The following is a 51,061-nucleotide window of genomic DNA, read 5'->3' as shown; positions in this document are numbered from 1 at the left end:
TCGGGCGTGTGCTTGCTCGTGCGCCAGGACCACGTCGAACTCGTCGTCCTCAAGCGCGTTTCGTAGACCGCCCGATATAGCGATCGTGCCGGCCGGGCCGGGGAGTGTGTAGGCGTAGATTTCGTCAGTGTCGATGAACTCGACGGAGCGCGCTCCGGTGCAGCGAAGTTGCTGGTGGTGTGCAAGGACGCGTGCGGCGCGGATCGTTCCGACGAGCGCTGCGGCCAGTGAGGCGATGCCGACGAGGGCGCCGAAGGGTCGATACTCAGGGAGGAGATGGCGGGACCAGTCGATGACTGGGTTGTGGAAGCCAATGTGGGCAAGGCCACTGAGCCCGATCAGCCACAGTGTTGGGACCGCAGAGATCGCCACTGCAGCGAGGAGCAAAGCGCTGCAACGCGCTGCCGCGGCCGGGCTGAGCCGGTCGAGGCGACGGCTCCCAGCGAGCGCAACGCCGAGCGTAACGACGAGGGGGAGTGCAACGAAGTTGATCACGGTGCGTCGTTTAAGATGGCGAAGAGTTGGGCGGCGTCGGCGGGGTCGAGTGCTTGCGCGAATCCGGCGAGCGCGGATTGGCGGTCCGATGCTGCATGAAGGATCGTGCGTAAGCGTTGCGCGGTGAGGTCTGCTTCGCTGCTCGCCGCCTCGTACCGGTAGGCGCGGCCGGACCGCTTTCGGGTCGCCAAGCCTTTGTCGCACAGCCGGCCGAGAATGGTGGCAATGCTGGTGTAGGCGAGGTCGGTGCTCATGTCCTCGATGACGTCACTGGGGGACGCCGGCTGGTTGATGTTCCAGAGTGCCCGGAGGACATCTGTTTCGAGGGCGCCGTCGGCTCGTCGCGTCATAGTGCTGGTGTTGTTTCTGATGTGGCGGCCTGGTCGAGACTGCTGGTGGACGGTGTCGGTTCTGACTTCGACGTTTGAATTTCTACATTGTGTCGTACGTTGGGGTTGTGCGGCAACTCGTTCATGCAACCAACTCGGTTCGGACCGAGGAGGACAGGGGCCCGTTGCGCATCGTGCCATGGTGTCGATCACAGGTCTCGAGAACGATGAGATCGACGAGATCATTGGGTACGTCCGTTCCGAGCAAGAGCGGCAGGGTTTCGAACAGTCACCATCCTCAGACCTCAACATGCTCCGCGACCGCTGCGTTGTCACACCGAGGTCAGCTTGGTTTCAGAGGGTGAGTGTGACACGTTGCCGCCGGCGCAGTACGGGTTGGGGGAGTGGTCACCACGGCTGCTGTTGTCTGGTCTCGCTCTCAATCGCATGAACCAATGCGCGTAGTTATCGTCGACCTTGTCGGGTTCGGCCACTCACTCGACGAGGACCGCACCGACTTCGCGTCATTTCTGGGCTCGGGCAGCGCGACGAGTTTTTGTCCCGTATTTCCACCATGATCTGGAAGCGAACACCCCGCCTGAGGAGGCGCATCACATGACCAACACATGCAGCCCTGCAGCCGCTGATTCCCCCGGCCAACCCGAGTTCGATGCAGATCGAATCGTCGAGACGATCCGGAACGGCTTCGACAGTGGGCTGACCCGGTCACTCGAGTGGCGCCGCAACCAGCTGAATGCAATGAAGGCAATGCTGCGTGAGAACTCTGACCAGCTTCTTGCCGCACTTGCCACCGACCTCCACAAGCCTGCAACCGAGGCTTGGGCGACCGAGATCGGTTTCACGCTGACCGATATCGGCTACCAGAAGTCGAACCTTGCGAAGTGGTCTGCACCGCGCAAGGTGAAGGTCCCGCTGGCCTACCGACCGGCGACGGCGCGCATCGTGCCAGAGCCGAAGGGCGTGGTGCTGGTCATCGCTCCGTGGAACTACCCACTGCAGCTGTTGCTGTCGCCGATGGCCGCAGCGATCGCCGCCGGGAATGCAATCGTCGCCAAGCCGTCAGAGCTGGCTCCGGCGACATCCGACGCCCTCGTCGAATTATGCGCGAAGTATCTCGATCCGGCGACTATTGCCGTCGTTGGTGGTGGGGTCGATGAGTCGAGCGCTCTGCTCGAACAACGATTCGATCACATCTTTTTCACCGGCGGCACACGTGTCGGAAAGATCGTGATGCATGCCGCTGCCGAACACCTGACACCCGTGACCCTGGAGTTGGGTGGCAAGAGCCCGGCGATCGTCGCCGCCGATGCCGACATCGAGGTCGCCGCTCGGCGCATTGCCTGGGGCAAGTTTGTGAACTCTGGCCAAACCTGCATCGCTCCTGACTATGTCCTCGTGGCCCGACCGCTGCGCGACCGTCTCGTCGAAGCCATCGAGCAGTCGGTGACTGATTTCTACGGGGCCGACCCGCACGCCAGTGCCGACTACGGCCGCATCATCAGCGACGACCATTTCGCACGCGTCGCTGCATTGATCGGGGGCGAAGGCAGTGGAACCATCGCCTTCGGCGGGACCACCGACTCGTCCGACCGCTACATCGCTCCGACGGTGCTGATTGATCCTGACCCCGACTCCGATGTCATGACCGATGAGATCTTCGGCCCGGTGCTCCCGGTGATCAGTGTTGATGACATCGACGAAGCCATCGACTTTGTCAACGGCCGTGAGAAGCCGTTGGCGCTCTACATCTTCACCGACGACGACACGACCGCACAACGGACCATCGCACGCACGTCATCAGGCGGTGTCGGTGTCAACGGAACAATTCTCCATATCGGGCCTCCCGATCTTCCCTTCGGAGGTGTCGGACCGAGCGGCATGGGTTCGTATCACGGCGAGGCAGGCTTCGAGACGTTCAGCCACCTCAAGTCGGTGTTGGACAAGCGCACGAAGCCGGATCTGAAGGTGTTATATCCGCCGTATTCGAGCATGAAAGAACGTCTCATCAAGCTCGTGCAGTGACAATGCGTCTGCGTGATGGTTTTGGCTGAAATGGGCACCAAAAACATCACGCTGACGTGCTCGCAACTCTGAGCTTCGCCCTACTCCGTTGGTGCGACGATGAAAATCACGCTGCCAGCGTTGCTCATCCACCAAAATCTTGCGGTGGAGTCCGTGCATCACACCGAAGCCGAAGAGCAGTCCAATTGCGACGCCCAGGACTGCGCTGAACGAGGCCACGAGAGGCAACGGCGAAAACTCACGTCAGCCGACTCCTCACGAAACTTGGCGTGCGTGATCGAGTGCAAGCCGTCGTGCTCGCCTACGAGAGTGGGATCGTGCAACCCGGCTCGGAATCACCGACTGGAGCGATGGCGGCTTACCCACTGACGGCTTGGCGCAGTGAGCTGCACTCCGTCGTCGCTCACGGAAGCAAAACTGGTTGGGTCGATCACGTACCCCGTGCCGGTGGTAATCAGCACGTAGCCGAGCGCCAACGCGGGCGTACGTCGGCGGCCTGACCGCGTCGTCGGCCGACATCGGTGACCGTGATCAACCGCGACCAGCGCTGGTCTGGAACCTCGCCGAACGGGACCGTTAGCGGTGGCCGGTCCAGCGGGAAGCGACACCAACACCACCGCAGACCAGGCCGGCGCCAACGAGTTGTGCGGTGCCGAGCGGAACACCCATCAATGTCCAACTCGCAGCGAGCGCCACCACGAACTCGAGGCTGCCGATCATCCCGGTTGCTCGATCGCCGGCCAGGGGTGCGCCCCAGGTGACGAGCGCAGCGGGGATGGCAAGTGTGCAGAGGGTGAGGAACACGACGGCGAGGAGTGCATCGGTCGTCATCGGGGCGATATGCAGGCCGGTTCTCGCCAGTGTGAGGGGGAGGAGTACCGACACGCCTCCGGCTGCTCCGGCGAGGATCTTCGGCGCCGTGGGCATCGCTGCAGCCGGGCCACTGAGCACCAGCAGGTATGTCGCCCATCCGATCGGAGCGGCGACGGCGGGCAGGAGTGAGATGGCGACCGAAGTCGACATCCCAGTCGGGCCGACACTCAGGACGACGCCGAACAGAATCGTGCCGGCAACAGCGATTTCTCGGGCATGCAACGGGCGCTTCCACACGATTGCGGAGAGGAGGAGTACGACGACCGGGTACGTGTAGTAGACGACGGTTGCTGCTGCGACCGGTGCCCGGTTGAGCGCGAGGAAGTATCCGGCGAAGCCAAGCATGCTGACCGCTCCGCCGGCGAACACGATCAATGACTCGCGTCGCCAACCGTGCAGCTGCGGTGCGCAAGGTGCGAGAACAACGAAGAGTACCAGGATGCGGAGGAACGATGCGGCAATCGGATCGATGCCGGCATCGAACGCGCGGGTTGCGAAGTACGGACTGAATCCAAAACCGACAGCGGCGGCAGCCACGGCAACTGTTGGCCGAGCGGTCTTTGTGCTGCCGGTTGCTCCCGCAGGGTGCCGGGTGTCGTTGATGATCGTGCTCACCTCTCCAGTATCAGAGTGGTAAACCATCCCGTCCAGCGCGTCTTAACCCTGTAAATGATGCAGAATGTGCATGTGTTGGATCGCGCTCATCTGCAACTCCTGGCGGCTCTTCGGGAGATGGGCCGTCTGGGCGACGCAGCACGACGCCTGCACCTCAGCCCGTCTGCCGCGAGCCACCGACTCGCTGAAGCAGAACGCCGGGCCGGGACGCGGCTCACCACCACCAGCGGCCGCACGATTCGCCTCACGCCGGCGGGCGAACACCTCGCAAACAGCGCAGACGACATCGAACGGCAGATCAACCGAGCGTTACTGACGGCCCGGTGGATCGGCAGCGATGAGCCAGAACGGATTCGCGTCGCAGTTGGCTTCTACGACACGGCGGGCTGGTTGATCGACACGTTTGCACCCGTCGATGGTCACGCCCGGATGGAGCTGCTTCGGTTCAGGGACGAAGACCTTCTCGACGCGGTCCGTTCTGGGGCGGCTGATCTGGCCATCGCCCCGTGGTCGACACGGCCGACAGGGCTCAACGCGTTGACGCTTGCCTCAGATGTGCTCGTCGCAGCAGTTCCGGCTGACAGCACGTTCGCCACCAGCGGGCCGATCAGCCCAGAAGACCTCTACGCGGAGACCTTCCTGACATCGGACTATCGACCGTCGCGTGGTTTCGAGTTCCACGAGTTCTTCCTCGCTGCCGATGTCGTCCCGACGACGGTCGTTCAGGTGCAGTCACTCGAGATGCTGCTCAGGCTGGTTGGCGGCGGCCATGGCGTCACGATCCAGCCGTCGATGGTCCTGACGTGGAACCGCCCGCACCGCACGGTCGTCGTCGCACCGCTGGCAGGCCGCAACATCACCGTGCAGTGGTTGGCGATCTCCCGTACCGATTCGTCTGACGCAGTGGGCGCGGCTGCGGACCGAATCGCTGAGGCATTCACCGCAGCATCTGAGCGCGGCGAAGGATCGCCGGAACACTTCAACCCGACGATGGCGCGATAACTGCTCGCTCAGTCGGTGAACAGGGCAGCGTGCTCAGTTCGCAGTGTTGCCTTCTGGACCTTCGACATGGCGTTGCGCGGGAGCTCGCTCGCGTCGATGTACTGCTTGGGATGCTTGAATCGAGCGAGAACGCCATCGAGCGCGGCTGCGAGCTGTATGTCGGTCACCTCGGCCGAACCATCGCGGACAACGATGGCGACCACAGCCTCGCCGAAGTCCGGGTGGGGCACTCCGATGACGCCGGTCTCAAGGACGCCCGGTACCTCGTCGAGGACCATCTCGATTTCCTTCGGGTACACGTTGTAGCCGCCGCTGATGATCATGTCACTCGACCGACCCTCGAGCGTGAGGCGGCCTGCCGCGTCGACCGAGCCGACATCACCGGTGATGAACCAGCCGCCGTCGCGATGCTCCGCTGCTGTCTTTTCGGGCATCTGCCAGTAGCCGGCGAACAGGCCGGGGGAACGGATCTCGACGACGCCGGTCTGGCCGGTCGGCAGCTGAGCGCCGTCGTCGTCGCTGACCCGAAGCTCGACGCCTGGAAGTGGAAACCCGACGGTCCCCGGGACGCGTTCGCCGTCGTAGGGGTTCGACGTGATCATGCCGGCCTCGGTCATGCCGTAACGTTCGAGGATCTGCAGGCCGGTGCGGGCGGTGAAGTCGGCGTGGACCGCCTCGGTCATCGGCGCCGACCCAGACGTGAACAGCCGCACCGAGGCGCATACGTCGGTGGTGAACCGATCATCGGCGATGAGGCGTGTGTACTGCGTGGGGACGCCCATCATCACCGTGGCGTTTGGCAGTTGCTCGACGACTTCGGCGGGGCCGAACTTCGGCAGGAAGATGACCTCGTTGCCGCTGAGCATCGCGCAGTGCAGCGCCACGAACAGTCCGTGGACGTGGAAGATGGGCAGCGTGTGTAGGAGCACATCGTCGGGCCCAAAACCCCAGATTTCGTGCAGCGCCAGAGCGTTTGAGGTCAGGTTTGCATGGGTCAGCATGGCCCCCTTCGATCGGCCCGTCGTCCCTGATGTGTAGAGCATCGCTGCGACGTCGCCAGGAGCGCGTTCGATCACCTGGTCGAACGGGTCGGCAGCGTCGGCATCCTTCGCGAACGAGCCGGTTCCGTCGGTGTCGAGATGGACAACGCGGGTCGGCAGGCCATCGAGTGTTCCCGGCCGGGCGATGACGACGGCTGGGGCCGCGTCGTCGACGAAGTACCCGACCTCACCAGGCGTGTACGCCGTGTTCAAAGGAAGAAAGACCGCACCGGTCCGAAGGCATGCCAGGTAGAGCGCAACGTTGTCGGTCGACTTGTCGATCTGCACGACGACGCGATCGCCGACCCCAACCCCCAGATCTTGCAGAACTGTGGCCATGCGCGCCGACCGCTGATCGACGTCGCGGTACGTGAGCGATTCGCCGCCGGGAACCCGCAAAAAGGTGGCGTCGAGGTGGGAGTGGAAGTGTTCCGCCAGCGTTGAATACAGGTTGGTCACGAGCCGACCCTACGAGGGCGGGGTGTCCGGGGGCAGAGCTCGACGCTTGTCATGTCAAGATGGCTGAGCATCGCTGGCCTTTGGCGCCAGCTCTGATCCACATCGAGGAGCATCACCATGTCGAACGACACTGCCGCACAACCCGCGTATTTCATCGCCCACATCACCGTGAACGACGTCGAGGGCTACCGCAACTACGAAAAGGGTTTCTTCCCCGTCCTGAAGCCGTCCGGCGCCCGCTTCGTGACCTATGACGACAACGTCACCGTGCTCGAAGGCGAACGCGAGTCCGGCCGAACGATCATGATCGAGTTCCCGTCCGAAGAGGCATTGATGACCTGGTGGGATTCACCCGAGTACCGCGAGCTTGCCAAGGTGCGCCAGGCCGCCGTGACTACCCACTCGGTGAGTGTCGTCCACTCTTTGCCGCCCCGCTGACGCGTCAGGCGAATCGCTGCGGGTCAGCTTCGAGCAGCTTTGCGAGCTTCTTGACTGCCCGCTTGTTCTGGAGCCCGAAGACTGCGCCGAACACCTTGGCGAAAACAGCGCCGAGGGGCCCGCTGCCTTCGAATGCGTAGCTCCATTCGAGTTCGCACGCGCCGTCGCCGCGTGGTGTGCATTCGTAGTGCTCGGCGAAGGACTGCATCGGCAGCGTCGTCCGGTCGAAACGGAAGGCCATGCGTTCACCCTCGTCCCAGGTGAGGAAAAACTCTTCGATGGTCACGCCGGTCGTCGTCACCGTTCGCGTCGTGCCGACGCCGTAGGGCTCCGGAGATGTCCACTCGACGTCGATGCCGAGCCATTCCTTCCAGGCTGGGCCGTTGGCGAGACAATTGAAGAGTGTGCTTGCCGGAACAGCGATCGGCTGGCGAAGCGTCGATTGGTTCGGGCCGATCGTGGCGTAGTCGGCGTCGACGGAAGTGAGCTCGCGCATCTTGGGCATTGGATGATCCTGCCAGCTGAACACCGGATTACTCCACGGTCCTGCGACTCGGCCGGAGGTGATGGTGGCACGCGAAGATGGAGGCAATGACCGACGAACTGCTCTACGACATCGCCGGATCGGTGGCAACGATCACCTTCAACCGACCTGACCGGATGAACACGATCACACCGACCATGCTGAGCGATCTTTCGCGCCGGCTGTTGGAGGCTGATGCCGATGTCAATGTGCGAGTGATCGTGCTCACCGGCAACGGGCGCGCCTGGTGCGCTGGGCTCGACGTCGGTGCGGCGGCTTCTGGGACCGGTATCGGTGGCGACGGTGGTGCCGGAGCAACCGGTGAGTTCGATCTCCGCAACGCTCCGCCGGTGGTGCTGAACAAGATCGACACGCCAACGATCGCCGCGCTCAACGGAGGCGCTGCGGGGTACGGGATGGACCTCGCACTGGGCTGCGACATCCGACTGGCTGCCAGCAACGCCAAGCTGTCGGCGGCATACACAGCGCGAGGGCTGGTTCCTGAGAGTGGCGGTACGTGGCTGCTTCCACGGATTGTTGGCTGGTCGAAGGCGGCGGAGTTGCTGTTCACCGCTCGAACATTGACAGCACCTCAGGCACTCGAACTCGGGTTGGTCAGCCAGGTTGTCGATGCCGACCAACTCGCCGCAACAACGGCTGCTCTGGCTGCTAAAATTGCAACCAATGCACCCCTCGCTGTGCGAGCTGCAAAGCGTTTGATGCGTCATGCCATGACCGAAGGTTTGGAAGATCACGTGCAGCGGCAGTATCTCGCTCTCCTCCCGCTCTTCGGGACCAAAGACTTCCAGGAAGGTCTCGCCAGCTTTCTCGAAAAGCGTCCGCCGTCATTTAATGGGGAATGAGTTGACGGGCACCGACAATCGGCCGCGAGCAGCACGATGACCATCACCGAGGCTGATATCCGTCGAGAGGTACTCGAGTGGTTCCACTCGGAGTGGGATCCGAACCTGGCGCTCCTTGAATGGCGTGACCGCTTCGTCACATCCGGCTGGGCCGTGCCGTCATGGAGCACCAACTGGTTCGGCCGCGGATTGCCAGCGTGGACCGATCGCGTTGCGCATCAGACGATTCGACAGGCCGGGGGAGTGGCGGTACCGCTCGGCGGAGGCTTTGGGCTTGCGGCACCCACGATGTACGACCACGCATCGGACGCGCTGAAGGCGAAGTACCTCCGCAAGACACTGACGGGTGAGCTCACCTGGTGTCAACTGTTCAGCGAGCCGGGCGCGGGTTCAGATCTCGCTGGCTTGCAGGCGACGGCGAGGCGCGACGGTGACGAATGGGTCGTCAACGGACAGAAGGTCTGGAACACGTCGGCCGACCACGCCGACATGGCGATTCTCGTTGCACGTACCGACTGGGACGTCGCCAAGCATGCTGGGATCACCTACTTCTTGCTCGACATGCGCCAAGCGGGTGTTGAGGCCCGACCGATCCATCAAATGAATTATCGGACGTCATTCAACGAAGTCTTTTTGAGCGACGCCCGAGTGCCCCATGAGAACGTGGTGGGCAACGTCGGCGATGGCTGGCGTGTCGCCCGAGGCACACTTGCGCATGAGCGGTCATTCTCCACGCAACGCAATCTTGCCTTCGATCGATTGGCTACAGGTCGCTGCATCGACGAAGCGAAAGCCGAAGCAGCCGAGTACCTCAAGACCTACGAGTGGTACCCGCAACGGATGGGTCGCGCGGACCTTGTTGGCGAACGAGCTCGGGTCGCCGGTTTGGCAGGTCACCAGGTGCTGCGCAACGAGATTGCCGGGCTGGTCGGCTTTCAACGTGTCTCTGAATGGACCGCCGGTCGGGCCAAGGCCGCGCAGTCGCTTGGTCGAGCGCCAGGCTCTGAGGGTTCGATCGGCAAGCTCGCACTTTCGGAGGTCGCACGCAGGTCCAACCATGTGCACTCGATGATCACCGGAGCCAATGGGATGCTGCGCGAGACCGACGATCCGATCCACGAAACAGTCGCCGAGGTGTTGGTGTCAACTCCCGCACAGTCGATTGCAGGTGGCACCGACGAGATCCAGCGCAACATCATCGGTGAGAACGTCCTCGGTCTGCCGAAAGAACCGCAGCCCGACAAGGGCCAACCGTTCCGCACCGTCGGACAATGAGTAATGAGCCAGAGGTACCTGTGAGCAACACCGTGTTCGAAAATTCTGCCGTGCGAGCAACTGTCGATATCGACGGCGACCATGTCGCTGTTGTCGAACTCGTGACTCCGCCCAACAACTTCTTCTCGCTCGAACTGATCGGCGGGGTGGCCGATGCGTTCCAAGCGCTCGATGCCGACGACCGCTGTCGGTCGATTCTGCTGTGCGCTGCCGGCAAACACTTTTGCGCCGGCGCCGACTTCACGGCGGACGCAAGCGGATACACGACCGAGGAGTTGTACGCCGCCGCGGCGCGAATTGTTGACAACACGAAGCCGGTTGTCGCAGCAATCCAGGGTGCAGCGATCGGCGGCGGGCTCGGCCTCGCACTCACCGCCGACTTCCGGTTTGCCGCGCCGGAGGCTCGATTCAGCGCGAATTTTGCTCGGCTTGGCTTTCACCACGGCTTCGGCTTGAGTGTCACGCTGCCGCGCCTGGTCGGGCCACAAGCGGCTGCCGAACTGCTCTACACGGGTCGTCGGGTCACGGGGGATGAAGCTGCAGCGATGGGGCTCGCCGACCGCGTCGTACCGTTGAACGAACTCCGAACACAGGCCCGCTTGTTTGCCGGGGAGATCGCCAAATCTGCGCCGCTCGCAGTTCGCTCGATACGCGCAACGTTGCGTGGCGACCTGGCCGACCAAGTCAGAGCTGCCACGGTGCACGAGGCAGCCGAGCAAGCATGGCTGCGCACGACTGCGGACTTCGCCGAGGGAACCAGAGCGATGGCCGAGCGGCGAGAGCCAAAGTTTCGAGGCGCGTGAAGTCGGCGCACCCGGCGTCGAGTTCGGCTCGGGAGGTACCCGTCACGCGAGGATGGCACCCATGCCTGACAACCTGCTGATTGACCAGCCCGCGAGTGGCGTCACCCGCATCACGTTCAACCGTCCGGACAAGCTGAACGCCCTCACCGTTGGGATGGTCAACGATCTCCACGCAGCGCTCGACGCGGTCGATGCTGACCACGACTGTCGCGTTGTCATCCTCACCGGCGCCGGCCGAGGGTTTTGTGCCGGCCTCGACCTCGGTGGCTTTGGGGTCGTCGAGGGCACGGAGGGGCTCGGCCGTGTGCAGCGCGGCATGGCCACTCAGCAGCTGATCGCTGATGTCGTGCATCGGATGCGTGACGTACGCCAACCCATCATCTCGGCCATCAACGGTGCAGCCGCAGGCGGCGGGTTCGCCTTCGCATGTGCCAGCGACATTCGGTACGCCGGCGAAAGTGCAAAGTTCGGCACCGCGTTCGTCCGGCTTGGGCTCTCTGGTTGCGACATCGGTGTCAGTTGGATGCTGCCCCGCCTGATCGGAGCAAGCCGGGCCTGGGAGCTCCTGCTGACCGGTCGAGTGTTCGATGCTCAGGAGGCTGACCGCATTGGCCTGATCAGCCGGGTTGTCCCCGACGATGCGCTGATCGACACGGTGCTCGGCGTCGCTGCCGAAATTGCTGCGAACAGCCCGTTCGGCGTGTGGATGACGAAGGAGGCGATGTGGTCGAACCTTGAGATCCCGAGCCTGCGTGCCGGCATCGATCTCGAGAACCGCAACCAGATCATGGCCAGCCAGACCGCCGACGCAGCGCTGGGGATGAGTGGCATGCCTGGCCAGCAGCGCGACTGGACGAACACGTGATCACCGTTCCTGAGTCGCATGTCGCTCTGGTGAGCGAGCCGTATGGCTGCGTCATTACCACGCTCACACCGACCGGGCTGCCGCAGTCGACGGGCATGTGGTTTCTCTACGACGAGGGCCAGATGAGATTCTCGTTGCTGGAACACCGTAAAAAGTACCGGAACCTGCGCGAGAACTCTGCCTGCACGTTCTTCCTGATGAGTCCGACGTCGATGATCGACACGATCGAGGTACGCGGCCGGGCCGCGTTCGAACCGGATCCCGACAAGCTGTTCGTCGCAAAGGTTCGTACGCAGTACGGCGCTGACGGCCCGCCGTCCGACGGCCCCGACGACCATCGATGGATCGTTACGATCGTTCCCGAGCGAATCAACACAACGGGACGTCGCTGATCATTCTGTCTGGGCTGTCTGGGCTGTCTGGGCTGTCTGGGCTGTCTGGCAAGGCGAGGGAGTCGAGCACTTGGGCCACAATTACACCAGCCCTGCAGCCGCTGCTCATCAAGCGTTAGAGAGACATCGCCGTACTCGCGGTGGCCGAAGTGTACGTTTGGAATAGCCATGGGGTGTACACTGCCGTTTGTGGATGTAGCTGTCACAGAACTCAGAGCTCACCTCGGACAATGGATTGACGCAGCGCGTGATGGCAATGACATCGTCATCACCGATCGAGGGACGCCAGTCGCCCGAATCGTTGCGCTCAACGCCACTCCGGTGCTTGACCGTCTGACTGCCCAGGGCATCATCTGTCGCCCCGCCCGGTCGGCCCGCCCGATCGCTGGCGGTCGATCCCGACCGACGCCGAAGCGACCGGTCGCTGACACCGTGAGTGAGCAGCGTGGCTGAAGGTGGCGATCGTCTATTTCGATTCGAGCGCTCTCGTCAAACTGGTGCTCGACGAGACCGGCTCGGACACGGCAGTAGTGTTGTGGAACGCGTGCGACGCTGCATTGTCGAGCCGGCTCGCGTATCCAGAAGTCTGCGCAGCGCTCGCAGCAGCGGGTCGCAACCACGACCTCACTGAATCCGAGGCCTCCGCTGCGGCAGACGAGTGGGAGACGTTTTGGGCATCGATGCGTCCCATCGAACTCTCGGCCAATGTCGAAACGGTGGCCGGTGAACTGGCAGTCCAGCACCGACTTCGTGGAGCCGACGCAGTCCATCTTGCAAGTGCCCTCGCTCTCGGTTCAGCCGACATCACCATGGCGGCGTGGGACAAACGTCTGCACGCTGGAGCCGTCGCCGTTGGACTTGCTGTGGCTCCCGCAACGCTCGACTGAATTTCGGGGTGAAGCCAGAGGCTGAACCGATGACGACGACCAGTTCCGCGCCGACGGTGCGCCGATGCGCGTTCTGAGCGGCCGCCCGCTCGCGGAAATCCCGTACCCGAGTACTGGAACGAGCCGAAGTGCGGCGGTGATATGCGTTGGTGGGCGGCGCCTGAGCTGTGTCGAGACGAAGATTTTCTTTGGGGTGTGAAACGATCCGAGGACGGATCTCGGATCGGGCGAAGCGATGACATCGCTGACCGAGCCTCAGCGTGTTTCAGTGCTGCTTGTCCACGGCCATCGCTACACCTACGACGAAGTCGCCCAAATCCTCGGCGTATCGGCGGCAATCGTTCGCAACCACGTCCATCGCGGCCTTCGCGGCCTTCGCACACAACTCCGAGAATGACATGACCATCGACAACGAAGAACGCATCCGCCGCTACGCCGACATCATCGACGACGCGATCGACACCGATCAGGCAACCCGCCCGCACCACGCTGTTGCAACGAGCGACCGGGGCCGCAATCTCACTGGACCACTTCTCGTCGCTGCTGCCGCGACCGTCACGATCGTCGGACTCGGCCTGATCGTCACCAACTGCGACACCACGCCGCCGGCTGCGAGCGAGCCGATCGAAACCCCGAGCACGCTTCCGACCGTTGCTTCTCCCATCGATCCGACCGGTCAAGGGGTCGTCATCGACATGATTTTCCAGATCAACAACGACAACTACGAACCTGCCTGGGACTCCATCCGGGTGGTACCTGGCTCAGTCGGATGGTTCGACGCGACATCGGGCCTCCCCGATGACCTTGCGACCCAGCGAGGCCTGACGACCGACATGAGTCCGACTGCGTTGGCAGCGTTCTTCACGTGCGCCGAGTGGACGGTCGACGACGACGGGCCGCTCTGCAATAAGCTGATCGGCGGCAATGGCATCGAGCACATTGACTACGGCGACAGGGCCGGCCCGTACGTCGGGGTCGGGGTCCAAATCGGCGACACCGACGTCCGCTCGCCACTTTGGAACTAGGCGTACGGCGCACTGTGGGGCTACGAAACGATCGACACTGTCCCGGAACCGACCGAGATCTCGTTCGGTGACGTCACCGGGCTCAGCTATCGAGTCGACGATCCGGCCGACCTCGCATGGGAGTACGAACCCGGCATCGTCGTGTGGCTGCACACCCAGGGACTCAGCAATGAGCAACTCGCAGAGATCGCCGCCGGTGTCGAACCGGTCGAACTACCCGACCGTCTCCCACTTTTACTGGACGCGAGACCCGTCGATGTAGAGCCGGTTCCCCCATTGCCCGGCGACCGCGTCGAGGACCTGTTGTTGCTCGTGAGTGCGAATGGACCGCCGGTCCTCAAGTACGGGACGGTCGGCGGTCGACCGTGCCTGGCGTTCGAGTTCTTCCAGCAATGCCGATCGACCGAGGCAGCAGCGATGATCCCATCCATCGAGTGGGGCGACCGCATCCCAGAATGATCAGACCGGCCACCTCCCAAAGCGCACATAGCCAGCATTATGCGGGTAATCGGACGCTCCGTGGTCACGACGATGGATTGTCGGGGCACGCGTGTCCACAACGCACCAAACACCCCCGTCGACTACGTCATGGACACCCCAACAAGGACTCCAGATACGTGCCGGTCAGGGGCACATATATCGAGAGTGGCCGCAGGGCTTTCAACCCACCCAGATATGGCGAATATCTCGCGCCCCGATGCACTCGCAACACCAGAACCCAAGGAGCCATCCGCAAGACGAGGCTCAGGTCAGTTCGCCGGCGAATTGAGCGCCGTGCAGCCGTGCATACGCCCCACCTGATTTGAGAAGCTCGCTGTGGCTGCCCTGCTCGACGATGTTGCCGTCTTCCATCACGAGGATCACGTCGGCACCACGGATCGTCGAGAGGCGGTGGGCGATCACGAAACTCGTTCGCTGCGCGCGTAGCGCATTCATCGCCTCCTGGATGAGCACTTCGGTACGGGTGTCAACCGAGCTGGTTGCTTCGTCGAGGATGAGGATCGACGGGTTTGCCAGGAACGCTCGGGCGATCGTGATCAGCTGCTTTTCGCCGACGCTGATGTTGTCACCCTCGTCGTTGATCACCGTGTCGTAGCCATCTGGCAGCGCTCGGACGAACCTGTCGACGTAGGTGATCCGTGCCGCTTCAAGGATCTGTTCCTCGGTCGCGTTGGGATTGCCGTAGGCAAGGTTCTCGCGGATCGTGCCGCCGAACAACCACGTGTCTTGCAGCACCATGCCGACCTTCGAGCGCAGCTCTCGGCGGGGGTACGACGCGATGTCGCGGCCGTCGAGGCTGATTGTGCCGGCATCGAGTTCATAGAACCGCATGATCAGGTTGACCAGTGTGGTCTTTCCGGCGCCTGTGGGCCCGACGACCGCAATGGTCTGGCCGGGTTCGACGGTGAGGTTGAGATCATGGATCAATGACGTGCCCGGCACATAGGAGAAGTCGACCGAGTCGAACACCATGCGCCCAACGATTGCTGGCTCGTCGACGGTTGCTGCCTGTTCGGCAGTCTGTTCGTCGGCGTCGAGGAGTTCGAGGACTCGTTCGAGCGAGGCGATGCCCGACTGGAACGTGGTGGCCATCGATGCCATGCGCGTGAGTGGTTCGGAGAACTGGCGGGCGTACTGAATCATTGCCTGCATGTCACCGATGCTGATTGCTCCCGCCGAGATGCGCAGGCCGCCAACCACCGCAATGATCACGTACTGGATGTTGCCCATGAACGTCATCGCCGGCTGGATGAGGCTCGACATGAACTGCGCTGCGTAGCTGGCTTCGTACAGCCTGTCGTTGTCTTCGCGGAAGTGTTCGTCTGCTTCGCGATGTCGCCCGAAGCTTTTCACGATGGCATGCCCGGTGAAGACCTCTTCGGCCTGAGCGTTGACGGCACCGGTGTGCCTCCACTGCTCGATGAAGCGTGGCCCGGCCCGGCCGCCGATCTGCTTGATCAACACCAGCGAGAGCGGCACGGTGATGAGTGCAATGGCAGCGAGGAGTGGCGAGATGATGAACATCATCACCGTGACGCCGATGAGCGTGAGCAGCGAGGTGATGATTGAGCTGACCGTTTGCTGGAGGCTCTGGGCCAGGTTGTCGATGTCGTTGGTGACTCGGCTCAGTAGGTCGCCGCGGGCCTGGCGGTCGATGTAGCTGAGGGGGAGCTTGTTGATCTTTGTTTCGACTGATTCGCGCAGCCGATACATCGATCGCTGGACGACGCCGGCGAGCATGAATGACTGCCCGTAGGACAACATCCAGGAGATTGTGTAGAGCCCGGCGATGAACCAGAGCTTGGAGTGGAGTGCCCCGAAGTCGATGCCGTCACCGGTCTCGGCAAGTCGTTCGCGGACGCCTTCGACAATGATGTCAGTCGCCTGACCGAGCAGGCGCGGACCGACGACGATCAGCCCAACACTGCCGATCGTCAGGAACAGAATCAGCCAGAGCCGAGGCCGTTCGGTGCCCAGGATCTCGCCGAGCCGCTTGAGGGTCGGGCCGAAATTTGAGCTCTTCTCGGCCGGCATCCCCGGTGCGCCTCCGGGCCCGAAGCTGTTGCGGCGTGCCTCCGTACCGGTCGTCGTGATCGCCTCCCGGTCTTCGTCCGACAGAGCACCGTTCGGCGTGTCCTTCGAGGGAGTCGTGTCGTCACTCATGCGATCTCCTCGCGGTCGAACTGTGAATCGACGATCTCCGCGTACGTCGGACATGTCTCAAGTAACTGCACATGTCTGCCGCGGCCCACGACCCTGCCAGCTTCGAGGACGATGATTTGATCAGCATCAGCGATCGTTGAGACTCGCTGGGCGACGATCAGCAGCCCCGCGTGCGCGACGAGTGGTTTCAACGCAAGTCGGAGACGAGCATCGGTGGCGAGGTCGAGCGCAGAGAATGAGTCATCGAACACGTAGACGTCAGGCCGGGCAACGAGCGCTCGGGCGATAGAGAGGCGCTGCCGCTGTCCGCCCGACACGTTGGTGCCGCCCTGGGTGATCCTGCTGTCGAGCCCGTCGGGCATCGATTGCACGAAGCCCGAGGCCTGAGCAACTTCGAGAGCCGCCCACAGTTCATCATCGGTCGCTTCGGGGCGACCGAACCGCAGGTTCGATGCAACCGTGCCGCTGAACAAAAAGGCCTTCTGCGGGATGTAGCCGATCGATCCAGCGAGCAGGTCGGGGTCGAGCAAACGGACGTCGACGCCGTTGATCGCCACCGTGCCAGACGTGACGTCGGACAGCCGCGGAACCAGTTCGACGAGCGTGGACTTGCCAGAACCGGTACTTCCAATGATGGCGGTGGTGCGTCCCGGAGTGATCTTGAACGAGAGATCGCACAGAACGGGTGACTCGGCACCCGGATAAGTGAATGAGACGTCGGTGAACTCAACGGTGCCGCGTTCGGGCATCTCGGTGACCGGTGTTGCTGGAGGGACCACCGACGAATTGGTGTCGAGAACCTCGACGATGCGTTCGGCTGCGACGGCAGCACGAGGAAGCATCGACACCATGAACGTGAGCATCACCACTGCGACGAGGACCTGAACGAGGTAGCTGAGATACGCAACGACCGAGCCGAGCTCCATGTCGCCGGCATTGATGCGATCAGCGCCCAACCACAGCACGGCCACGCTCGACGCACTGATGAAGAACGTGACAGTTGGGAACATCAGCGACATCAAGCGGCCGGCGCGCAAGGACGTGGCGGTCAGCTCGTCGTTGGCCTGAGCGAAGCGCTGTACTTCTTGGGGCTCACGAACGAAGGCGCGTACGACGCGGATGCCGGTGATCTGCTCGCGGAGCACAGCGTTGATCCGATCGATCCGTAGTTGCATCTGCTGGAACGTCGGCACCATCTGCGAAATGATCACTGCCAGGACGCCGATGAGGATCGGGATGGCCACGAGCATGATGACCGAGAGGCCAACGTCTTCGCGGATGGCGAATACGATGCCGAAGACCATCGTGATCGGCGCAGCAATCATCATGGTGCACGTCAGAACGACGAGCATCTGGACCTGCTGTACATCGTTCGTAACGCGAGTGATCAGCGACGGCGCACCGAACTTGCCGACCTCGCGTGCCGAGTAGCTGGTGACCTGATGGAAGATGTCGCGGCGGAGGTCGCGGCCGAAGCTCATGGCTGCCAGCGCGCCGAAGCGCACCGCGCCGACCGCGAAGACGATCTGGATGAAGCTGAACACGAGCATGATGCCGCCGGTGCGCCAGATGTAGCCGTCGTCTCCCCGCAGGACACCCTTGTCAATGATGTCGGCATTGAGCGACGGCAGCGTCAAGGCGGCCGTCGTCTGGATCGCCTGGAGGACGACGACGATGGTGAGCAGTCGTCGGTACGGCCCGAGGTGGGTGCGCAGAAGTCGTCGCAGACTCACAGCTGAGCGCTCTGATTGACCTCGGGGACCGCGACGGTCAGAGACATATTCATGGGTCCAGGTAAGCACCTCGGGTCAGAAGTTCCCGAGGCGTTCTGTCAGAAATGTTGAATTCCTCGCGCCGTTTGCGAGCTGGCTATGATCCTGCAGTCGGCCGAGTTGGGCCGAGCGATAAAAATAACTTGGGGGTTACAGCTATGTCCGAAGATCGCAAACTCTGGGTGCCGCCGTCCGTCGGGCGTCGACGTTTACTCCTCGGCGCGGGTGCCGCCGCGGTGCTCGCGGCATGCGGCTCGAGTGGCGGTGAGACCGGCGCCCCGGCTACGAACGGCACGACGCCTCCGACGGATCCGCCGAGCGATACAACCGGCTCGACCGCAGCGGCCGGAACGGCTGCGCCCGATACCGCTGCGCCGGCAACCGATCCGCCGGCTGGTGGGCCCAAGAAGGGCGGCACGCTGCGTGTCGGCGTCGTCGGCAGCACGAATGACATCATGGATGGCCAGTACATCGTGTCGCGTGCCGACCAGGTTCGCCTCATCAGCTCGTGGGAAGGCATTGCCAACTACGACGACGACTTCAACCTCAGCTTCGAACACAGCCTTGGCGAAGAGATCGAGGTCGTCGCGCCTGACAAGTACGTCGTGCGTCTCAAGGAAGGTATCGAGTTCCACAACGGCAAGACCGTTGGTGCCGATGACCTCATTTACTCCTTCCAGCGTCTCATCGACCCGGAACTCGGTCTCGCTCCAAGCCTGCTGGAATTCATCAACAACGACAGCATGAAAAAGCTCGACGAACGGACGGTCGAGTTCAACCTGCTCGTTCCGAGCGTGGCGTTCCAGATCGGTCTCGCCGGCTATGCCGCAACAATTGTGCCCGAGGGTTACGAGCGCTTCAACGGCGACCCGTCGACGCAGATTGGAACCGGCGCCTTCAAGCTGAAGAGCTTCACGCCTGGCTCCGAGAGCGTCCATGTGCGCAACGAGAACTACTGGGGCGAGTCGTATCTCGACGAAGTACAGGTCATCGACTTCGCCGACCAGTCGGCTTTGGTCAATGCACTCTCATCGGGAGACATCGACGTCGCACTCGACATCCCGTTCGCCCAGGCCAGCACCATCGAAGCGAGCTCGGATCTGCAGCTCCTCGAGTCAACTGCCGGCAACTGGCAGACCATCACGATGCGCATCGATGTGCCGCCGTTCGACGACGTCCGTGTTCGTCAGGCCATGCGTCTGATCGTGGATCGGGAAGAAATGGTGCAGCGTGTGCTGTCCGGCCACGGCAGTATCGGCAACGACATGTACGGCTTGCTCGACGGTTCGTACCCGAAGGACTTCCCGCAGCGTGTGCAGGACATCGACAAGGCCAAGGCACTGCTTGCCGAGGCTGGCCAGAGCGACCTGAGCATTGAGTTGTTCGCTCCCGACGACACCGCAGGCCTACCCGAGTACGTCACGGCGTTCGCGTCGCAGGCCAAAGAAGCCGGGATCAACGTCACGGCTACTGTCCTCGACGGCGGCACCTACTGGGGTGCCGAATACACGGAACGTGTCTTCGCTACCAGCTACTGGAGTACGCGTCCGTACCTCAACCAGGTCGGAGCCGGCTCGCTTCCGACGGCCACGTACCAAGAGACCAAGTGGCCGCCCGCCGGCTCCAACTTTCAAGAGCTGTACAATAAAGCGCTTGCTGAGACCGATGAGGAGAAGCGCAACGCGATCATCCGGGAGATGCAAACGCTCGAGTACGAAGAAGGCGGCAACATCATCGCCTACTTCCAGAACCTGCTCGACGGGTACGCCAACTCCGTCAAGGGTGCGGTCGCACGACCGAACCTGTTGAACTTCGACCACTTCGGTCGCGGTTGGAAGAACATCTGGCTCGATCAGTGATCTGACGGGGCGGACGGTGCATCGTCCGCCCCGCTCGCACTGTTCCTCTGTTTCTCATGGGAATTTTTAAGCTCATTGTTCGACGACTGCTGCTTGGCGTCGTCACATTGTTGATCGTCTCGCTTGCCGTTTTCTTGTTGACGAACGTGCTCGGTGATCCGATCAAACGTCAGCTCGGGCGCGGCGCACTGCCCGACGTGGTGCGTGCACGCCGTGCCGAGCTGGGCCTCGATCGGCCCCTGGTCACTCGATACCTCGAATGGGTGAAAGGCCTGGTCACCGGCGACCCAGGCGTGTCCTTTGCGAACGGGACGCCGGTGTGGGATTTGGTAAAGGATCGCATCAACAACTCGCTGTTCCTGATGGCGATCAGTGCAGCAATATCGATCCCACTGTCGCTCTTTCTGGGTGCGTTCGCTGCGCTGCGACGTGATAGCTGGTTCGACCGCATCATGTCCAACCAGCTGCTCGTGCTTGCAGCGATGCCAGAGTTCGTGGTGGGCGCGCTGTTGACCGTGCTGCTGGCAACCAACGTCTGGCACGTCTTGCCCGCGGTGAGCCGTATCCGTCCGGGTGAGCCACCGTGGGCCGATGTCGACGGGCTCGTGCTGCCGGTGCTGACCCTTGCGCTTGCCGTGACGCCGCACGTCGGGCGGACGATGCGCGCCGCGATGATCGAAGTGCTCGAAAGCGACTATGTCGAGATGGCGCGCCTCAAGGGGCTGTCGGAGCGAACCGTGTTGTGGCGCCACGCCTTCCCGAACGCATTGGGCCCGACCATGCAGGTCATCGCGTTGAACATCGCGTATCTCGCCGGCGGTGTCGTCATCGTCGAGATCCTCTTCAATTTCCGCGGGCTCGGTATTGTGCTTCTCGATGCGATTCCTGACGCGAACGCGCCGGTGGTGCAGTTCGTTGCCATGTTCATCGCGACGATTTATGTCGTCACCAACCTGTTTGCCGACGTCGTCACGATCATCGTCACGCCCCGCCTGAGGACACGGCTGTGAGCGCGACCAATACCCCTGTCGTGGTGACACAGATTAATGAACCCGTTGAGATTGCTCAGCACGGTGTCGTCCGAGCGGCTTTGGGCTTGTGGCGGACGCGCATCGGCATTGCGTTGGTCGTGTTGCTCGTCGTCGTAGCGATTGTCGGCCCGTGGGTGGCGCCGTACGGCGCGGATGAGTTCGTCGGGACCGCCAACCTGCGAGACGTCCAAGGCGCCTGGCTCGGAACCGATTATTTCGGTCAAGACGTCTGGTCGCGATTCCTCCACGGTGGCCGATCGATTCTCTTCCTCGCATCGGTTGCCACGCTCATCGGTTTTCTGCTCGGATCGACAATTGGCTTGGTGGCTGCGTACGACCGAGGTCGACTCGACGATGTGTTGATGCGGGCAATGGATGTAATGCTCGCATTCCCTCAGTTGCTGTTGGCGCTGGTTGCGATCACCACGGTCGGCCCGCAGGCGTGGTTGATCATCGCCATCGTCGGGTTCACGACCGCTCCTCGGATCGCACGGATTACCCGTGGAGCCGCCGTCCCTGTGGTCGAGCGTGACTTCATTGGTGCCGCTGAGGCACTGGGCGAATCCAAGTTCCGGGTCATCACACGCGAGTTGCTGCCGAACATCATTGGTCCACTGCTCGTCGAGGCAAACCTCCGCCTCACCTACTCGATCGGCATCATTGCCGGGCTGGGCTTCCTGGGCTTCGCCACGGAACGCAACGCTGCCGACTGGGGCCTGATGGTGCAGGAAAACCGAGTTGCCCTGTCGGTGAACCCCTGGGGCACAGCACTTCCGGCGATCGCCATCGCCCTCCTCACCGTTGGCACCGGTTTGATGAGCGATGGCCTCTCGCGCACCGTGGCACGCATCGACCGAGGACGGCCAGACGCATGAGCACCAAATCAACTGGGCAGGCCGTCGCACTTTCCATCCGGGATCTTCGCCTTGATGTCGCCGAGTCCGGCAACGACATCGTCGACGAGATCACGCTGACCATCGGGAGGGGCGAAGTGCTCGGCCTGGTTGGTGAGTCGGGGTCCGGTAAGACCACCGTCGGCCTCGCCGTGCTGGGCCACGCACGTCGCGGCGTAGCGATTTCGGCCGGAGAGATCACCATCGAGGGTGCGAGCATCCTCGATCTTTCCGATCGTCAGCTCCGCAGTGCCCGTGGCAGCCTCGTCAGCTACGTGCCACAAGACCCTGGCACTGCGCTGAACCCCGCACTCCGTATCGGCCCACAGGTATTCGAAGTACTCGAGACTCACGGGTACGGGGCGAACCGTGCCGAGCGCGACGCTCGGGTCGCCGAAGCATTTGAGGAGGTCAAGCTGCCCTCCGACCGCGAATTCCTGCGTCGTTATCCGCATCAACTCTCCGGCGGCCAGCAGCAGCGTGTCGGGTTGGCAATGGCGTTCGCCGCTCGACCCGCAGTGATTGTGCTCGACGAACCGACCACGGGGCTCGATGTCACGACGCAGGCCCACGTGCTCGAAACGATCCGGTCACTCGCGTCGCTGTACGGAGTGGCTGCGCTGTATGTCACCCACGATCTGGCGGTCGTTGCGACGTTGGCCGACCGAGTTGCGGTCATGTACGCAGGGCGGATTGTCGAGCAGGCATCGACTGCTGAGATCTTTGCCGACCCAGCCCACCCCTATACCCGCTACCTCGTCGCTGCGGCTCCTGAGATGGGGAGCGATCGGCAATTGGTCGGCCTCGGTGGACGCGCTCCCTCACCTGGACAGCGACCTGTTGGCTGCGCATTTGCGCTGCGGTGCGAAGTGGCGACCGACCAGTGCCGCGAAGCATTCCCAGCCGTCGCGCTTGTCGGCGACGGCGCCATCACGCATGAAGTGCGCTGCTTCCACGCCTACGACGTGCCCGAGCGTACGGCGCGGCGCCAGGCTGCAACGGCGGCGCGAGCGATCGGTAACGAAGCCGCGTTGAGTATCCGAGGGTTCTCGGCTGGATACGCCGGGACCCAGGTGGTCCATGACGTCACGTTCGACATCGCCCGCGGGGAGAGCGTTGCCCTCGTCGGCGAATCGGGGTCCGGCAAGAGCACCCTGTCGCGTTCGATTGGCGGGCTGCATCACGAGTGGACCGGTGAGATCGAACTCGGGGGAGTGCCGCTCGCGCGCTCGTCCCGCGACCGCCCCGTCGGTCAACGGTTGTCGATCCAGTACGTCTTCCAGAACCCGTACAGCTCGCTTCACCCTCGCCGCTCGATTGCCGACACTGTGGCCCGGCCGTTGGCCATCGCGGGCGTCGACAAGGCGGAGGCGCGCCGAGAAGTCGACCGCATGTTGGAGCGAGTGTCGCTCAGCGCGGCCTATGGGGCGCGGTACCCCGACCAGCTCTCAGGTGGAGAGCGCCAGCGTGTAGCCATCGCCCGCGCACTCATCAGTCGACCCGACGTGTTGATCTGCGACGAGGTCACCAGCGCACTCGACGTCCTCGTGCAGGCAGCCACCATCGAACTGCTCGTCGACCTCCAAAATGAACTTGGCCTCGCGATGCTTTTTGTTACCCACAACCTGCCGCTGGTTCGGTCGATTGCACAGCGCGTCGCGGTGATGTCGGAAGGTCGCATCGTCGAACTCGGCACGGCGACCGACACGCTGACAAATCCACAGCAGGAGTACACGCAGCGCCTGCTTGCCGACACTCCGAGCATCCCCGACTTCGGTGAAGCTCCCGACCGTTCGTTCGCCGGCCCGCAGTGAGTACGTCGATCCGCCTCGTCAGCTACAACATTCAGTACTCGCGTGGCAAGGACGGCGAGTACGACCTTGAGCGCATTGCCGACACGGTGCGCGGTGCCGACATCATCGGGCTGCAGGAGGTCACGCGGTATCTCCGACCGAACACCGAGCAAGACCAGCCAGCCGAACTCGCAGCGTTGCTCGACGACTACTACTGGGTGTACGGACCGCCCGCTGACGTCGATGCGTCGATCCGTAACGACGACGGAACCATCATCAATCGTCGGGCTCAGTTCGGCAACATGCTGCTCAGCCGTTGGCCGATCACGTCGATGCGTCTCGAACTGTTCCCGCGACTGCGCACCTTCGACACCGTTGCGCTGCAGCGCGGAGCGCTTGAGGCTGTGATCGAACACTCGGACGGGCCGATCCGCGTGTACGTCGTGCATCTCGATCACCTGCTCGAACGCCACCGCGTCGCCGAGATCGAACACCTGCTGGCGTTCGCTGCGGATGCGTCTCGGCACGGCACTGCGGCAACCGGTCCGTCACGTTTGCTTGGAATGCCGAGCGAGGTACCCGACGACTACGTGGTGATGGGTGACTGCAACATGCTGCCCGAGTCGCCGGCCTATGTCGCGATGACCGGCGAGCCGGACTACTACTACGGGCCCATCATGACGTCCGATCGGTTGGTCGACACCTGGCGACTGACCGGACGCGACATCACCGACGGGGTCACATGGTGGGACGAACAAACGAAGTTCACCGAAGGGACACGGCTCGACTACGTGTTCGTCACCCCTGGCCTGGCAGAGCGGGTCGTCGCGGCCGGCATTGACGAAGAAGCCACCGGCTCAGATCATCAACCGGTGTGGATCGATCTTGCTGGTGCTGGTGCTGGCGATAACGATGGTGCTGATGCTGGAGATGGCGCCAGGCCAGCTCAGCGGCACCCTCTAGATGATCCGAACCGGCCGGGCTGATCCCATGAATGTCTCAACCGGAGGCGACCCGATCGCCCTGGTGATGGCAGGAGCGGCTGGCGTCGTGTTCGACAAAGACGGCACCCTGTTTGATCTTGACGCACGTTGGTACCCATTCTTCAGCGGCATCATCGATGATGTTGCAGAACGGCTGGGCGACGAATCGCTGCCAGTGGTGTTGACCAAGCTCCTCGGGGTCACTGAGGGCGGATTGGTCATCGACGGGCTCGCCGCGGTTGGTTCAGTCAGCGAGATCGGCACGCGAATCATCGAGGAGTTGGTGTCCTTGGGGCACGATTCCGATCTGGCTCGTGCCACCGTTGGTGAGGCGGCGGCTGACGCACGGTTCGGACCAGTCGCTCCGATCGGAGACATCGCGGGCACGCTCCGTGCACTGGCTGACAGAGGCTTCCGGCTCGGCATTGCCACATCCGACGGCGTCGTCAACACACGCGACGAACTCGTGGCTCACGACCTCGTTGATGTGTTCGATCCGGTGCGATGTGCCGACGACGGCGGCCCGGTCAAACCTGACCCGGCAGTGCTGCTCCAAATCGCAGCAGAGTGGAACGTTGCGCCGGCCGACATCGTCTTCGTCGGCGACAGTCGCCAAGACCTGGCAACAGCGCAGAGCGCAGGCACACGATTCGTCGCCCGATGTGACCCGACGGCCACACCGACATGGGCGGCCGCTGCAGCCGATGCAGTTGTCGGCGACATTGCCGAACTCGTCCGGAACTCACCGAGCCCGATGTCTGGTCCGTGGGCGATGAATGGTGGTGCCCGGCTGTGGTGGCAACGGACTCCCGGCCCGATTGGTGGGACCAGGCTGCTCTTGATCAACGGGCTCGGGTCGCCCTCAGTGGCCTACCAGCAGGGTTTCGTTGACCGGTTCGTCGAAGTCGGGTTCGACGTCGTGCGCTTCGACAACCGTGACGTCGGCCGTTCGTCGCGGTCAGTCGACGAGTACGACGCGAGCGACATGGCCGCCGATGCCATCGCAGTCCTCGACTCGGTCGGGTGGGACGATGCAGTCGTGTTCGGGCAGTCGATGGGCGGAATGATTGCGCAGCAGTTGGCGATCGAGTACCCCGAACGCGTGACCCATCTCGTTTCGCTGATGTCGTCCACCGGCAACGGCAGGGTCGGAGGCAGCGATCCTGCCATTCGCGAGGCGCTGCTCGCTGTCGCTCCCGATGATCGGGCCGGATGGCTTGATCATCGTGTCGAGACGGAACGGTTCTGGGCATCGCCTGATTTGTGGGACCCGGCTTGGGTCCGCGCCAAAGGTGCCGAGATGTTCGACCACGGCGTCGACCCGGCAGGGACACAACGCCAGTACGCGGCAGTGCTCCGCAGCCCAGTCCGCGACGACATGCTGCAAACGGTGCAGGTGCCGGCGCTCGTCATGCACGGCGCTGCTGACACGTTGATCGACCCCAGCGCAGGCCGGCACACTGCCGACTGCCTGGCGAATGCGCGTTACGTCGAAATCGACGGCCTCGGCCATGATCTCCCTCCAGGCATGTGGGCCCGTCTTGTTGACGAGGTCGCCGCGTTCGTTACGACGCCTTCGCCGTAGCGCCCGCAGCGGCCGGTCACACTGTGCCAGGCGCAGTGTGACCTGTCACACCGATCATGGACACAAAGGGGGCTCGCGCCGATTCCTGTGTGAGCGGAGTGGGTAGATTCATTGGCTCAATCGCGAGTTCATTCGCTCGTTCAATCGCCCTCGGAGGGTTCCACCTCCCTCACTCAGAATCGGTTTCGTCATGATCGAAACACTGGCCTCTGTGGCCGAACTCGTCGTCCTGCTGCCCGCAGCGATGGCTCTCTCGTGGGTCGCGCGTCGCTCGATCCGAACGATGACTCGCCGTTCGGTGCGTCGGGCTCAGTCTGATGCCGGGAGCTGGCGGGTGCGCCTTCCCCGCAACGTCGACATCGACGGACAGGAGCAAACTCGTCGCCGGACGCGCGCCGATGCTGCAGCGCGCAAGCTCGGACATCTTGTGACGGGTTGCATCTTCCTCGGGGCGATGCTGACCGCTCTGAACATCGTGGGCGTCGACGCCGTCTTGGTGATCTCGAGTGCTGGCTTCCTCGGGCTTGCGCTCGCCCTCTCTGGCCAGGAAGTCATCAGGAACCTGATCACCGGGACCGTGGCGCTCTTCGAAGATCGCTACGCGGTTGGCGACGAGGTCGTCCTGCGTGTCTCGGGCCAAGATGTCCGGGGAACCATCGACCTGGTGGGTGCAGCTGCCGTGAGGTTGCGGACTGCCGAGGGTGCGACCTGGCACGCCGGCCACAGCAGTATCGAGTGCGTCACCAACTTGTCGCAGCTGCCAGCCATCCACGACATCATTGTTCCAACGGCTGAGTGGGCGAATGCCGAGGTCGACGCACTCGATCGGCTAGCGGCCGCGTCAAATGACGCCGGACTCACCGGAGTGATCTTTCTGCGTGACCTCGATACTCATGAGCATCCGTCGGGGACGACCACCGTCAAGGTGAAATCCAATCGTTCGCTGTCGGAGCCGCAGATCAATCGTGTCAAGGCAACGCTGCTCGGCGACGTGCGGCCCTGAGGGCTGGCTGGTTTTCGACCGAAATATATTGATCGAGAACTTCACTTGCAATAAATGTTAGGCATGCCTAACATTCACGTATGACATCACTTGAACGTCTCCGCCTGGCAACAGCTCTCTGTCATGCAGTCGATGGCGCCGAGCTGAGATTGACGACAGATGGCGGTGAACGGATCATCGTCAGTCACCATCCTGCTGCAGACATTGACCCGTGCAAGCTGCGCAGCGTTGTCGTGGCGAGTGCGTGCCCGCAGCATCCAGATTTATCCCATCGGATCACCGACATCGCGATCGGAGGAGCGCTTGTCGATTGCGGTGGCGGCGTGTACTCGAGGGTGGTGCGTGGCGTCGAACAGCGGTGGATTGCCAGCTTCCTGCACGTTGATCACGTGGCGGCAATGCTGGAAGAAGTCGCTCCCGGTAACGCTCTGAATGCGAGTCTGAAGCCCGACGGGGACCTGGGTGTGACACTGCTTGCGATCACAGCGATTGGCGAACACTCTGACTCTCACTCTGGACTTGACGCTGCGGCGGCGGGTGCTGCAGCAGCATGCTTCGTCGAAGAGCTCTGCGTCTCGATGGCGGGGGTCGGCCCTGCCGGGGGCTGACGTGTCTGGTGACCCCGAGCACGACGCAGCGCTTGCGCTGCGTTCCCGCCACGATCATCTGATGGAAAATGCGACCCCAGGTCGTCCGCATGTCGTGATCGTCGGGTGTGGGTTCGGTGGCCTTGCTGCGACCAGAGCACTGGCCGACACGGACGTCGATATCACGCTGGTCGACCGCGAGAATCACCACACGTTCCAGCCGCTGCTCTACCAAGTGGCAAGTGCCGGCTTGAACCCGTCGGACATCGCGCAGCCAATCCGCCACATCGTCCGCAAACAGAACAATGTTCGAGTGCTGCTCGCCGAAGTCACCGGCGTTGACCTCGCAGCCCGCACAGTCGAAACCGCTGACGGTGCCATTGTCTACGACCATTTGGTTCTCGCGACTGGGGCGACCCACTCGTATTTCGGCAACGACAGTTGGGCCGAGTTCGCTCCCGGGCTCAAGTCGATCGATGATGCGCTCGACATTCGCCGACGGATCTTGCTCGCATTCGAACGAGCTGAAAGCACGAGCGACATTGCAGAGCGACAACGGCTGATGACGTTCGTCGTCGTCGGGGCCGGGCCGACCGGGGTCGAGCTCGCCGGTGCCGTGAAAGAGATCGCCACCAAGGCACTGAGTGCCGACTTCCGTTCGATCGACACGACCACCAGCAGAGTCGTGCTCGTCGAGGCGGGGCCCCGTGTGCTCGGGGCGTTCACCGAGAAGCTGTCGGCGTCGGCCAAGCAACAACTCGTCAAGCTCGGTGTCGACGTGCAGTTGTCGACACCGGTCACAGCAATCGACGAACAAGGAGTGACCACCGAAGCCGGCAAGATCCCTGCAGCCACCGTTTTGTGGGGCGCCGGAGTGGCTGCATCGTCGCTCGGCCGAGCGGTCACAGACGACACCGATCGAGCGGGCCGTGTACCAGTGGGCGCCGACTTGAGTATCGACGGACACCCCGAGGTGTTCGTCATCGGCGACCTCGCCGCGGCCCAGTCGGACGGTAAAGCGGTGCCCGGAGTGGCTCCTGCTGCAACACAGGGCGGCCAGCACGTCGCCCGATGTATCGCTGCTGACCTGGCGGGTAACAGTCGGCCGACGTTCCAGTACAAGGACAAGGGATCGATGGCCACGATCGGTCGATCAAAGGCGGTTGCCTACCTCGGCCCCAAGCTCCAGTTCGGTGGCTACTTTGCCTGGCTCGTGTGGTGGGTTGTGCACATCATGACGCTCATCGATTTCCGCTCGAAGGCCAGCGCGATGGCCAACTGGGGTTGGCAATACCTGACGGGCCAACGAGTTGCGCGGCTGATCACCGGGAGATCTTCAGGCCACACCAAGGTGTGACCGCGGCTACCAGTCGGTGGGGGCGTAGTCCTTCAGAAACTGGCCCCACACGTGGGTGCCAGTATTGAGGCCGTCGATGATTGGGTCGACGATTCGAGCCGCACCATCGACGATGTCGAGTGGCGGGTGGAACCGGTGCTCAGCGGTTTTTGCTTCGGCGATCGCCACGGGGTCTTCGTCGCTGACCCAACCGGTATCGACGCTGTTCATGTTGATACCCGACGCGTGATAGTCGGTTGCTGACGTGCGGGTCATCATGTTCAGCGCAGCCTTTGCCATGTTCGTGTGCGGATGCTTGGTGGTCTTGCGCGGCCGGTAGAACTGGCCCTCGACCGCTGACACGTTGACGACGTGCTTGTGGCTGCCCGGTGTCGCTTCCATGAGTGGCTTCAGCCGGGCATTCAACACGAACGGCGCAACGGCGTTGACGAGTTGAGTCTCCAACAGCTCGACCGAAGAGACCTCGTGCAACTGCAGACGCCACGAATTGCGACCACGCAGGTCGACCTGCTGCAGGTCCTGATCGAGCTGGCCTGCAGGAAAGAGTGTGTCGGTCGACGGTTGATCTTCCGGGAGCAGCACTGTCTGTGATAGCTCGGCAGACCGGGTCAGGCCTGGAGCCTCAGCCGAGTTTTGCGGCGTGAGTGCAGTGGTGCCGGTTGGGTCGGTTGCCATGCCAATCGACGCGGGTCCACGGAGCTGCTCATACGAACCAACGAGCTGCAGGACCTCGGCCGGCAACGTGTCGAGCGCAGCGGTCTCGACATCCATCATGTGCTCGTAGAACCCTGCTGGGCGGCGCACGGTCTGGCAGGCGTTGTTGATGATGGCGTCGAGCCGAGTACGCGTCGCTGACACATGGGCGCAGAACGCCTCGACACTCGGTGTATGGCGCAGGTCAAGGCCGAAGACCTCGAGACGATCACCCCACACGGCGAAGTCGGGTTCGGCGGCGTAGCGCGCTGCGGCATCGCGCGGGAAGCGTGTGGCGACGATCAGCGCAGCGCCACACCGGAGCAGCTTGATGCCAGCCTGGTAGCCGATCTTGACGCGTCCGCCGGTCAGGAGGACGACCATGCCGCCCATGTCGGCGAGCTCGCCGCGTTTGACGAAGTTCAGGGCGGCACAGGCCGGGCAGAGCTGGTCGTAAAAGTGATGGATCTCGCGGTAGCGGACCTTGCAGATGTAGCAGTGCTGCTCGTCGAGTGTCTCCCGGAACGGGGGCTCGTCAGGCCGGTCCTCGACATCGCGTTGCTCGAAGTCAACAGGAGCGAAGACGTCAGGCGTGGTGAACACCGGCCGACTGCGCAGCGTCCGGATGCCGGTTTCATCGAGTGTTTGCTCGTCAACGCGGACTCGCTCCTGTCGGCGCTGCTGCTGGAGTAGTTTCGTGCGCCGGCGGCGAATCTCGGGGTCGGGGTAGAACACGTCGCCAGCCGCATTGAAGAAGGCGGCTTTCTCCTGCGCGTCGAGCTGTTCGAGAAGCTCAGGTGCTGCGATCACCGAGCGGAGCACGTCCATCGCCGTGAGCAACTGTGCGCGCACGCTCTCGTCTGGTTGCGCTTGGTCCACCGTCGAAACCTACCGGCGCGTGTCGCGGGCCAGCGCGGCAAACGTAATGGCGGCGGCCTGGCCGACGTTCAGCGTGCCCACGCTCGGACCGATCGGAATCGTGATCCAACGTGTTGCCGCAGCAAGCGTCTGCGGGCCAACACCGGAGTTCTCCGCGCCGAACACGACCGCCAATCGCTCAGGGGTGGCCATATCCCACACGCTGTCGGCTTGACCGGCGGGGGCCATGGCCCACGATTGGAAACCGTGCCGGTGTAGTGCTTTGAGCACATCCAGCCACTCTGTCGGATTCGGTTGGGCGACCCGCATTTGCAGAATCTCACCCATGCTGACTCGGACAGTCCGCCGGTGGTACGGGTCGGTGCAGGTCGGGCTGAGCACCATGCCGTCGATGCCGAACGCTCGCGCCACACGCGCAATCGCACCGACGCTTTCATCGTCGTCCAAGCCGTCAAGCACAACCAGACGGTTGCTTGTTGCGGCCAGTTCGTCGACGGTGGCCAGTGGTCGACGGTCGGCCGAGATGAGGACGCCACGAGGAAGGTCGAAGCCAACGATGTCGTGCATCACATCGCGTTCTGCCACGTAGACCGGGATGTCTTGAAGTTCCGGACGTCCGAGGAACGGTTGGAAGCGCTTCACCCTCGATGGTGAGAGAAGTGCCGAGCGGAAGCGGTGCCCGGAATCGCAGAGACGCTCGATCGACATCCAGCCCTCCGAAATGAAGAACTCGTCACCTTCGATCTGCCGACGTGCCGCCCGATTGCCCAGCTGCCGGTAATCCGACACCAGCGGATCGTCGGCACTTGTGACCGCGATCGCGCCGTTCATCGCCATGACGGTAGGCGATGTCACGACCGAGACGTACTCTCGAGGCTGACCACGAGAACTGACGGCATCAGGATGACGCCGAACCGCCTGCTTGTGGTCAGCGGTGTTCGATCATCACTGCGTCGTCGACGAACGGGAGCCACGGGGCTGGTCCCCAGCCGTGCAGTGCATCGGCTGACCAGGGGATCGGGGCCCGGCAGCCGTCACGGCCTCCGGGATCGACAACGGCGTCTGGTGGAATCGTCGCATCGCCGAGGCCGAGTTCTTCGCCGGCGTACAGGTACGGAGTGCTTCGCTGGCCGAGCGACAGGAAGGCTGCGGCTCAAGCACGTTCGTCGTTGCCGTAGCGGGTGCGATGTCGAGGCTGGTCGTGGTTGGAGAGCACCCACGTCGGCTGCGTACCGCTCGCCGCATCGTTCTGGATCGCATCGATCGTGGAGCGCATCTTCTCGGGTTCCCACGTGGCGCTCATGGCCCGGGACTCGACGAACCATGCGTGCTCGTTCGACGTGTGGTTCGGGACCCAGTCGAGCGTGATGCGAAGACCGTATTCGTGGCAGCGAGCAATCAACTCATCGGCGTCGGCCAGCGTCCCAAAGACCGGGTCGATGTCGCAGTAGTCAGCAACGTCGTAACCGAAGTCGTGCATCGGCGAGGTGAAGATCGGCGAGATCCAGAGTGCATCGACACCGAGTGCCGCGATGTATGGCACCCGCTCGGTGATGCCGGCGAGATCGCCGATGCCATCACCATTCGAGTCGGCGAACGACCGGGGATAGATCTGGTAAAAGACGGCCGACTTCCACCAATCAGGATCGGTTCGATCGAACTCGACGGGGCCCCGTTCACTACTCATTGCCAATTCTCCATTCATTGTGGCCAGTCTGACGGGCGCCGTCTCGGCTCGAGCGGTTCTGGGCGACGATGATGCACCCATGACCTACACGCTGTACGGCGCACCCGTCTCCCTGTACACCGGCAAGGCGCGGTCCTATTTACGGACGCAGGGCGTCGACTTCGTCGAGATGTCCCCCGGTAGCGACCGCTACCTGAACCACATCATCCCGACCGTCGGCCGATGGATCATCCCGTGCCTCGAGACGCCCGACGGGGCGATCATTCAGGATGGCGCCGACATCATCGACCACTTCGATCTTGGCGACGGGCGGGAACACCGCCGGTTCTCGGTGCGACCCGAGTCGCCGACACTGCTCGCGATTTCCCACCTGTTCGAAATCTTCGGTGGCGAGGGTCTGCTGCGGCCAGCGATGCACTACCGCTGGAACTTCGATGACCTCAACCTCGACTTCATCATGGCCGAGTTTGCTCTGAACATGCCACAGTCGATGAGCGGTGAGCAGGCCGACGAGATGTTCATCAAAAGCAGCGGTCGGATGCGCAAGGCCGCCACGGTGTTCGGTGTCTCACCGGAGTCGCAGCCGTTGATTGAGTCGGCATTCGAGGAATGGCTCGACCTGTTCTCTGCTCACCTTGCCGATCATCCGTATCTGCTGGGCGGCCGACCGACGCTCGGCGATTACGGCCTGATCGCTGCCATGTGGGCCCACCTGTACCGCGACCCGGCTCCCTCGCTGCTGATCAAGCGGCGAGCACCGCGAGTCGGCCGCTGGGTCGAGCGGATGACCACGGGTGAGCCATATGTACACGAGTACGGCGGCGTCGAGGACTCGACGCTGTTCGACGACACCGACCTCCCCGAGACGCTGCTTGCAATGATGCGCTTCGTTGCCGCGGAATACCTGCCCGAGATCACGGCGCACGTCGACGTCGCCAACGTCTGGCTTGGCGAGCACCCCGAGATCGCGGCCGGCACGAACGGCCTCGACGACCCGGCGAACCGCAGCCTCACCGGCGGCCGCGGCCCCGAGGGCTCAGCCACGTTCGACTGGCGCGGTATCCGGATCACCACGGGCGTGATGCCGTATCGCTTCTGGCTGTTGCAACGACTCCACGACGACCTCGCTGCGTCGGGTGCCGACGATCAGCGGCGAGCTCGCGCCGTCTTCAGCGCCGGGGGCATCGAACCGATCCTCGACCTGCGGACGCTGCGCCGGGTCGAGCGCGCAGGCCATCTTGAGGTGTGGGGCCCGCTGATCTGATCATCCCGCAGTTGGGCCGAGGAGATGAATCGAGGGCGACTCTGGAATGATGCGTCGATGAGCACACCGCTGCCCCTCGATGACATCCGAGTGATCGAGATTGACAGTTGGATGGCTGCGCCGAGTGCGGCCGCAATCCTGTCCGACCTCGGTGCCGATGTGATCAAGATCGAGCCGCTGTCTGGCGACCCGATGCGCAACACCACACGGCCCGCCAAGATCGACGGTGCCTTTAAGGGGTATGACTTCCAATTCGATGTCGACAACCGTGGAAAGCGTTCGATCGCCGTCGACCTCGCATCGGATGAGGGCCGCAACATTGTGCACCGGCTCTGCGAAGGCGCCGACGTGTTCCTCTGCAACCTGCTCCAACATCGCCAGGAGAAGTTCGGCCTCTCGCCAGCGCAGCTGTGGGAGACAAACTCGAAGCTCGTCCATGCAACACTCACCGGCTACGGCACCGACGGGCCCGAGGCGTGGCGCCCGGGATACGACGTCACGGCATTCTTCGGACGGTCGGGTTTGTACGACTCGATGCGTGATGGCAACGACGGCCAGGTCGCCATGGCTCGACCAGCTCAAGGTGACCACACGACTGGCCTTGCCCTGCTCAGCGGCATCCTCGCGGCACTTCGGCTCGCCGAACGGACGGGTACCGGCCAGGCCATCGAGACCTCGCTCTTCGAAACGGCAGTGTGGACGCTGGCCACCGACTACGGCATCACCGCCGTCGATCAGGCGCCGGTCCGCCGCCGCTCACGCCAGCAGCAGATTGTTGCCACGGCGAACCGCTATCCGTGCGGCGACGGCAATTGGGTCGTGTTCAACATGCCGGAAGAAGCTGCGTGGCCACGTTTCTGTGCTGCGCTCGGCCTCGAACGCCTCCTCGACGACGATCGCCTGCAAGACATGAAGGGTCGATTCGACAACATGGCCGAGGTTGTCGACTTGGTCGACGCCGCACTGGCCGCTCGGCCACGTGACGAGTGGGGTCCGACCTTCGACGAACACCGCCTGATCTGGGGCCCCGTGCTCGGCTTGCACGAAGTGGTTGCTGACCCGCAGGCCGAGGCGATCAACCTGTTCCCGACAATCGAACACGCCGAACACGGTGAGTACCGCACAGTTCGGGCGCCGATCCGTATTCAAGGAGTCGACACATCACCGCGTCGGTCGTCGCCGACGCCAGGTCAACACACTCGATCGGTGCTCACCGACGCCGGCTTCGACGACGCCGCGATCGACCAACTGATCGCCGACGGCAAGGTCGCCCAGCCCGAAAGCTGAGTCTTGTCACACTTTGGTCTGACTGCGGTGGGACATGACCCGTCGCGTCGTTTGCTCAGCCGAGGGTGTCTTTGATGCCCCGCCAGAACGTGCGGGCACTCGCTGCCGACAACGATGATGTCGACGTCGTCGGAACGGTTGCCGTTTCGCTGATATTTACAACCGATACAAGCATCCGTGGAGCCGCCACCATTCCCTGTTTCGTTTTTGTTCTCCGAGAACGATGCAGCGCACTGCGGGCGCGAGACTCTGGCGATGATTGAACACTTCGTCGACATCGAGACAACAGACGGCACGATGAACACGTTCATCGTGCACCCTGAGGAACACGGCCCGCACCCTCTCGTCATCTTCATGATGGACGCCCCCGGAATGCGCGAAGAGATTCGCGACATGTCCCGTCGGCTCGCCACAGCCGGCTACTACGTGATGGCGCCGCACCTGTATTACCGCGACGTCGAGCACTACAACGTCTTCGAAACCGGCGACCGTGAGCGCATGTTCGAGTTGATGAGCGCGCTGTCGAATGACCGCGTGACCGCCGACGCACGGGCACTGATTGCCCATGCCGATGGTGACGATGCTGCCTCGACCGCCAAGGTCGGTGCGGTCGGCTACTGCATGAGTGGGCCGTTCGCGGTCTACCTCCTCGGTCAAATGCCGGGACAGGTCGTCGCAGGAGCTTCTCTGCACGGAGTCGCGCTCGTGACCGCCGCCGCCGATTCGCCACACCTGCAGTTGGCTGCGGCCACCGGTGAGGTCTATGTCGGCGCAGCCGAAACCGACAGCTATGCCCCGCCCGAGATGATCGACGGGTTCGAGGCGGCCCGTATCGAGGCTGGATGCGCAGGCCGAACCGAGTGGTACCCCGGAACCGAGCACGGGTTCACGTTCCGCGAACGCGGACCGCTCTACGACAAGGACGCATCCGAGCGCCACTGGGAACGGCTCCACGACCTGTTCTCTCGTGCGCTCCGCTGATGCCCGATGACGCTGACGCCAGCGCAGCGCTCAACGGTGAGCTGTCGATGTCGGGTATGGCGCCAGACGCCGTAGCGCAGAGCCGATGAACTCGAAAATTACACTGGCGACCGTCACGTTGGTCGCGGTGCTGATCGGTGCGAACTTCACTGCACTCAAATTCGCACTCGACCACACAACTCCGTTGATGCTGGCCGGTCTGCGCACCGTCGTCGGAGGCACATTCCTGCTCTCATTCGCGGTGCTCCGCGGCGAGAAGATTCCGACGCGTCGCGAGGACTTGCAACGGATCTTCGTTGTCAGTTTCAGCATCACCACGGTGTCGAGTGGACTGCTCGTCGTCGGTGTCAGCCGCGTTCCCGCTGGCCTGGCCTCACTGATTTCAAGCACGATGCCGCTGTTCACAGCGGTTCTTGTCCTCCTACTCCTCGGCAGTCGGCCCACGCGGCTGGGGATCATCGGCCTCCTGATTGGCTTCGCCGGAACCGCCGTGCTCGCATCGCCGTCGCTTGGTGGCGAGTCGGCGGCGTTCGGTATTTTGGCGCTCGTCCTGTCGGCGCTCGCCTGGTCCTTCGGCACGGTGTTCATGAAGTGGAAGGACTTCTCCCATATCTCACCGGTGATGATCGTTGCGGTGCAGTTGCCGATGTCGGCAGCAGTGCTGATCCCGTTCGCGCTCGTCGTCGAAGGCACTGGCGGCACCGACTGGTCGCTCGGGCTGTTCGTGCCGCTGTTCTATGCCGCGGTCCCGGCCAACGCTGTGACGTTCGCGCTGATGGCAACGGTGGTCCGCCGGGCCACGCCAACGCAGGCCGCCTCCACGGCATACATGATCCCGCTGTCCGGCGTGTTCTTTGGCTGGCTGATCAGAGACGAGCGCCTGGGTCTCATCGAAGTGCTCGGCGGTGCTCTTGTGGTGCTCGGCGTCTACTTCGTGGTCACCGCGTCAGCGCGTGCGGCAGCGCTTCCGAGGTGAGCTGAAGACGCTCCTGAGCGCATAGCGGGTTCGGGGCCGATGTTTTGGTCGCACGAAAACGGCGACCGGGCCGTGTGGAACGAAATGTTCCACACGGCCCGGTTATCACGCCGTGAGTCGGCAGTTGCGATGTTCAGGTTCAGCTCGTTGCGGCGACGATGCCTGTGGCCAGCGCAAGGGCGGCCATCGGCATGTGCTGGCCGGCGGCCCGCAGCTGGGAGAACGCTGCGACGTCACCGGCGACCATCGAATCGATAGCCAGCGTCAGCGTGCGAACGTGCTCTTCGAGTCCGGGGATCAATGCCTCGGCTGGAATTGCTCCGCCGGTGATCTCTTCGAAGAATGCTCCGGCTGCCTGCTGGTAGCCCTCGAGGTCGGTGAGGGCCTGGGCCTTCATCTCTTCGTTGCCGGTTGCTTCGCCAAGGGTGTAGTCGACGAAGAAGCCGATGTGCTGGCGCCACAGACCGAGGAACGCTTCCCCGTTCTCCGGGCCGGCAACCGAACCAACGACGTCGGCGAGTGCCACTGTGTTGATGTCAAGCGCTGCAACAGCGCCGCCCACGATGGGGTTCTCAAGGTCGCCGCCGGCGTCGATGGCCTGCTCGAGGGCGAAGCCGGCGAGGTAGACGTGCTCCTGCAGGAGGTTCGTCAGGATCGCACGTGTCTCGGCCGGAGCAGAGTCAGTGGCGCCCGGGAACGTGTCAGGAAGGGCGGCAACGATGCCGGTTGCCAGCAGGTTGGCGGCGCCAAACATGTGCTGTCCAGCTGCACGGAGCAGTTCGAACTGCTCGGGGCTGTCGGCAACCATTGCATCGATTGCGAGCGTCAGCGTGTTGACGTGCGCTGCGAGGCCACCGATCAGGACGTCAGCTTGGATTTCGCCGCCGGTGATCTCTTCGAAGAATGCTCCGGCTGCCTGCTGGTAACCCTCGAGGTCAGAGAGGGCCTGGGTCTTCATTTCTTCGTTGCCGGTTGCTTCGCCGAGGGTGTAGTCGACGAAGAAGCCGATGTGCTGGCGCCACAGGCCGAGGAACGCTGCACCGTTCTCCGGTCCGGCGACCGAACCGACTGCGTCGGCGAGTGCAACGGTGTTCTCGTCGAGTGCCTCGACTGCTGCGACGGTCTCGGGGTCGGTCAAGTCGCCTCCGGCGTCGATCGCCGTTTCGAACGCTCCACCAGCGAGGTAAACGTGCTCCTGGAGCAGGCTCGTCAACGCTGCTCGCAGCGAGGACGCACCATCATCGGTGGCGAATGCGGCAGGCTCAGCCGGGGCATCGGTTGCGGCCGGTGCGTCTGTGGCGACCGGCGCATCGGTTTCGGCCGGTGCGTCTGTTTCAGCTGGCGCCTCGGTAGCGACGGGCGCAACTGTGGTCACGGCGTCGTTCGAGTCGCTTCCGCATGCAGCGGCGGTCATCGAGATCGTTGCAGCGAGTGCGAGGATAGTTCTGCTTGACTTGCGCATTCTGGTCTTGCTCCTTGTTCACGGGGGGAGGCCCGAATTGACCGGGCCGGACCACGGTGTTCCGTGGCGTGGTCCTGGTTCGCACGTCCACGAAAATTGGATCAAGGTGTCCAAACTTTTCTTCGAACGTGATCCACACACCGGTCGCATGCGAACTCACAGCATGCGTACACACCGTTTCCTTCTTATTGCCGCCACGTCGGCCGTGGCCTTTACCGCCTGCAGTTCGTCCGACAGCGCGGCGGACAATTCCACCGTCGACACCGCCGCTGATGTGTCTGCATCCGGCGGAGCGGTCGACATCACGAAGTCCCGATTTGGCCCGCTAGAGATCGACGTGGCAATCGGCGACACGGTCACGTTCACCAACAGCGATCCGTTTGCCCATACGGTGACATCCAAGGACGCCGCCGCCCAACAATTCGATTCCGGCAACCTCGGCGAGAACGAGACATTCCAGGTCGAGTTCGCCGCAGCAGGTACCTACGCCTACTTCTGCGAGATCCATCCGACGATGCGCGCCACCGTCGTCGTCAACTGAACCAGGTCGAAGCCATGACACTCACACGCACATTCCGAATCGCTGCCTCTGTTGCAGCGCTGATTGCCGGGTACGCCCACTTCTCGTTGTACCAAGACGGATACAAAGACATTCCCATTGCTCACATCGGTGCGCAATTTCTCCTCAACGCACTGAGCTCGGTGCTGATCGCCGCCGCTTTGCTCGCACCGATCTTTATCAAGGCGCCGCCACTGTTGAAGCTTGGAGCCCCACTCGCGGGCATGGGTTGGGCGGCTTCGTCGCTGTTCGCTTTCTGGATGTCGCGCACCGAGGGCGGTTGGTTCGGCTTCCGAGACGGACCGGGATTGAACCCATTACCAGAAGCCGCTCTGTCGGTCTACCCCGAGATCGCCGTCCTGGTTTGTTGCGCCGCGTTGGTCGTGCATTCGCTGGTGGTTCGAAGGCGTGCCGCCAGCAACTGACAGCGGCCGACCGAGTGAGGTGGAGTCAAAGTGTTGTCTGACGCCTGCTCAGCTCTGGGTCCAGCGCTTGATGACGCCGCGGAACGGATCTTCGGGGGCCTCGGTCGGTTCCTGTGAGGGGTCGTAGTACGGCACGTCACCGATGATTGTGACGCGCTCGACTCGGCGCACGTTCGGCCAGTAATCGGACACGGCATAGTGCTGACACGACCGATTGTCCCAGAACGCGATCGAGTTCGTCTCCCACTGGAACCGCACCTGGTACTCGGGGTAGCTGGCCTGGCGGTACAGGATTTCGAGGAGGTCGTTGCTCTCGTCGGGGTCCATACCAACGATCTCTTGCGTGAAGCCAGCGTTCACGTAGATCGCCTTGCGACCGGTTTCGGGGTGGGTGCGGATCACCGGGTGCTCGGGGTTCGGATAGCTCGCATCAAATTCGGCGATTTCCTCATCTGACGCCCCTCGCCGACGCAAACCTCGACGGAAGCCTGCGAAGTCGTGTCGCGCCATTCGACCATCGACCCGGTCTTTGATGCGCTGCGGGAGGCCGTCGTACGCTGCGTACATGTCAGAGAACAGCGTGTCGCCGCCGACAGCTGGCCCTTCAAGTAACCGCAGGATCGAGCCGAGCGACGGGTCGGCCCGCCACGTGACGTCGGAGTGCCAGAGGTTCTCGTAGCCAGCAGAGTCTTCGTTGTGCGTGATTGCGAGCACCTCAGGGAAGCCAGGCTTTTGCGGTGCAAACGGATGCACTTCCAGTTCCCCGAAGCGGCGGCCGAACTCGAGGTGCTGCTCGGTGGTGATGTCCTGGTCGCAGAAGAACAGCACTTTCCAGTCGAGGAGCGCTTGGCGGATGACGCCGATCGCGGCATCGCTGAGCGTCGAGCTCAGGTCGACACCGCTCACCGCCGCGCCGATCGTCGCGGACTTCTGCCGCCCGACGATCCGGTCGGCATCGCTGGTGTCGGCTTCTGAGACGGGGTGAGCGTCAAGCGCAGTCATGTTCAAAGACTATTCGGGTGTGACGTCTGACTTGTGAGTTGACGGCGCCGTGGTGCAGTCTTGGGCCATGAGAGCTGCAGTTCTGAACTCGGTCCCTGGCATCCTCGCCATCGAAGACGTCGAAATCGGCGAACCCGGCCCACGCGAAGTGCTCATCCGCACTGCTGCTGCCGGCATCTGCCATAGCGACCTCCACTTCATGGAGGGCAAGTACCCGTCAACGTGTCCGTCGATCCTCGGGCACGAATCGGCGGGGATCGTCGAAGCGGTGGGCTCGATGGTCCATTACGTCCAACCGGGCGACCACGTCATCACGTGTCTGTCGGCGTTCTGCGGTCACTGTTCGCAGTGCACCGATGGCCACCTTGCCCTCTGCGAGAACAAAGACACCGAGCTGGTCCGCGGCCCGGGCGAGCCGCCGCGGCTGTCACGCAACGGCGAAACGGTCAACCAGTTTCTGCATCTGTCGTCGTTCGCCGAGAAGATGCTGGTCCATGAGCAAGCGCTCGTGAAGATCGACAAGGACATGCCATTCGACAAGGCTGCGCTGATCGGTTGCGGCGTCACCACCGGGCTCGGTGCGGTGTTCCGCACCGCCAAGGTCGCACCCGGCGAATCAGTTGCGGTCATTGGTTGTGGCGGCATCGGCCTGTCAGCAATCCAGGGCGCACGCATCGCCGGAGCGAACAAGATCATTGCTGTCGACACGGTGCCGGCCAAGCTCGAACTTGCCCAGGAGATGGGCGCCACCCATGTTGTCAACGCCGCTGACGTCGACGCTGTTGCGGCAGTCAAAGAATTGACCGGCGGGGGAGTGCATCACGCATTCGAAGCCGTCGGCCTGAAGCAGACCGCCGAGCAGTCGTTCCAGATGCTGCGCAAGGGTGGCCAGGCAACAGTGATCGGCATGATCCCGGTCGGCACCAAGATCGAAATTCATGGCGTCGAGCTGCTGTACGAGAAGACGCTGACCGGTTCGAACATGGGGTCGAACCAGTTCCGCACCGACATGCCTCGCTATATCGAGATGTACATGGCAGGTCGCCTCAAGCTGGACGAGATGGTCTCGAAGACGATCACCCTCGACGAGATCAACGAGGGCTTCCAAGACATGAAACAAGGCAATGTGGCGCGCAGCGTCATTGTCTTCCCGACCGACTGAACCGGCTGTCGCCGCTCAGCTCGAAGGTCCTTCACCTGGCGAGTACCGAGCGACGTCAGTCGCGCTTGACCCACTTGGATGTTGAGGCGACGTCGGCAACCTCGTTGCCGGCTTCCGACCAACCGGTGAAGCCCGACTCGAGGTGGGCCACGTTGCCGAAGCCGAGCTCGCCGATGACCTTCGCAGCGAGGGCCGAACGCCAGCCGCTGGCGCAGTAGAAGATGTAGCGGCCCTCGGGCTGGTAGCGATCTTGGTGGTACGGGCTCTCAGGGTCGAACCAGAACTCGAGCATGCCGCGTGGGGCGGAGATCGCGCCAGGAATCGCACCCTTCTCGACGCGTTCACGGATGTCGCGGATGTCGACGACCACCGCCGTACCGGCCTCGATCTCGGCGGCGACCTGCTCGACCGTCAACTCTTCGATCTGGGCCTTGGCTTCGTTGACCATGTCGTGAACGGTGCGGCGTGTCATGCTCACGAACACTACGAAGTGCGTGCCGCTTGGTGCTTACCGAGAGAGGGAAGCCAAACCCCACGACGTACGAGCCCTGACCGGGTCTCAGGCTTTGAAACCGCCGTCGACGACAAACTCTTGGCCAGTGCAGTAGGACGCCTCGTCGGAAGCAAGGAACAGAACGAGCATGCCGACTTCCTGAGCGCTGGCGACGCGACCCATCGGGATGGCCGCGATGACGCGTTCGGTGTTGCCACCGAACTCCTTGAACATGTCGGTGTCGATGATGCCCGGGTGGACCGAGTTGACGCGCACGCCATCAGCTGCGAACTCAAGGGCTGCCGATTTGGTCATGCCGCGTACGGCCCATTTGCTGGCTGCATAGGCGTGCGCCATGCTCACTCCGCCCAAGCCGGCGATTGACGAGATGTTGATGATGCTGCCCGAGCCGTGATCGCGCATCTTGAGGCCCGCCTCACGCAGCCCGAGGAACACCCCGGTCTGGTTGATCAGGATCGTCCGGTTCCAGTCGTCGAGCGAGGTGTCGGCAATCGGCTTCGGTTCGAAGATGCCGGCGTTATTCACGAGGATGTCGATGCGGCCGTGCTCTTCGATGATGCCGCCGACCACGCCGGCCCAGTCGCCTTCGCTTGTCACATCGTGATGGAGGTACGTGACGGCATCGCCGAGTTGCTCTGCGGTTGCGGTGCCGATGTCGTCGAGCACATCGGTGATGTAGACCGTTGCGCCCTCTGTGGCGAACAGCTCAGCCTCGGCTGCACCCTGGCCGCGTGCGCCGCCGGTGATCAGCGCCACCTTGTTGTCGAGTCGTCCCATTGATCAGCCCTTTCCTGAGCTTGCAGCCTGTGCTGCTCGACGCTTGTCGCCTGCGACGCGCAATGCGTCGATGTTCGAATCGTCGACGCGCATGAATGCAGCGCGCCAGTCGTCGGACCCCCACTGCACAGGTGCTTGGACCGTGGTTCGTGGTGTGATTGCGGTCGCAGCGACGTCGAGCGCCAACGACACGATCGACTGCTGCATGTCACGATCGCCGGGTTTGCCGCACGGATTGCCGAGCGGAAAGTCGACGAAGAGCATCCGGGCGACACCGCACTCTTCGACGATGTCGCGGGCGCTGCCGACCACGATGGTGGTGATGCCCTGCGATTCGAGATGACGGGAAACCAGACTCACGGTCTGGTGGCACACCGGTCAAAGCGGAACGAGCAGCGCAATGTCGACTCCGTCTTGCGCACACCACGTGGCGATCTGGTCGGCGTCGAGGCCGGTTTTGCGTTGGCTGTATTCGGTTGGCACGCCGAAGAAGCGGTGGTTCAGTGAACCGATCGTGCCGTTGTCGGCGAGTTGCTGCAACGCTTTGAGGGGGAGGAAGCTCTCGGTGTCGTCGGTATGTGTTGCCTGCTTGTCCCACGACAGATCGCTGGTGAACATGCGGTCAGGCACGTCGGCAACCGGGTGGGCATAGACCTGCTTTCCAGTGGCGGGTGCGCCATGTGCAGAGTCGTGATGGTGCAGGAAGGTGGTGGTCACCACAGCGACGTTGCACTCGGCAAGTGGCTTCGTGTGCGGGCTGAATGGCACCTCGTCGAACGCTGCCCAGCAGTACGGCTGATCGAAGCCGGAAGCGGAGTAGTACTCGCGCGACTTGTCGATGTAGCTGACGAAACTTCGATGAGAGACCTGTCGATCGGCGCGTGCTGCCATGTGACAACGGTAGTTGCGCAACCGACGCCGGAGCGACCCCGACAGTCTGACAGTGCTCGTGCGATACTGGGGTCTGGCTCGAACAAGCGGGCCGGTGATGAGATGGGTCCAACGTGAAGCAGCGATTCGCACTACTGGTCCTCAAGCTGATGCGGTGGACGCCGATCGGCCCCGCCCCCGAAGCGAAGAAATACGTGATGCTTTGTGCGCCGCACACCACCAACTGGGATCTTCCTGCGTTGCTGGTGGCAACCTGGAGCCAGGGTAAATCAGTCAACTTTTTGGGCAAGCATCAACTGTTCCGTGGGCCAATGAACTGGTTCATGCGCTCCCTCGGGGGTATCCCGGTGCGCCGCGAGGGACGTTACGGGATGGTTGAGTCGCTCACCGCCGAGTTCGCAGCCGCCGACGAGATCGGCCTGGCCATTCCGGCGGCCGGCACTCGGTCGTACTCCGACCACTGGAAGTCGGGCTTTTATCGGATCGCCCTGGCTGCGGACGTGCCCATCGTCTGTGCCTTTGTCGACTACAAGACGAAGACCCTCGGGTTCGGGCCAACAATGACGCCGACCGGTGACCCTGATGTTGACATCCTGTTCTTCCAGGAGTTCTACGCCGAAAAGGTCGGCAAGTTTCCCGAGAAGAAGAGCGAGATTCGGTTCCGGCCGGACCAAACCAACACCGAGAGTTGAACGACGCTCACTGACGCTGTCCGGCGGGACGGGGCGCGTGATCTTCTGTCTTGGCTGATCTTGCCTCTTGACAGCGACATCCATAACGACTTTGCTATATCGCTATGGACGCTGAAGTGCAAGAATCACTCGATCTCGAAAAGGCACTGAAAGCGATCGCCAGCCCGCGACGCCTGCAGATCATGCAGTGGCTCCAAGATGTTGCTGCGAATTTCCCGGCCCAGGTCCACGGTGACCCCGTCGAGCACGGTGCCTGCAATCTCTTCATCACCGACAAACTTGAAGTCTCCCAACCCGCTGCGTCGCGCCACATGAAGGTGCTCGTCGACGCCGGCCTGGTTGTCCCAACCGCCCGTTCCGGGTGGGTCTACTACCGACGCAACGAGCCTGCCGTCGACGCGCTCAAGCACCAACTGCTCGCACTCTGAACGACTCTCTGAACGACTCTCTGAACGACTCTCTGAACGAATGGCAACTGACATGTACGAATCACTCAACAACAAGGTCGTACTCGTCACCGGTGCGGCTGGCGGGATTGGCCGTTCAATCGCCGAGCGCTTCGCGGGTCAAGGGTGCAAGCTTGTGGTCAACGACATCAACGCTGAAGCGGCCGCAGACGTGGTCGAAACGATCACCGCCGCTGGTGGCCGTGCAGTCGCAGCGATTGCTGATGTGTCGGACAGCGCGCAGGTTGCAACGATGTTTGAGACCCTGGTGGCCGAATACGGAGACATCGACGTGCTGGTCAATAACGCCGGCCTCGTTTCGCCGATGCTGCATTTCTTCGATGCTGACGAGGCGTGGTGGCGCCGGATCATTGACGTCAACCTCACCGGGCACTTCCTATGTTCGCATGTGGCAGCGCGGATGATGGCCAAGGCCGGTGGCGGATCGATCATCAACATGAGTTCGGGTGGGGCCACTCGTGCGCATCGTGCGTTCACGGCCTACGACGCGACCAAAGGCGGCATCGAAGCGCTGACCCGGGCCATGGCGCTTGACCTCGGACCGTACGGCATTCGGGTCAACGCCCTCATGCCGGGCTCGATCGACACCAGCGGCCTCGACTTGGCCGACCGGAAACTGCGTGGCGAGAACGTGCCGCTGGGCCGAATCGGTGAACCGATCGACATGACGGGCGCAGCGCTCTTCTTGGCATCCGACGATGCGTCGTACATCACCGGCGACGTGATCAAGGTTGACGGCGGAATGCTCGCCCAACAGCGCTCGGCGACCGTCGACATCATGCTGCCATCCGACTTCCCGAAGATCGAGGACCTCTGATGAGTACTGGCGTTCGGTTCGCAGCTGATGTCGGTGGCACGTTCACTGACGTGGTGCTCGAACGAGCCCGTGGTGACTACGCGTCGACGAAGGTGTTGACGACCCACGACGCGCCGGAGCGAGCCATTCTCGAAGGCGTTCAGCAACTCGCTGACGCCGAGGGGATCGACCTCTCGAGCCAATCGAACGCCGTCACGCAGTTTGTCCACGGCACGACCCTCGCCACCAATGCTCTGATCGAGCGGCGCGGCGCCAAGACCGCGCTCGTCACCACCGAGGGTTTTCGTGACGTGATCGAGACGCGGACCGAGAGCAGATTTGAGCAGTACGACCTCGACATCGTGCTGCCCACGCCATTGATCGAGCGAAAAGACCGTTACACCGTCGCCGAACGACGCTCCGCCAGCGGCAACGTGCTCCTCGACTTCGACGAGGCCGGCGCGGTCGGACTGGTCGAACATCTGGCCGGTGGCGACTACGAGTCCGTGGCCGTCGGGTTCCTCCACAGCTACGTCGATGGCACGAACGAGCGCCGTTTCCGTGACCTCCTCCTCGATCGACTGCCCGACATTTCGGTGTCGATCAGCTGCGAGGTGTCACCGCAGATGCGTGAGTTCGAGCGGTTCAATACTGTCTGTGCGAACGCCTACGTCCAGCCGTTGATGGCGTCCTATCTGGTGCGGCTCCGTGACGAACTGCTGCAGCGCGGCGTGAGCTGCCCGCTGTACCTCGTGCACTCCGGCGGCGGCTTGATGAGCGTCGAGAGCGCAGCGGCGTTTCCGGTGAGGCTCGTCGAGTCGGGCCCAGCGGGTGGAGCGATCTTTGCTGCCGACCTCGCAGCTCGCTATGGACGCGACCGTGTGCTCTCTTTCGACATGGGTGGCACGACGGCGAAGATCAGCCTGATCGACGATTGCCGCCCGGCGACCGCCAAGACCTTCGAAGTCGACCGCACAGCGCGCTTTAAGAAGGGGAGCGGGATGCCGATCTCGATTCCCGTGATCGACATGATCGAGATCGGCGCCGGTGGCGGGTCGATCGCCAGTGTCGATGTGCTCGACCAAATCAGGATCGGCCCGAAGAGCGCCGGGTCGGAGCCTGGCCCGGCGGCGTATTCGCTCGGTGGGCAGGACGCCACGGTGACCGACGCCAACCTGCAACTCGGTCGGCTCCATCCCGATACGTTCGGAGCGACCGACATCGATCTGTCGCCGCAGTTCGCGAGCGAAGCACTCGTTCGGAGCGTGGGCGCACGGCTCGGTCTCGATGCCAACACCTCGGCGGTCGGAGTGGCCGAGGTCGTCGACGAGAACATGGCCAACGCCGCTCGGGCGCACGCTGTCGAGAACGGCAAGGACATGGGCGGCTACACGATGATCGCCTTCGGCGGCGGCGCTCCGCTGCACGCTGCACGGCTCATGGACAAGCTGGGTCTCGAAGAACTCATCGTTCCACCTGACGCCGGTGTCGGTTCGGCGATCGGGTTCCTCGTCGCACCGTTTTCTTACGAGGCGGTTCGCAGCTTTTACACGTCAACGCTCGACTTCGATGTCGACGGCTCGAACGACGTCCTTGCATCGTTGACCGATGAGGCGATGTCGTTTGTTCGGCCTGCGTTGGCCGAGGACGCTGAGGCCATTCTGACCGTCGAACGGCAGGTGTCGATGCGCTACGCCGGTCAGGGCTGGGAGATTCCCGTGGCGCTCGACGACGACTCCACTTTCGACGAGTTCGCCGCCGAACTGTTGTCAGCGAAGTTCACCAAGGCCTACGAAGAGTTCTTCGGCCGGGCCATCGACGACCTCGCAATCGAGACGGTCAGCTGGTCGGTGCGTGTCTCGTCGATCGTGCCAGCTGGCGAGCGGGTCGAACTGTCGATCGCATCTTCATCGGTCGTTGCGCCGGTTGCTTACCGTGATGCCTACGACGCCGCTTCCGGCGAGCGGGTGCAAACTGCTGTGATCGACCGGAACGAGCTGTTGCCCGGAACCCGTCTGCACGGGCCAGCGATCATCGCCGAAGCCCAGACCACCACCGTCCTCGCTTCGCACCACACCTGCACGGTGCAGGCCGACGGCACCTTGTTGATCACCCGCGATCGGAGCGAGCAATGAGCACCACGATGAACTCGACGATGAATGCCACAATGAATGCGGCCGACACGCTGCATCACCAGGTGATGTGGAATCGGCTGATTTCGGTCGTCGAAGAGCAGGCGCTGGCCCTCGTCCGTACCGCATTCAGTACATCGGTGCGGGAGGCCGGTGACCTGTCAGCCGGCGTGTTCGACAGGCGCGGCCGGATGATCGCCCAGGCCGTCACCGGCACGCCGGGCCACGTCAACACGATGGCTGATGCCGTGCCGCACTTCATCAACGACATTGGCCCTGACCGGATCTACCCGGGCGACGTCTACATCACGAACGACCCGTGGAAGGGCACCGGCCACCTCCACGACATCACTGTGTGTACGCCCGTGTTCAGAGACATCGAACAGCCGGACGGCACCATCGCGGAGACATTGATTGGGTTCTTCGCCGCGACGGCGCACGTCGTTGACATCGGCGGTCGCGGCTACGGCCCTGATGCCAAGGAGGTCTACGAGGAGGGGATCAACATCCCCATTATGAAGTGGGCCGAGCGGTGGCAGCTCAACCGCGACCTCGTCAACATCGTCAAGGTCAATGTCCGCGAATCGGATCAGGTCGTCGGCGATATTCACGGGCTTGCGGCGTCCAACGAGACGGGTCGACGACGGCTGCTCGGCATGCTCGATGAGTTCGGTCTGGACGACCTTGCTGAGCTCGCCGAGTTTGTGTTCGACCGGACAGGAACGGCCACCCGACGCGCACTTGGCGGTGTCGAGCCTGGTGTGTACACCAACGAGATGGTCGTCGACGGCTACGGCGAGCCGGTCACGCTGGCCGTTGCGATCACGGTGACCGATGTCGGCATGCACGCTGATTTCAGTGGCACATCGCCGGTCTGCGGGCTCGGCATCAACGTGCCGCTCGGTTACGCCCACGCGTACTTCACGTACGGCATGCTCGTTGCGCTGGCCCCCGAGCTGCCCAACAACTTCGCGTCACTCGACGTGTTCAAGGTGAGTGCTCCCGACGGCGTGATCCTCAATGCGCAGCATCCGGACCCCGTGGCTGTCCGCCACGTGCTCGGCCACTTTGTGACTGACCTGTGCCTCGGTGCGCTTGCGAAGGCGCTGCCCGAGCGGGTGCCTGCCGAAGGAGCGGGAGCGTTGTGGAACTTCCAGGCGAGCGCCCGTTCGGCTGACCTCGCCAAACCGCGACCGCCGGTCGAGATGCTGATGTTTAATAGCGGCGGCACCGGCGCCCGTCCGCGACTCGACGGCCTGACCGCAACCGCATTCCCGTCGGGGGTCCGGACCATGTCGGTCGAAGCCACCGAACAGATCGGCCCGATCATCATCTGGCGCAAAGAAATTCGGCCCGACAGCGGCGGCGCTGGCAAGCAGCGCGGCGGGCTCGGGCAAGTCATCGAACTCGGCCCGAGTGAGGGGTATCAGTTTGATTTCTCCGCAATGTTCGACCGCATCGACCATCCCGCTCGTGGACGGTCGGGTGGCGGCGATGGTGCGCCAGGAAAGGTGTATCTCCAAGACGGCACGCCGTTCGCGGGCAAGGGGCGCCAGGTTGTGCCGGAAGGGCAGCGGCTCATCCTCGAGTTGCCGGGCGGTGGCGGGCATGGAGACCCGGCCGAACGCAGCCCCGAGGCGGTCGAGAACGACCGGCGACAGGGATACGTGACATGACCGTGCTGGCGTCGAGCTATGACGTGGTGTGCATCGGCGGTGCGATGACGGGTACCGCAGCTGCCTACTTCCTCTCGGAGAACCCCGACTTTGGCGGGTCGGTGCTCGTTGTTGAGCCCGACTGGACCTACGACTACGCCAATACGACTCGGGCGCAGAACAGCATCCGCGAGCAGTACACCAATCCGCTCAACATTCAGCTGAGCAGGTTTGGTGCTGAGTTCATTGCCGATTTCCACGAACGTGTGCAGGTCGAGGGCCAGTCGCCCGAGATCAACTTCCGTGGGACCGGATACATGTTCATCGCCGACGACGACGCGGCATATCAGCGGCTCGAAGAAGAGTCAGTCGAGCAGTTGGCGATGGGTGCCGAAGTCGAGATGCTTCGGCCCGGGCAGATCGCCGAGCGATATCCGTATATGGACGTCGATCAGTTTGTCGGTGCCCGCGTCGGTGGGCTGCGTGAGGGCAGCTTTGATGGCTGGGCATTTTTCCAAGGTCTGCGTCAGCGGGCGCTCCACAACCACGTCACCTATCTCAAGGATCGGGTTATAGGGATCAACCTCGAGGGTGGCCGGGTGACGGGTGTCCGTCTGGAATCCGGAGCTCGCGTGGGCTGTGGATTCGCGATCAATGCCGCCGGCTGTCGGGCCCGCGAGGTGGCGGCGATGGTCGGTCTTGATGTGCCGATCGAGCCACGGGCTCGTACCAGCTTCATGTTCGACTGCCGGACGCCGATCGACCACATCGTCCCGCTCACAGTGACACCGGTCGGTGTCCACTTTCGGCGTGAACAGAACCACTTCATGTGTGGTGCAACGCCGGCGTTAGATGTCGCCATCGACGCCAGCGATTTCGAGATTCGACACGACGAGTTCGAGGAATTGATCTGGCCGACGGTGGCCAGGTATGTGCCGCAGTTCGACCAGATCGGGATCGTCACGTCGTGGGGCGGCCAGTACGACTACAACACGCTTGATCACAATTTGATCCTCGGGCCGGGCAGCGAGGTCGAGAATTTCTTCTTCGCCAATGGCTTCTCCGGGCACGGCCTGCAGCAGGGCCCAGGCGTCGGGCGCGGGCTGAGTGAGCTGATCACCTACGGCGCATTCCGATCTATCGACCTGGCCCCGCTCAGTTACACACGCATCGAACGCAACGAACCTTTCCTCGAAACCGCCGTCATCTAACGCAGAGTTACGTATGGGGTCAGGCCCCTTTCGCAACTGTCGCCCCCTTTCGTAACTGTCGCGACGAGATGGACGTACCGTCGTCCAGGTGGTTC

Annotated in this window: 50 protein-coding genes and 2 pseudogenes; 36 read left to right on the top strand and 16 right to left on the bottom strand. The window is 63.0% G+C overall.

All coding sequences use genetic code 11. From position 1 onward, the window contains the following. Together ACH2EI_RS02065 and ACH2EI_RS02060 are read right to left on the bottom strand one after the other, a co-directional pair. A partial coding sequence (locus ACH2EI_RS02065) for a M48 family metalloprotease (protein WP_395158988.1) occupies positions 1–495 on the bottom strand: 495 nt, incomplete at its 3' end. Continuing rightward, entirely contained in the window at positions 492–845 is a 354-nt protein-coding gene (locus ACH2EI_RS02060) for a BlaI/MecI/CopY family transcriptional regulator (RefSeq protein ID WP_395151992.1), read from the bottom strand. The genes ACH2EI_RS02065 and ACH2EI_RS02060, both read right to left, overlap by 4 nt. A gap of 594 nt (positions 846–1,439) precedes the next feature. Between ACH2EI_RS02060 and ACH2EI_RS02055 the strand changes: the two genes are divergently transcribed. Then, positions 1,440–2,867, top strand: a complete 1,428-nt coding sequence (locus tag ACH2EI_RS02055; RefSeq protein ID WP_395158986.1) for an aldehyde dehydrogenase family protein — start codon at positions 1,440–1,442, stop codon at positions 2,865–2,867. 221 nt (positions 2,868–3,088) lie between these two features. After that, positions 3,089–3,199, top strand: a pseudogene (locus tag ACH2EI_RS02050) (LuxR C-terminal-related transcriptional regulator); the annotation flags it as partial. A 244-nt stretch (positions 3,200–3,443) separates the two neighbouring features. Here ACH2EI_RS02050 and ACH2EI_RS02045 read toward each other — a convergent pair. Then, complete coding sequence (locus ACH2EI_RS02045) at positions 3,444–4,355, bottom strand: DMT family transporter (RefSeq protein WP_395151988.1); 912 nt, start codon at positions 4,353–4,355, stop codon at positions 3,444–3,446. Between the two features lie 72 nt (positions 4,356–4,427). On the opposite strand from ACH2EI_RS02045, the gene ACH2EI_RS02040 reads away from it, so the two are divergent. After that, positions 4,428–5,357, top strand: coding sequence for a LysR family transcriptional regulator (locus ACH2EI_RS02040; RefSeq protein ID WP_395158984.1), 930 nt, complete (start codon positions 4,428–4,430; stop codon positions 5,355–5,357). Between the two features lie 8 nt (positions 5,358–5,365). Here the strand turns inward: ACH2EI_RS02040 and ACH2EI_RS02035 are convergent, their stop codons facing one another. Continuing rightward, a complete protein-coding gene (locus ACH2EI_RS02035; protein ID WP_395158982.1) occupies positions 5,366–6,856 on the bottom strand; it encodes an AMP-binding protein in 1,491 nt (496 codons plus the stop codon). Positions 6,857–6,973: 117 nt separating this feature from the next. Between ACH2EI_RS02035 and ACH2EI_RS02030 the strand changes: the two genes are divergently transcribed. Further along, positions 6,974–7,294 (top strand): DUF1330 domain-containing protein, encoded by a 321-nt coding sequence (locus ACH2EI_RS02030; RefSeq protein ID WP_395154892.1) that lies wholly within the window; start codon positions 6,974–6,976, stop codon positions 7,292–7,294. A 4-nt stretch (positions 7,295–7,298) separates the two neighbouring features. Here the strand turns inward: ACH2EI_RS02030 and ACH2EI_RS02025 are convergent, their stop codons facing one another. Continuing rightward, entirely contained in the window at positions 7,299–7,790 is a 492-nt protein-coding gene (locus tag ACH2EI_RS02025) for an SRPBCC family protein (RefSeq protein WP_395158980.1), read from the bottom strand. Between the two features lie 95 nt (positions 7,791–7,885). Between ACH2EI_RS02025 and ACH2EI_RS02020 the strand changes: the two genes are divergently transcribed. From ACH2EI_RS02020 to ACH2EI_RS01975, 10 genes are all read left to right on the top strand, one after another. Next, a complete protein-coding gene (locus ACH2EI_RS02020) occupies positions 7,886–8,680 on the top strand; it encodes an enoyl-CoA hydratase/isomerase family protein (protein ID WP_395158978.1) in 795 nt (264 codons plus the stop codon). Between the two features lie 36 nt (positions 8,681–8,716). Beyond that, positions 8,717–9,955, top strand: coding sequence for an acyl-CoA dehydrogenase family protein (locus ACH2EI_RS02015; RefSeq protein ID WP_395158976.1), 1,239 nt, complete (start codon positions 8,717–8,719; stop codon positions 9,953–9,955). Beyond that, complete coding sequence (locus ACH2EI_RS02010; RefSeq protein WP_395154896.1) at positions 9,952–10,758, top strand: enoyl-CoA hydratase/isomerase family protein; 807 nt, start codon at positions 9,952–9,954, stop codon at positions 10,756–10,758. The genes ACH2EI_RS02015 and ACH2EI_RS02010 overlap by 4 nt, the downstream gene beginning before the upstream one ends. 61 nt (positions 10,759–10,819) lie before the next feature. Further along, a complete protein-coding gene (locus ACH2EI_RS02005; protein ID WP_395154897.1) occupies positions 10,820–11,623 on the top strand; it encodes an enoyl-CoA hydratase/isomerase family protein in 804 nt (267 codons plus the stop codon). Beyond that, complete coding sequence (locus tag ACH2EI_RS02000) at positions 11,620–12,015, top strand: PPOX class F420-dependent oxidoreductase (protein WP_395154898.1); 396 nt, start codon at positions 11,620–11,622, stop codon at positions 12,013–12,015. The genes ACH2EI_RS02005 and ACH2EI_RS02000 overlap by 4 nt, the downstream gene beginning before the upstream one ends. Positions 12,016–12,204: 189 nt before the next feature. After that, positions 12,205–12,468 (top strand): type II toxin-antitoxin system Phd/YefM family antitoxin, encoded by a 264-nt coding sequence (locus ACH2EI_RS01995; protein WP_395154899.1) that lies wholly within the window; start codon positions 12,205–12,207, stop codon positions 12,466–12,468. A gap of 2 nt (positions 12,469–12,470) precedes the next feature. Continuing rightward, positions 12,471–12,902 carry a type II toxin-antitoxin system VapC family toxin gene (locus tag ACH2EI_RS01990; RefSeq protein ID WP_395154900.1) on the top strand — a complete coding sequence of 144 codons (432 nt, stop codon included), beginning with the start codon at positions 12,471–12,473 and terminating at the stop codon, positions 12,900–12,902. Between the two features lie 235 nt (positions 12,903–13,137). Continuing rightward, positions 13,138–13,299 (top strand): RNA polymerase sigma factor, encoded by a 162-nt coding sequence (locus tag ACH2EI_RS01985; RefSeq protein WP_395154901.1) that lies wholly within the window; start codon positions 13,138–13,140, stop codon positions 13,297–13,299. A 1-nt stretch (position 13,300) separates the two neighbouring features. Further along, a complete protein-coding gene (locus ACH2EI_RS01980) occupies positions 13,301–13,927 on the top strand; it encodes a hypothetical protein (protein WP_395158974.1) in 627 nt (208 codons plus the stop codon). Between the two features lie 141 nt (positions 13,928–14,068). Further along, complete coding sequence (locus tag ACH2EI_RS01975; RefSeq protein ID WP_395154903.1) at positions 14,069–14,386, top strand: hypothetical protein; 318 nt, start codon at positions 14,069–14,071, stop codon at positions 14,384–14,386. A gap of 285 nt (positions 14,387–14,671) precedes the next feature. Here the strand turns inward: ACH2EI_RS01975 and ACH2EI_RS01970 are convergent, their stop codons facing one another. Further along, positions 14,672–16,591, bottom strand: coding sequence for an ABC transporter ATP-binding protein (locus ACH2EI_RS01970; protein WP_395158972.1), 1,920 nt, complete (start codon positions 16,589–16,591; stop codon positions 14,672–14,674). Continuing rightward, positions 16,588–18,324 carry an ABC transporter ATP-binding protein gene (locus ACH2EI_RS01965; protein ID WP_395158970.1) on the bottom strand — a complete coding sequence of 579 codons (1,737 nt, stop codon included), beginning with the start codon at positions 18,322–18,324 and terminating at the stop codon, positions 16,588–16,590. The genes ACH2EI_RS01970 and ACH2EI_RS01965 overlap by 4 nt, the downstream gene beginning before the upstream one ends. Positions 18,325–18,521: 197 nt before the next feature. On the opposite strand from ACH2EI_RS01965, the gene ACH2EI_RS01960 reads away from it, so the two are divergent. The 9 genes from ACH2EI_RS01960 (at position 18,522) to ACH2EI_RS01920 (ending at position 29,454) form a co-directional block, all read left to right on the top strand. Next, entirely contained in the window at positions 18,522–20,222 is a 1,701-nt protein-coding gene (locus tag ACH2EI_RS01960; RefSeq protein WP_395154906.1) for an ABC transporter substrate-binding protein, read from the top strand. A gap of 56 nt (positions 20,223–20,278) precedes the next feature. Beyond that, positions 20,279–21,232 carry an ABC transporter permease gene (locus ACH2EI_RS01955; protein ID WP_395154907.1) on the top strand — a complete coding sequence of 318 codons (954 nt, stop codon included), beginning with the start codon at positions 20,279–20,281 and terminating at the stop codon, positions 21,230–21,232. Between the two features lie 23 nt (positions 21,233–21,255). Then, entirely contained in the window at positions 21,256–22,128 is an 873-nt protein-coding gene (locus ACH2EI_RS01950) for an ABC transporter permease (protein ID WP_395154908.1), read from the top strand. Then, positions 22,125–23,960 (top strand): dipeptide ABC transporter ATP-binding protein, encoded by a 1,836-nt coding sequence (locus tag ACH2EI_RS01945; protein WP_395154909.1) that lies wholly within the window; start codon positions 22,125–22,127, stop codon positions 23,958–23,960. Before ACH2EI_RS01950 ends, ACH2EI_RS01945 begins: the two co-directional genes overlap by 4 nt. Beyond that, positions 23,957–24,925: an endonuclease/exonuclease/phosphatase family protein gene (locus ACH2EI_RS01940; RefSeq protein ID WP_395154910.1), complete on the top strand. Its 969-nt coding sequence runs from the start codon at positions 23,957–23,959 to the stop codon at positions 24,923–24,925. The genes ACH2EI_RS01945 and ACH2EI_RS01940 overlap by 4 nt, the downstream gene beginning before the upstream one ends. 4 nt (positions 24,926–24,929) lie before the next feature. Continuing rightward, positions 24,930–26,507: an alpha/beta fold hydrolase gene (locus tag ACH2EI_RS01935; RefSeq protein ID WP_395158968.1), complete on the top strand. Its 1,578-nt coding sequence runs from the start codon at positions 24,930–24,932 to the stop codon at positions 26,505–26,507. Between the two features lie 190 nt (positions 26,508–26,697). Then, positions 26,698–27,510, top strand: a complete 813-nt coding sequence (locus ACH2EI_RS01930) for a mechanosensitive ion channel domain-containing protein (RefSeq protein ID WP_395158966.1) — start codon at positions 26,698–26,700, stop codon at positions 27,508–27,510. A gap of 80 nt (positions 27,511–27,590) precedes the next feature. Next, on the top strand, positions 27,591–28,118 hold the full coding sequence (locus ACH2EI_RS01925; protein ID WP_395154913.1) for a hypothetical protein: 528 nt from the start codon (positions 27,591–27,593) through the stop codon (positions 28,116–28,118). A 61-nt stretch (positions 28,119–28,179) separates the two neighbouring features. Beyond that, on the top strand, positions 28,180–29,454 hold the full coding sequence (locus ACH2EI_RS01920; RefSeq protein WP_395154914.1) for an NAD(P)/FAD-dependent oxidoreductase: 1,275 nt from the start codon (positions 28,180–28,182) through the stop codon (positions 29,452–29,454). 6 nt (positions 29,455–29,460) lie between these two features. On the opposite strand, the gene ACH2EI_RS01915 is transcribed toward ACH2EI_RS01920, so the two are convergent. The 3 genes and pseudogenes from ACH2EI_RS01915 to ACH2EI_RS01905 all read right to left on the bottom strand — a co-directional run. After that, a complete protein-coding gene (locus ACH2EI_RS01915) occupies positions 29,461–30,975 on the bottom strand; it encodes an SDR family NAD(P)-dependent oxidoreductase (RefSeq protein WP_395154920.1) in 1,515 nt (504 codons plus the stop codon). 60 nt (positions 30,976–31,035) lie between these two features. Beyond that, positions 31,036–31,857, bottom strand: a complete 822-nt coding sequence (locus tag ACH2EI_RS01910) for a TrmH family RNA methyltransferase (protein WP_395154915.1) — start codon at positions 31,855–31,857, stop codon at positions 31,036–31,038. Between the two features lie 472 nt (positions 31,858–32,329). Beyond that, a pseudogene (locus ACH2EI_RS01905) lies at positions 32,330–32,713 on the bottom strand (alpha-amylase family glycosyl hydrolase); the annotation flags it as partial. 79 nt (positions 32,714–32,792) lie between these two features. Between ACH2EI_RS01905 and ACH2EI_RS01900 the strand changes: the two are divergent. The 4 genes from ACH2EI_RS01900 to ACH2EI_RS01885 all read left to right on the top strand — a co-directional run bounded on the left by ACH2EI_RS01900 (position 32,793) and on the right by ACH2EI_RS01885 (position 37,221). Continuing rightward, entirely contained in the window at positions 32,793–33,977 is a 1,185-nt protein-coding gene (locus ACH2EI_RS01900) for a glutathione S-transferase C-terminal domain-containing protein (RefSeq protein ID WP_395154916.1), read from the top strand. A gap of 57 nt (positions 33,978–34,034) precedes the next feature. Beyond that, positions 34,035–35,264 (top strand): CaiB/BaiF CoA transferase family protein, encoded by a 1,230-nt coding sequence (locus ACH2EI_RS01895; protein ID WP_395154917.1) that lies wholly within the window; start codon positions 34,035–34,037, stop codon positions 35,262–35,264. A gap of 255 nt (positions 35,265–35,519) precedes the next feature. Further along, positions 35,520–36,245 (top strand): dienelactone hydrolase family protein, encoded by a 726-nt coding sequence (locus tag ACH2EI_RS01890; protein ID WP_395154918.1) that lies wholly within the window; start codon positions 35,520–35,522, stop codon positions 36,243–36,245. A gap of 85 nt (positions 36,246–36,330) precedes the next feature. Next, the gene (locus ACH2EI_RS01885) at positions 36,331–37,221 is read left to right on the top strand and encodes a DMT family transporter (protein ID WP_395154919.1); all 891 of its coding nucleotides are present in this window, start codon (positions 36,331–36,333) and stop codon (positions 37,219–37,221) included. A 139-nt stretch (positions 37,222–37,360) separates the two neighbouring features. Here the strand turns inward: ACH2EI_RS01885 and ACH2EI_RS01880 are convergent, their stop codons facing one another. Then, positions 37,361–38,683 carry a copper amine oxidase gene (locus tag ACH2EI_RS01880; RefSeq protein WP_395158964.1) on the bottom strand — a complete coding sequence of 441 codons (1,323 nt, stop codon included), beginning with the start codon at positions 38,681–38,683 and terminating at the stop codon, positions 37,361–37,363. Positions 38,684–38,846: 163 nt separating this feature from the next. Between ACH2EI_RS01880 and ACH2EI_RS01875 the strand changes: the two genes are divergently transcribed. Then, positions 38,847–39,224: a plastocyanin/azurin family copper-binding protein gene (locus ACH2EI_RS01875; protein WP_395155904.1), complete on the top strand. Its 378-nt coding sequence runs from the start codon at positions 38,847–38,849 to the stop codon at positions 39,222–39,224. Positions 39,225–39,238: 14 nt separating this feature from the next. Next, positions 39,239–39,667 carry a hypothetical protein gene (locus ACH2EI_RS01870; RefSeq protein WP_395158962.1) on the top strand — a complete coding sequence of 143 codons (429 nt, stop codon included), beginning with the start codon at positions 39,239–39,241 and terminating at the stop codon, positions 39,665–39,667. 48 nt (positions 39,668–39,715) lie between these two features. On the opposite strand, the gene ACH2EI_RS01865 is transcribed toward ACH2EI_RS01870, so the two are convergent. After that, on the bottom strand, positions 39,716–40,669 hold the full coding sequence (locus ACH2EI_RS01865) for a TauD/TfdA dioxygenase family protein (RefSeq protein WP_395158960.1): 954 nt from the start codon (positions 40,667–40,669) through the stop codon (positions 39,716–39,718). A 67-nt stretch (positions 40,670–40,736) separates the two neighbouring features. Here ACH2EI_RS01865 and ACH2EI_RS01860 point away from each other — a divergent pair, with 67 nt between their 5' ends. Next, entirely contained in the window at positions 40,737–41,831 is a 1,095-nt protein-coding gene (locus ACH2EI_RS01860) for a Zn-dependent alcohol dehydrogenase (protein ID WP_395155910.1), read from the top strand. Positions 41,832–41,886: 55 nt separating this feature from the next. Here the strand turns inward: ACH2EI_RS01860 and ACH2EI_RS01855 are convergent, their stop codons facing one another. The 4 genes from ACH2EI_RS01855 to ACH2EI_RS01840 all read right to left on the bottom strand — a co-directional run bounded on the left by ACH2EI_RS01855 (position 41,887) and on the right by ACH2EI_RS01840 (position 44,013). Beyond that, on the bottom strand, positions 41,887–42,303 hold the full coding sequence (locus ACH2EI_RS01855) for a rhodanese-like domain-containing protein (protein ID WP_395155912.1): 417 nt from the start codon (positions 42,301–42,303) through the stop codon (positions 41,887–41,889). Between the two features lie 87 nt (positions 42,304–42,390). Next, a complete protein-coding gene (locus ACH2EI_RS01850; protein WP_395155914.1) occupies positions 42,391–43,122 on the bottom strand; it encodes a glucose 1-dehydrogenase in 732 nt (243 codons plus the stop codon). Between the two features lie 3 nt (positions 43,123–43,125). After that, a complete protein-coding gene (locus ACH2EI_RS01845; RefSeq protein WP_395155916.1) occupies positions 43,126–43,482 on the bottom strand; it encodes a hypothetical protein in 357 nt (118 codons plus the stop codon). An 18-nt stretch (positions 43,483–43,500) separates the two neighbouring features. After that, the gene (locus ACH2EI_RS01840; RefSeq protein WP_395155918.1) at positions 43,501–44,013 is read right to left on the bottom strand and encodes a glycine/sarcosine/betaine reductase selenoprotein B family protein; all 513 of its coding nucleotides are present in this window, start codon (positions 44,011–44,013) and stop codon (positions 43,501–43,503) included. Between the two features lie 113 nt (positions 44,014–44,126). Here ACH2EI_RS01840 and ACH2EI_RS01835 point away from each other — a divergent pair, with 113 nt between their 5' ends. From ACH2EI_RS01835 to ACH2EI_RS01810, 6 genes are all read left to right on the top strand, one after another. Continuing rightward, positions 44,127–44,705 carry a 1-acyl-sn-glycerol-3-phosphate acyltransferase gene (locus tag ACH2EI_RS01835; protein WP_395158958.1) on the top strand — a complete coding sequence of 193 codons (579 nt, stop codon included), beginning with the start codon at positions 44,127–44,129 and terminating at the stop codon, positions 44,703–44,705. A gap of 104 nt (positions 44,706–44,809) precedes the next feature. Further along, positions 44,810–45,133 carry an ArsR/SmtB family transcription factor gene (locus ACH2EI_RS01830; RefSeq protein WP_395155922.1) on the top strand — a complete coding sequence of 108 codons (324 nt, stop codon included), beginning with the start codon at positions 44,810–44,812 and terminating at the stop codon, positions 45,131–45,133. A 40-nt stretch (positions 45,134–45,173) separates the two neighbouring features. Further along, positions 45,174–45,989, top strand: coding sequence for an SDR family NAD(P)-dependent oxidoreductase (locus ACH2EI_RS01825; protein WP_395155924.1), 816 nt, complete (start codon positions 45,174–45,176; stop codon positions 45,987–45,989). Beyond that, the gene (locus tag ACH2EI_RS01820) at positions 45,989–48,103 is read left to right on the top strand and encodes a hydantoinase/oxoprolinase family protein (RefSeq protein WP_395158956.1); all 2,115 of its coding nucleotides are present in this window, start codon (positions 45,989–45,991) and stop codon (positions 48,101–48,103) included. Before ACH2EI_RS01825 ends, ACH2EI_RS01820 begins: the two co-directional genes overlap by 1 nt. Before the next feature lie 20 nt (positions 48,104–48,123). Next, positions 48,124–49,776, top strand: a complete 1,653-nt coding sequence (locus ACH2EI_RS01815; protein WP_395155932.1) for a hydantoinase B/oxoprolinase family protein — start codon at positions 48,124–48,126, stop codon at positions 49,774–49,776. Then, positions 49,773–50,966, top strand: coding sequence for an NAD(P)/FAD-dependent oxidoreductase (locus ACH2EI_RS01810; protein WP_395155928.1), 1,194 nt, complete (start codon positions 49,773–49,775; stop codon positions 50,964–50,966). Before ACH2EI_RS01815 ends, ACH2EI_RS01810 begins: the two co-directional genes overlap by 4 nt. Positions 50,967–51,061 lie beyond the last annotated feature (95 nt).

Source organism: Ilumatobacter sp., assembly GCF_041688325.1.
In the GTDB taxonomy this organism is placed as follows: Bacteria; Actinomycetota; Acidimicrobiia; order Acidimicrobiales; family Ilumatobacteraceae; genus Ilumatobacter_A.
The sequence above is the reverse complement of the archived record's forward strand: the minus strand, read 5'-3'. Positions and strand labels throughout refer to the sequence as shown.

Coding starts and splice junctions, on each gene's coding strand:
- ACH2EI_RS01825 (WP_395155924.1), top strand. CDS start 45,174: ATGGCAACTGACATGTACGAATCACTCAACAACAAGGTCGTACTCGTC.
- ACH2EI_RS01815 (WP_395155932.1), top strand. CDS start 48,124: ATGAATGCCACAATGAATGCGGCCGACACGCTGCATCACCAGGTGATG.
- ACH2EI_RS02010 (WP_395154896.1), top strand. CDS start 9,952: ATGAGTAATGAGCCAGAGGTACCTGTGAGCAACACCGTGTTCGAAAAT.
- ACH2EI_RS01890 (WP_395154918.1), top strand. CDS start 35,520: ATGATTGAACACTTCGTCGACATCGAGACAACAGACGGCACGATGAAC.
- ACH2EI_RS02030 (WP_395154892.1), top strand. CDS start 6,974: ATGTCGAACGACACTGCCGCACAACCCGCGTATTTCATCGCCCACATC.
- ACH2EI_RS01915 (WP_395154920.1), bottom strand. CDS start 30,975: ATGGACGTGCTCCGCTCGGTGATCGCAGCACCTGAGCTTCTCGAACAG.
- ACH2EI_RS01955 (WP_395154907.1), top strand. CDS start 20,279: ATGGGAATTTTTAAGCTCATTGTTCGACGACTGCTGCTTGGCGTCGTC.
- ACH2EI_RS01985 (WP_395154901.1), top strand. CDS start 13,138: ATGACATCGCTGACCGAGCCTCAGCGTGTTTCAGTGCTGCTTGTCCAC.
- ACH2EI_RS01850 (WP_395155914.1), bottom strand. CDS start 43,122: ATGGGACGACTCGACAACAAGGTGGCGCTGATCACCGGCGGCGCACGC.
- ACH2EI_RS02060 (WP_395151992.1), bottom strand. CDS start 845: ATGACGCGACGAGCCGACGGCGCCCTCGAAACAGATGTCCTCCGGGCA.
- ACH2EI_RS01895 (WP_395154917.1), top strand. CDS start 34,035: ATGAGCACACCGCTGCCCCTCGATGACATCCGAGTGATCGAGATTGAC.
- ACH2EI_RS01830 (WP_395155922.1), top strand. CDS start 44,810: ATGGACGCTGAAGTGCAAGAATCACTCGATCTCGAAAAGGCACTGAAA.
- ACH2EI_RS01925 (WP_395154913.1), top strand. CDS start 27,591: ATGACATCACTTGAACGTCTCCGCCTGGCAACAGCTCTCTGTCATGCA.
- ACH2EI_RS01875 (WP_395155904.1), top strand. CDS start 38,847: ATGCGTACACACCGTTTCCTTCTTATTGCCGCCACGTCGGCCGTGGCC.
- ACH2EI_RS01885 (WP_395154919.1), top strand. CDS start 36,331: ATGAACTCGAAAATTACACTGGCGACCGTCACGTTGGTCGCGGTGCTG.
- ACH2EI_RS01930 (WP_395158966.1), top strand. CDS start 26,698: ATGATCGAAACACTGGCCTCTGTGGCCGAACTCGTCGTCCTGCTGCCC.
- ACH2EI_RS02015 (WP_395158976.1), top strand. CDS start 8,717: ATGACCATCACCGAGGCTGATATCCGTCGAGAGGTACTCGAGTGGTTC.
- ACH2EI_RS01840 (WP_395155918.1), bottom strand. CDS start 44,013: ATGGCAGCACGCGCCGATCGACAGGTCTCTCATCGAAGTTTCGTCAGC.
- ACH2EI_RS01945 (WP_395154909.1), top strand. CDS start 22,125: ATGAGCACCAAATCAACTGGGCAGGCCGTCGCACTTTCCATCCGGGAT.
- ACH2EI_RS01900 (WP_395154916.1), top strand. CDS start 32,793: ATGACCTACACGCTGTACGGCGCACCCGTCTCCCTGTACACCGGCAAG.
- ACH2EI_RS01920 (WP_395154914.1), top strand. CDS start 28,180: ATGGAAAATGCGACCCCAGGTCGTCCGCATGTCGTGATCGTCGGGTGT.
- ACH2EI_RS01910 (WP_395154915.1), bottom strand. CDS start 31,857: ATGAACGGCGCGATCGCGGTCACAAGTGCCGACGATCCGCTGGTGTCG.
- ACH2EI_RS02055 (WP_395158986.1), top strand. CDS start 1,440: ATGACCAACACATGCAGCCCTGCAGCCGCTGATTCCCCCGGCCAACCC.
- ACH2EI_RS02020 (WP_395158978.1), top strand. CDS start 7,886: ATGACCGACGAACTGCTCTACGACATCGCCGGATCGGTGGCAACGATC.
- ACH2EI_RS01820 (WP_395158956.1), top strand. CDS start 45,989: ATGAGTACTGGCGTTCGGTTCGCAGCTGATGTCGGTGGCACGTTCACT.
- ACH2EI_RS01870 (WP_395158962.1), top strand. CDS start 39,239: ATGACACTCACACGCACATTCCGAATCGCTGCCTCTGTTGCAGCGCTG.
- ACH2EI_RS01865 (WP_395158960.1), bottom strand. CDS start 40,669: ATGACTGCGCTTGACGCTCACCCCGTCTCAGAAGCCGACACCAGCGAT.
- ACH2EI_RS02005 (WP_395154897.1), top strand. CDS start 10,820: ATGCCTGACAACCTGCTGATTGACCAGCCCGCGAGTGGCGTCACCCGC.
- ACH2EI_RS01980 (WP_395158974.1), top strand. CDS start 13,301: ATGACCATCGACAACGAAGAACGCATCCGCCGCTACGCCGACATCATC.
- ACH2EI_RS01960 (WP_395154906.1), top strand. CDS start 18,522: ATGTCCGAAGATCGCAAACTCTGGGTGCCGCCGTCCGTCGGGCGTCGA.
- ACH2EI_RS01970 (WP_395158972.1), bottom strand. CDS start 16,591: ATGAGTGACGACACGACTCCCTCGAAGGACACGCCGAACGGTGCTCTG.
- ACH2EI_RS01810 (WP_395155928.1), top strand. CDS start 49,773: ATGACCGTGCTGGCGTCGAGCTATGACGTGGTGTGCATCGGCGGTGCG.
- ACH2EI_RS01855 (WP_395155912.1), bottom strand. CDS start 42,303: ATGACACGCCGCACCGTTCACGACATGGTCAACGAAGCCAAGGCCCAG.
- ACH2EI_RS02025 (WP_395158980.1), bottom strand. CDS start 7,790: ATGCGCGAGCTCACTTCCGTCGACGCCGACTACGCCACGATCGGCCCG.
- ACH2EI_RS01935 (WP_395158968.1), top strand. CDS start 24,930: ATGAATGTCTCAACCGGAGGCGACCCGATCGCCCTGGTGATGGCAGGA.
- ACH2EI_RS01860 (WP_395155910.1), top strand. CDS start 40,737: ATGAGAGCTGCAGTTCTGAACTCGGTCCCTGGCATCCTCGCCATCGAA.
- ACH2EI_RS01880 (WP_395158964.1), bottom strand. CDS start 38,683: ATGCGCAAGTCAAGCAGAACTATCCTCGCACTCGCTGCAACGATCTCG.